This window comes from Clostridium fessum (assembly GCF_027698965.1).
Classification (GTDB): domain Bacteria; phylum Bacillota; class Clostridia; order Lachnospirales; family Lachnospiraceae; genus Otoolea; species Otoolea fessa.
On sequence record NZ_JAQEQF010000008.1, the window covers coordinates 57,672 to 115,342 of the forward strand.

54 protein-coding genes (1 of these 54 only partly in view) are annotated in these 57,671 nt (G+C 48.4%); 14 read left to right on the forward strand and 40 right to left on the reverse strand.

The genetic code is table 11. From position 1 onward, the window contains the following. The first annotated feature begins 158 nt into the window (after positions 1–158). The gene (locus tag PG862_RS10935) at positions 159–1,268 is read left to right on the forward strand and encodes a helix-turn-helix transcriptional regulator (RefSeq protein WP_118629596.1); all 1,110 of its coding nucleotides are present in this window, start codon (positions 159–161) and stop codon (positions 1,266–1,268) included. 65 nt (positions 1,269–1,333) lie between these two features. Here the strand turns inward: PG862_RS10935 and PG862_RS10940 are convergent, their stop codons facing one another. Next, positions 1,334–1,693 (reverse strand): DUF1622 domain-containing protein, encoded by a 360-nt coding sequence (locus tag PG862_RS10940; RefSeq protein ID WP_118472544.1) that lies wholly within the window; start codon positions 1,691–1,693, stop codon positions 1,334–1,336. 277 nt (positions 1,694–1,970) lie between these two features. On the opposite strand from PG862_RS10940, the gene PG862_RS10945 reads away from it, so the two are divergent. Beyond that, positions 1,971–2,957 (forward strand): ornithine cyclodeaminase family protein, encoded by a 987-nt coding sequence (locus tag PG862_RS10945; protein WP_270707392.1) that lies wholly within the window; start codon positions 1,971–1,973, stop codon positions 2,955–2,957. A 156-nt stretch (positions 2,958–3,113) separates the two neighbouring features. Here PG862_RS10945 and glyA read toward each other — a convergent pair whose 3' ends face one another. The 9 genes from glyA to PG862_RS10990 all read right to left on the reverse strand — a co-directional run bounded on the left by glyA (position 3,114) and on the right by PG862_RS10990 (position 15,114). Beyond that, on the reverse strand, positions 3,114–4,361 hold the full coding sequence (gene glyA, locus PG862_RS10950) for a serine hydroxymethyltransferase (protein WP_022358816.1): 1,248 nt from the start codon (positions 4,359–4,361) through the stop codon (positions 3,114–3,116). Between the two features lie 151 nt (positions 4,362–4,512). After that, positions 4,513–5,661 (reverse strand): FprA family A-type flavoprotein, encoded by a 1,149-nt coding sequence (locus PG862_RS10955; protein ID WP_270707393.1) that lies wholly within the window; start codon positions 5,659–5,661, stop codon positions 4,513–4,515. Between the two features lie 129 nt (positions 5,662–5,790). Then, entirely contained in the window at positions 5,791–6,234 is a 444-nt protein-coding gene (gene rpiB / locus PG862_RS10960; protein ID WP_022358818.1) for a ribose 5-phosphate isomerase B, read from the reverse strand. Positions 6,235–6,444: 210 nt separating this feature from the next. Further along, on the reverse strand, positions 6,445–9,036 hold the full coding sequence (gene clpB / locus PG862_RS10965; RefSeq protein ID WP_107001854.1) for an ATP-dependent chaperone ClpB: 2,592 nt from the start codon (positions 9,034–9,036) through the stop codon (positions 6,445–6,447). Between the two features lie 199 nt (positions 9,037–9,235). Beyond that, positions 9,236–10,105: a shikimate dehydrogenase gene (aroE, locus tag PG862_RS10970; protein ID WP_270707395.1), complete on the reverse strand. Its 870-nt coding sequence runs from the start codon at positions 10,103–10,105 to the stop codon at positions 9,236–9,238. 47 nt (positions 10,106–10,152) lie between these two features. After that, the gene (locus PG862_RS10975; RefSeq protein WP_270707397.1) at positions 10,153–10,932 is read right to left on the reverse strand and encodes a shikimate kinase; all 780 of its coding nucleotides are present in this window, start codon (positions 10,930–10,932) and stop codon (positions 10,153–10,155) included. A 145-nt stretch (positions 10,933–11,077) separates the two neighbouring features. After that, a complete protein-coding gene (locus PG862_RS10980) occupies positions 11,078–11,968 on the reverse strand; it encodes a quinate/shikimate dehydrogenase (protein WP_431833079.1) in 891 nt (296 codons plus the stop codon). Positions 11,969–12,063: 95 nt separating this feature from the next. Beyond that, positions 12,064–14,085 (reverse strand): oxidoreductase, encoded by a 2,022-nt coding sequence (locus PG862_RS10985; RefSeq protein WP_107001850.1) that lies wholly within the window; start codon positions 14,083–14,085, stop codon positions 12,064–12,066. Between the two features lie 72 nt (positions 14,086–14,157). Further along, entirely contained in the window at positions 14,158–15,114 is a 957-nt protein-coding gene (locus PG862_RS10990) for a LysR family transcriptional regulator (RefSeq protein WP_270234539.1), read from the reverse strand. A 458-nt stretch (positions 15,115–15,572) separates the two neighbouring features. Between PG862_RS10990 and PG862_RS10995 the strand changes: the two genes are divergently transcribed. The 5 genes from PG862_RS10995 (at position 15,573) to PG862_RS11015 (ending at position 21,007) form a co-directional block, all read left to right on the forward strand. Next, positions 15,573–16,787 carry an MFS transporter gene (locus PG862_RS10995; RefSeq protein WP_118469297.1) on the forward strand — a complete coding sequence of 405 codons (1,215 nt, stop codon included), beginning with the start codon at positions 15,573–15,575 and terminating at the stop codon, positions 16,785–16,787. Between the two features lie 31 nt (positions 16,788–16,818). Next, positions 16,819–17,583 carry a type I 3-dehydroquinate dehydratase gene (gene aroD / locus PG862_RS11000; RefSeq protein WP_333563214.1) on the forward strand — a complete coding sequence of 255 codons (765 nt, stop codon included), beginning with the start codon at positions 16,819–16,821 and terminating at the stop codon, positions 17,581–17,583. 335 nt (positions 17,584–17,918) lie between these two features. Next, positions 17,919–18,539 carry a TRAP transporter small permease gene (locus PG862_RS11005; protein ID WP_117796717.1) on the forward strand — a complete coding sequence of 207 codons (621 nt, stop codon included), beginning with the start codon at positions 17,919–17,921 and terminating at the stop codon, positions 18,537–18,539. After that, on the forward strand, positions 18,539–19,828 hold the full coding sequence (locus PG862_RS11010) for a TRAP transporter large permease (protein ID WP_118472534.1): 1,290 nt from the start codon (positions 18,539–18,541) through the stop codon (positions 19,826–19,828). Before PG862_RS11005 ends, PG862_RS11010 begins: the two co-directional genes overlap by 1 nt. A gap of 132 nt (positions 19,829–19,960) precedes the next feature. Continuing rightward, the gene (locus tag PG862_RS11015; protein WP_270707399.1) at positions 19,961–21,007 is read left to right on the forward strand and encodes a TRAP transporter substrate-binding protein; all 1,047 of its coding nucleotides are present in this window, start codon (positions 19,961–19,963) and stop codon (positions 21,005–21,007) included. A gap of 172 nt (positions 21,008–21,179) precedes the next feature. Here PG862_RS11015 and PG862_RS11020 read toward each other — a convergent pair whose 3' ends face one another. The 11 genes from PG862_RS11020 to PG862_RS11070 form a co-directional block, all read right to left on the reverse strand. After that, complete coding sequence (locus PG862_RS11020) at positions 21,180–21,770, reverse strand: 50S ribosomal protein L25 (RefSeq protein WP_022358832.1); 591 nt, start codon at positions 21,768–21,770, stop codon at positions 21,180–21,182. Between the two features lie 235 nt (positions 21,771–22,005). Then, positions 22,006–22,821: a histidinol-phosphatase HisJ family protein gene (locus PG862_RS11025; protein ID WP_107001844.1), complete on the reverse strand. Its 816-nt coding sequence runs from the start codon at positions 22,819–22,821 to the stop codon at positions 22,006–22,008. 95 nt (positions 22,822–22,916) lie between these two features. Continuing rightward, the gene (locus tag PG862_RS11030) at positions 22,917–23,660 is read right to left on the reverse strand and encodes a YkgJ family cysteine cluster protein (RefSeq protein WP_270707401.1); all 744 of its coding nucleotides are present in this window, start codon (positions 23,658–23,660) and stop codon (positions 22,917–22,919) included. A 2-nt stretch (positions 23,661–23,662) separates the two neighbouring features. Continuing rightward, positions 23,663–24,718, reverse strand: coding sequence for a threonine aldolase family protein (locus PG862_RS11035; protein WP_270707403.1), 1,056 nt, complete (start codon positions 24,716–24,718; stop codon positions 23,663–23,665). Between the two features lie 75 nt (positions 24,719–24,793). After that, complete coding sequence (locus PG862_RS11040) at positions 24,794–25,639, reverse strand: CPBP family intramembrane glutamic endopeptidase (protein ID WP_270707404.1); 846 nt, start codon at positions 25,637–25,639, stop codon at positions 24,794–24,796. Positions 25,640–25,700: 61 nt separating this feature from the next. Continuing rightward, the gene (locus PG862_RS11045) at positions 25,701–26,339 is read right to left on the reverse strand and encodes an endonuclease III domain-containing protein (protein ID WP_118492805.1); all 639 of its coding nucleotides are present in this window, start codon (positions 26,337–26,339) and stop codon (positions 25,701–25,703) included. Positions 26,340–26,498: 159 nt separating this feature from the next. Then, a complete protein-coding gene (locus PG862_RS11050) occupies positions 26,499–27,365 on the reverse strand; it encodes an NYN domain-containing protein (protein WP_022358838.1) in 867 nt (288 codons plus the stop codon). Between the two features lie 288 nt (positions 27,366–27,653). After that, positions 27,654–27,917 (reverse strand): hypothetical protein, encoded by a 264-nt coding sequence (locus tag PG862_RS14385; protein WP_333563211.1) that lies wholly within the window; start codon positions 27,915–27,917, stop codon positions 27,654–27,656. Between the two features lie 67 nt (positions 27,918–27,984). Next, positions 27,985–28,503: a ClbS/DfsB family four-helix bundle protein gene (locus tag PG862_RS11060; protein WP_118673288.1), complete on the reverse strand. Its 519-nt coding sequence runs from the start codon at positions 28,501–28,503 to the stop codon at positions 27,985–27,987. Between the two features lie 302 nt (positions 28,504–28,805). After that, on the reverse strand, positions 28,806–29,204 hold the full coding sequence (locus PG862_RS11065; RefSeq protein ID WP_118673287.1) for a hypothetical protein: 399 nt from the start codon (positions 29,202–29,204) through the stop codon (positions 28,806–28,808). Positions 29,205–29,208: 4 nt separating this feature from the next. Next, positions 29,209–29,691: a hypothetical protein gene (locus tag PG862_RS11070; RefSeq protein ID WP_118673286.1), complete on the reverse strand. Its 483-nt coding sequence runs from the start codon at positions 29,689–29,691 to the stop codon at positions 29,209–29,211. 381 nt (positions 29,692–30,072) lie between these two features. On the opposite strand from PG862_RS11070, the gene PG862_RS11075 reads away from it, so the two are divergent. Together PG862_RS11075 and PG862_RS11080 are read left to right on the forward strand one after the other, a co-directional pair. Further along, complete coding sequence (locus tag PG862_RS11075) at positions 30,073–30,579, forward strand: helix-turn-helix transcriptional regulator (RefSeq protein WP_118673285.1); 507 nt, start codon at positions 30,073–30,075, stop codon at positions 30,577–30,579. Then, complete coding sequence (locus PG862_RS11080; protein WP_118673284.1) at positions 30,576–31,826, forward strand: MvaI/BcnI family restriction endonuclease; 1,251 nt, start codon at positions 30,576–30,578, stop codon at positions 31,824–31,826. Before PG862_RS11075 ends, PG862_RS11080 begins: the two co-directional genes overlap by 4 nt. 70 nt (positions 31,827–31,896) lie before the next feature. Here PG862_RS11080 and PG862_RS11085 read toward each other — a convergent pair whose 3' ends face one another. From PG862_RS11085 to PG862_RS11115, 7 genes are all read right to left on the reverse strand, one after another. Further along, entirely contained in the window at positions 31,897–33,255 is a 1,359-nt protein-coding gene (locus tag PG862_RS11085) for a DNA cytosine methyltransferase (RefSeq protein WP_118673283.1), read from the reverse strand. A 119-nt stretch (positions 33,256–33,374) separates the two neighbouring features. Continuing rightward, entirely contained in the window at positions 33,375–33,623 is a 249-nt protein-coding gene (locus PG862_RS11090; protein WP_118673282.1) for a helix-turn-helix domain-containing protein, read from the reverse strand. 115 nt (positions 33,624–33,738) lie between these two features. After that, positions 33,739–34,779 carry an SAP domain-containing protein gene (locus PG862_RS11095; protein ID WP_118673281.1) on the reverse strand — a complete coding sequence of 347 codons (1,041 nt, stop codon included), beginning with the start codon at positions 34,777–34,779 and terminating at the stop codon, positions 33,739–33,741. A 76-nt stretch (positions 34,780–34,855) separates the two neighbouring features. Continuing rightward, complete coding sequence (gene rlmD / locus PG862_RS11100) at positions 34,856–36,649, reverse strand: 23S rRNA (uracil(1939)-C(5))-methyltransferase RlmD (RefSeq protein ID WP_456298771.1); 1,794 nt, start codon at positions 36,647–36,649, stop codon at positions 34,856–34,858. Positions 36,650–36,678: 29 nt separating this feature from the next. Next, the gene (locus PG862_RS11105) at positions 36,679–37,269 is read right to left on the reverse strand and encodes a TIGR01440 family protein (protein ID WP_022358840.1); all 591 of its coding nucleotides are present in this window, start codon (positions 37,267–37,269) and stop codon (positions 36,679–36,681) included. 91 nt (positions 37,270–37,360) lie between these two features. Continuing rightward, a complete protein-coding gene (gene aroC / locus PG862_RS11110; RefSeq protein WP_118673280.1) occupies positions 37,361–38,464 on the reverse strand; it encodes a chorismate synthase in 1,104 nt (367 codons plus the stop codon). 25 nt (positions 38,465–38,489) lie between these two features. Then, positions 38,490–39,566 (reverse strand): lactonase family protein, encoded by a 1,077-nt coding sequence (locus tag PG862_RS11115; RefSeq protein ID WP_118673279.1) that lies wholly within the window; start codon positions 39,564–39,566, stop codon positions 38,490–38,492. 396 nt (positions 39,567–39,962) lie between these two features. Here PG862_RS11115 and PG862_RS11120 point away from each other — a divergent pair, with 396 nt between their 5' ends. The 5 genes from PG862_RS11120 (at position 39,963) to PG862_RS11140 (ending at position 45,081) form a co-directional block, all read left to right on the forward strand. Beyond that, positions 39,963–40,496 carry a helix-turn-helix domain-containing protein gene (locus PG862_RS11120; RefSeq protein WP_118673278.1) on the forward strand — a complete coding sequence of 178 codons (534 nt, stop codon included), beginning with the start codon at positions 39,963–39,965 and terminating at the stop codon, positions 40,494–40,496. Positions 40,497–40,532: 36 nt separating this feature from the next. Next, the gene (gene potA / locus PG862_RS11125; protein WP_118673277.1) at positions 40,533–41,609 is read left to right on the forward strand and encodes a spermidine/putrescine ABC transporter ATP-binding protein; all 1,077 of its coding nucleotides are present in this window, start codon (positions 40,533–40,535) and stop codon (positions 41,607–41,609) included. 18 nt (positions 41,610–41,627) lie between these two features. Further along, positions 41,628–42,449, forward strand: coding sequence for an ABC transporter permease (locus tag PG862_RS11130; protein ID WP_022358845.1), 822 nt, complete (start codon positions 41,628–41,630; stop codon positions 42,447–42,449). Beyond that, on the forward strand, positions 42,449–44,377 hold the full coding sequence (locus tag PG862_RS11135; protein ID WP_118673276.1) for an extracellular solute-binding protein: 1,929 nt from the start codon (positions 42,449–42,451) through the stop codon (positions 44,375–44,377). Before PG862_RS11130 ends, PG862_RS11135 begins: the two co-directional genes overlap by 1 nt. A 272-nt stretch (positions 44,378–44,649) precedes the next feature. Further along, positions 44,650–45,081: a NifB/NifX family molybdenum-iron cluster-binding protein gene (locus PG862_RS11140; RefSeq protein ID WP_118469322.1), complete on the forward strand. Its 432-nt coding sequence runs from the start codon at positions 44,650–44,652 to the stop codon at positions 45,079–45,081. Positions 45,082–45,132: 51 nt separating this feature from the next. Here PG862_RS11140 and trmL read toward each other — a convergent pair whose 3' ends face one another. The 12 genes from trmL to PG862_RS11200 form a co-directional block, all read right to left on the reverse strand. Further along, a complete protein-coding gene (gene trmL / locus PG862_RS11145; RefSeq protein WP_022358848.1) occupies positions 45,133–45,627 on the reverse strand; it encodes a tRNA (uridine(34)/cytosine(34)/5-carboxymethylaminomethyluridine(34)-2'-O)-methyltransferase TrmL in 495 nt (164 codons plus the stop codon). Between the two features lie 111 nt (positions 45,628–45,738). Beyond that, positions 45,739–46,914 (reverse strand): aminotransferase class I/II-fold pyridoxal phosphate-dependent enzyme, encoded by a 1,176-nt coding sequence (locus PG862_RS11150; protein WP_270707411.1) that lies wholly within the window; start codon positions 46,912–46,914, stop codon positions 45,739–45,741. Continuing rightward, positions 46,911–47,393, reverse strand: a complete 483-nt coding sequence (locus PG862_RS11155) for an Lrp/AsnC family transcriptional regulator (protein WP_022358850.1) — start codon at positions 47,391–47,393, stop codon at positions 46,911–46,913. The genes PG862_RS11150 and PG862_RS11155 overlap by 4 nt, the downstream gene beginning before the upstream one ends. 14 nt (positions 47,394–47,407) lie before the next feature. Continuing rightward, positions 47,408–48,025 carry an AIR synthase-related protein gene (locus PG862_RS11160; protein ID WP_243023782.1) on the reverse strand — a complete coding sequence of 206 codons (618 nt, stop codon included), beginning with the start codon at positions 48,023–48,025 and terminating at the stop codon, positions 47,408–47,410. Between the two features lie 115 nt (positions 48,026–48,140). Beyond that, the gene (locus PG862_RS11165) at positions 48,141–49,658 is read right to left on the reverse strand and encodes a VanW family protein (protein ID WP_243099948.1); all 1,518 of its coding nucleotides are present in this window, start codon (positions 49,656–49,658) and stop codon (positions 48,141–48,143) included. A 127-nt stretch (positions 49,659–49,785) separates the two neighbouring features. Beyond that, complete coding sequence (locus PG862_RS11170) at positions 49,786–50,511, reverse strand: 3'-5' exonuclease (protein WP_118673274.1); 726 nt, start codon at positions 50,509–50,511, stop codon at positions 49,786–49,788. Positions 50,512–50,774: 263 nt separating this feature from the next. Then, complete coding sequence (locus PG862_RS11175) at positions 50,775–52,598, reverse strand: B12-binding domain-containing radical SAM protein (RefSeq protein ID WP_270707413.1); 1,824 nt, start codon at positions 52,596–52,598, stop codon at positions 50,775–50,777. Positions 52,599–52,602: 4 nt separating this feature from the next. Beyond that, a complete protein-coding gene (locus PG862_RS11180; protein ID WP_107001827.1) occupies positions 52,603–53,691 on the reverse strand; it encodes an L-threonylcarbamoyladenylate synthase in 1,089 nt (362 codons plus the stop codon). Positions 53,692–53,859: 168 nt separating this feature from the next. Continuing rightward, on the reverse strand, positions 53,860–54,597 hold the full coding sequence (locus tag PG862_RS11185; protein WP_333563212.1) for an N-acetylmuramoyl-L-alanine amidase: 738 nt from the start codon (positions 54,595–54,597) through the stop codon (positions 53,860–53,862). An 87-nt stretch (positions 54,598–54,684) separates the two neighbouring features. Next, positions 54,685–55,557 carry a YitT family protein gene (locus PG862_RS11190; RefSeq protein WP_107001826.1) on the reverse strand — a complete coding sequence of 291 codons (873 nt, stop codon included), beginning with the start codon at positions 55,555–55,557 and terminating at the stop codon, positions 54,685–54,687. Positions 55,558–55,667: 110 nt separating this feature from the next. Further along, on the reverse strand, positions 55,668–57,122 hold the full coding sequence (locus tag PG862_RS11195) for a sigma-54 interaction domain-containing protein (RefSeq protein WP_118293786.1): 1,455 nt from the start codon (positions 57,120–57,122) through the stop codon (positions 55,668–55,670). Between the two features lie 149 nt (positions 57,123–57,271). Beyond that, on the reverse strand, positions 57,272–57,671 hold the 3' portion of the coding sequence (locus PG862_RS11200) for a sodium/glutamate symporter (protein ID WP_270707415.1). 968 nt of this gene lie beyond the right edge of the window; 400 of the gene's 1,368 nt are visible here — the last part of the coding sequence; its start codon lies beyond the right edge, outside the window — the gene reads right to left on this strand; the stop codon is at positions 57,272–57,274.

Consider the following 57,671-nt stretch of genomic DNA (forward strand, 5'->3'; position numbering starts at 1 on the left):
AAAGTTTTTCCACTTGCAATAATCATAACAACATTTTATTATGCTTTATATATTATCAGTCTATTAAAAATAGTTTAAAACAATAGTTGGACTATAGTCTAGTATTGATTCCATTTTGTTTTCACTAATTGAATACTCACGGGAAAGGAGGCATCTTCATGAGTGCTGAAAATCTTTTTACAACATCACGAATTGAAAACGTCAATCAGATCATTGCTGAACTTTACGACGATTCAATTCTTCTTGAAAAACGGATGGAGAGTTTTTTCCTGAACCTGAACAATATTGTTTTCTTTGAAAAAGCAAATTTTTTGTTTTACCAAAAGCAGGGACAGAATTACAAAACCCATTCCATCTACACCATCAACTGGAATGATGAACAGAAACGGCGGTATCAGGAAGAATACTGCCATATGGATGATGTTCTGTCGATTCTGGACTCCGACAGCAATGTAACTTTCCTGACTAACCAGCTGTTCAATCAGGAGGTTCGAAAAAATTCTCTTTATTTTCAGGAATTTCTACTTCCCATGGGGCTGCATGATTCCATTGAAACGAATTTTTCGATTCGGAACCGGGATCTGCGGGGTGTGTTTTCCATCCACCGATCCAACGATAAAAAAAATTTCCTGCCAGATGAATTAAGCCTTGTCCGGTTATTCCAGCCGCATTTCTGCAACGTATTTAAAAATTACGGGCGGGAGCTCAACATCGGACGGGCATTTCATGTACTGGAAAATTACAACTGCATCGGAATCGGCTGTTTTGACGATAAACTGAATTTTATCGGGTGCAACACAACCTACCATACATACATGGAGAATCATGGATTTGCAGATTTATCCAACAACCCCATTTCCAATTGTTTTCGCTCTCTTTGCCGTCAGCTGCTCCGTTCTGGAAGCATTACCGGACAAAATATCGAATACAAGATGGAAAACAGCCCTTTGTTTCTGGAGGTAAGCCGCTCCCATCTTAAGGAGGGACCAGACAACGACTGCTTTGTATGTCTGTTCTTCGATTTATCCTATGTGATGGATCGTACTCTTTCCCAGATCAGCCGGGATTTTTCCCTGACGAACCGAGAAGTAAATGTTTTAAGCCTTTTACTGCGCGGCTATTCCAACGATCAGATATCTTCCACCCTCTTCGTCAGCATCCCTACTGTCAAAAAGCATCTGGCTTCCATTTATTCCAAAATGGAAATCAAAAGCCAGAAGCAAATTCTGGAACGCCTTCATTTCTACGACAAATATTTTTCGCATTAATCTTGTTTAACCACGAAAAAAGGGAGTCCGCTCATCCTGCAGACTCCCTTTTTTCGTGCCCCTTTTTACTCTAGCTTTCCTCCTTGCTCTTCCTGGGTTTCTCTTTTTTCGTTCTTGATCTCCCAATGAATCAAAAATGTAAGCATTGCCCGAAGGACAATGATGGCTCCCAAAATTCCAAGTTCCGACCATTCCCGTACCACAACCGTCCTGAGTACCTCGCCGCCCATCTTAAATTCCAACGCCAGCGCAATTCCCTGTGCCAGATTCAGGCGGATCAGCTGACGCTTGTTTCGTATCCACTGAACAAAGCAGGATACCGCTGTCGAAACCAGCACAATGATTCCAAACAATTCTAGCACGACCGTGCATATCTGTACCAAATTCTCTAACAACCAGTCTAATACTTTAATTACTTCTCCCATTACCCCTTCCTTTCCAGGTATTCTTCCCTTCTCGCTTGTGCTAATTTTATCCATTTCCTGTAGCTCAGTAAATGCGTAAACCTACTGAACCGCTACAATTTTCTTTACTATACACGCCCCATTTCAAATATGCAACTTGATTTTTATTCTGTTTTCATCTTGACAATGAAACGTGAAACTGCTACAATCCAGCTATACAAACCACATTTGATTTGTGATAAATCTATTTTTAGTATATATGTTTTATTTCATTCATAAATATTCAGGAGGTTTTGATATGTTATTTCTCAGCGAACAAGAAATGTGGCAGTCCATCACCTTAGAGGATGTCATGGACGCGATCGAAGATGCGTATGCGATTCACAAAAGCGGCAATTATAAGATGCCGGATCGTTTTATCGCACAGCGTGATAAAAATATGATGCTCTATATGCCGTGTTTTCTGGATTCCGTCATCGGTACAAAGATGTTATCCGAATTTCCGGACAATCCCTCTCTGGGAATTCCGTATCTGAACGGACTTATGATTTTAAATGACGCAACGACCGGTCTGCCGAAGGCGATTATGAACGGCAGTGCCCTGACCGCAATGCGGACCGGCGCGGTCGGCGGTGTCGCACTGCGCTATCTGGCTCCAGAGGATGCTGCCTCAGTTGGTCTGGTTGGCTGCGGTATGCAGGGACTACACCAGCTTCTCTACGCCTGCGAGGTGCGCCCGATCACAGATATTTATCTGTATGACGCATACGCTAAGGATCTTTCCGGCTTTATCGAGCGCTTATCGGCGCGTCTGGCATCGTTTGGAAAAAACGCCATCCAGATTCATACCTGCGCGGATACCCGTGAACTGGCTGAGCACAGCCGCGTCCTGATCTCCGCCACCCAGGCGGTCGATCCGGTCTACCCGGATGATGAAGAGCTGCTTCGCGGCAAATGCTTTGTTGCCATCGGCTCCTGGCGTCCGGAACGGCGCGAACTGCCGGATGCGGTGTGGAAACTCGTCAAGAACGCGTACACCGAGCTTCCGTATGCCTGCGAGGAGAGCGGCGATCTGAAAATTCCGCTGGAAAAGGGCGTTCTGACACAGGAGCGCGTCCACTTTATCGAGGATCTGATCGAAGATACCAAGCAGGGACATCCGCATGAGCAGAACGAGACCCGCTGCTTTAAATCAGTCGGCATGGGACTCTTTGATGTGCGGACGGCACAGCTTATCTATGAAAAAGCATTGGGCAAAGGAATTGGACAAAAACTTAATTTCTAGAAAAAATGGTTGGTATAGAAAAGGCTGTATCACCTACCGCGCACTTCCATGCGGCAGGCAATACAGCCTTTTTCTTATTGTTATATGTGCATTAATTTTCCAGCATTTTTCTGAATCTATAGACCGGCAAATTTTTCGCTCCATATTCTTCTCTACTTATTTATATAACGGATACTTCTCACACAGCTTCGTCACTTCCGCACGGATGTAATCAGCCTTGTTCTCAAAGTCGGTAGCTGCCAGCCAGATGCACTCTGCAATCACTTCCATGTCCTCTTCTTTCAGTCCACGGGTGGTAACAGCCGGAGTACCGATGCGGACACCAGAAGTAACAAACGGGCTTCTCGGGTCGTTCGGAACGGTGTTTTTGTTCAGGGTGATGTATACTTCATCGCAGCGGTTCTGCAGCTCTTTACCGGAAATATCCATGCCGCGCAGATCAACTAACATCAGGTGGTTATCGGTTCCGCCGGTTAGAATCTTGAATCCCTGCTTCTGAAGTGCGGCTGCCAGCGCTGCTGCATTCTTCTTTACCTGAAGCTGATACTCTTTAAATTCTGGTTTCAGCGCCTCGCCGAAGCAGACTGCCTTGCCAGCAATGATGTGCTCTAACGGACCGCCCTGGGTTCCCGGGAAAATCGCCTTGTTGAAGTTGAACTTCTCAGCTGCTTCCTTATTTGCCAGAATCAGACCACCTCTCGGTCCGCGCAGTGTCTTATGAGTGGTTGTCGTAACAACATCTGCATACGGAATCGGGCTCTGGTGAAGACCGGCTGCTACCAGACCAGCGATATGAGCCATATCGACCATCAGGTATGCGCCTACTTTGTCTGCAATTTCACGGAAACGTTTGAAATCAATCTCTCTTGCATAGGCACTTGCACCTGCAATGATCAGCTTCGGTTTTGCTTCCAGTGCAATGCGCTCTACCTCTTCGTAATCAATCACGCCATTGTCATCGACACCATACGGCACAATGTTGAAATATAAACCGGAGAAATTGACAGGGCTTCCGTGTGTCAGATGTCCGCCGTGATCCAGGTTCATGCCCATAACAGTATCACCCGGTTTCAGCATTGCGATAAATACCGCCATGTTTGCCTGCGCGCCGGAATGCGGCTGTACGTTTGCATAATCACAGCCAAACAGTTTTTTCGCTCTCTCGATCGCGATGGACTCTACAACATCGACACACTGGCATCCGCCGTAGTAACGTTTTCCCGGATATCCCTCCGCATATTTGTTGGTTAATACCGATCCCATCGCCATCATAACCGGCTCCGATACAATATTCTCCGACGCGATCAGCTCCAGGTTTCTTCTCTGACGGGCTGCCTCTGCTTCAATGGCTTCTCCCACTTCCGGGTCTGCCTCTGTAATGAACTTCATTACCTCATCTACCATGTCTGTTTCTCCTATTCTTTTTCTGTCATCCATACAAAATCATCAAGTGGATTTTTCATATATAAATATAAAACCACACTTTTGTCTCTCCGGATTTTTTATTTAAAAAAGCCTTTTTCAGGTCTCATTAAATACTGTCACCAGACGCTTCTTATGCCAGCAGCGCTTCCGCCATCTGCTCCAGCGACGGAATATCGCTCTCCTTGAGCGCCCCGCGAACCGTAACGACCGGTTCAACCACCGTGATCTCCTTCATCGCATCCAGCATTCCCTTCATCGTGCGCGCTGCACTCGGCGCCCAGGAACCGTTTTCAATCAGGGCAACGGTGCGTTTCTGGTAATTCTTGCTCTGTAAGTGGTGCAGGAAATCTGCCATAACCGGCATCACACCCGCGTCATAGGACGGTGCTGCCAATACAATTTTTCCATACCGGAATGCATCTTCCAGCGCCTCCGCCATATCACCGCGCGCCAGATCCGCGATTGCCACCTTCGGGCATCCTTTTTTCTCAAGAATTTCTTTGCATTTTTTCGCCGCATCCTCGGTGTTGCCATGCAGGGACGCATATGCGATAAATACACCCTCAGACTCGACGCCGTAGCTGCTCCAAATCTGGTATTTTTCAAGCACATGACCGATCGTCTCTTTCAGAACCGGTCCATGCAGCGGGCAGATGATCTGGATCTCAAGACCGGCTTCTTTCTTAAGAAGTGCCTGCACCTGCATTCCATATTTTCCTACAATATTGAAATAATACCGTCTCGCCTCGCAGTCCCAGTCCTCATCCACATCAAGCGCACCGAACTTGCCGAAACCGTCGGCGCTGAACAGCACCTTGTCGCAGGAATCATAGCTTACCATAACCTCCGGCCAGTGTACCATCGGTGCCATGACGAACGTCAGCTCATGGCGCCCCAGTTTCAGGGTATCGCCCTCCTTGACCGTCAGCGCACGGCTGGTATCAAGATCAAAGTACAGTTTCAGCATCGGAAATGTCTTCGCATTGCCTACCAGTGTGATTTCCGGGTACCGTTCTACGACTGCCTGGATACTTGATGCATGATCCGGCTCCATGTGGCTGATTACCAGATAATCCGGGGTTCTTCCAGCCAGTGCGGTTTCCAGATTTCCCAGAAATTCCGTCTGTTTGCGCTTGTCTACCGTATCCATGATCGCGATCTTTTCATCCATAATCACGTATGAGTTATATGAAATACCATTTGGCACCTGATACTGCCCCTCAAACAAGTCAATGTCATGGTCGTTTACACCGATGTAGCGAATATCTTCTGTGATCATTTCCTGCTTCCTCCTGTTCTTTTCGCAGCTGCTCCATCTCTTTACAGCTGCCTCTTTTTGTTCTCACAGGCATCCCGCATCCTGCTGTCAGCCTGCCTTATGATTTCATCCGTTACCTCTGACTCTGAATCAGTCTTTCTCCTCAATCGCCATAATCATATCCACGCGTCTCTGATGGCGTCCGCCCTCAAATTCTGCGTTGATCCACTCGTCAACGATCATCTTCGCAAGCTCACTTCCTACCACGCGGGCGCCGAAGCAGAGTACATTGGCATCGTTGTGGCGGCGGGACATCACCGCTGTGTACGGCTCGCTGCATACGCAGGCGCGCACGCCTTTTACCTTGTTAGCTGCCAGTGAAATACCAAGACCGGTACCGCAGATTGCAATACCCAGATCGGCTTCGCCGGAAACAACTGCACGGCCTACCTTCTCTCCGTAAACTGGATAATCACAGCTCTCGCTGCTGTCTGTACCCAGATTTAACACTTCGATTCCTTTTTCTTTCAGGAAATCCACAATAATGTTCTTCAGTTCTACCGCCGAATGGTCATTTCCAATCGCAATTTTCATCTCATCTTCTCCTCATCTGACTGACTTCCGGAACAAATGATATAGTCCGGTCATTATGGAATCATTTTAGTAAAGTTGCCGGGCAATGTCAAGACTGTGAAAATCTCAGAAATACATAAAAAGAGCGCAGAGGAAGCTCTTTCGCACTTCTCCGCGCCCTATTGTTTCTTCTATATAATAGTTATAAATCCGCCGTAAGACGTTTTCCGCTTACGCGCTATGGACAGCCGAAGCCGTCAGCTTGCCATCCGAAAGCCCGATCTCTATCGTATCGCCCGCACGGACGCCGTCCGCCAGAATCAGCTTCGCTGCCAGTGTCTCAACGTTCTTCTGCAGGTACCGTTTCAGCGGTCTTGCACCGTAAACCGGATCGTAGCCATTTTCAATGATGAAATCCTTTGCCTCGTCCGTCAGGGCAATCTTTAACTCCTTATCCGCCAGACGTTTGTTGACATCTGCAATCAGAAGCTCAATGATGCCTCCGATGTTGCCTTTCGTCAGCGGCTTAAAGAGAATAATCTCATCCAGACGGTTCAGGAACTCAGGACGGAAGTGAGCTCTCAAGTCATGCATAACGGAGCTTTCCGCCTCCGGCTTGATCTGTCCCTTTTCATCGATGCCGTCCAGCAGATACTGGGAACCGATGTTGGAGGTCATAATCAGGATCGTATTCTTGAAATCGACAGTTTTGCCGGTCGAATCCGTGATACGTCCATCATCCAAAACCTGCAACAGGACGTTAAATACATCCGGGTGCGCTTTCTCAACTTCATCGAAGAGGACAACGGAATACGGTTTGCGCCGTACTGCCTCGGTCAGCTGACCGCCCTCGTCATATCCGACATATCCTGGCGGCGCTCCGATCAGACGGGAAACGGAATGTTTCTCCATGTATTCACTCATATCGATACGAACCATGTTGTTCTCATCGTCAAACAATGCCTCCGCCAGCGCTTTTGCAAGCTCTGTCTTGCCGACACCGGTCGGACCTAGGAACAGGAACGAACCGATTGGTTTCGTCGGATCCTTGATGCCCGCTTTGGAACGGATAATCGCCTCCGTTACCTTGGTAACGCCCTCATCCTGTCCGATGACACGTTTATGCAGCAGTTCGTCCATATGCAGAGTCTTGCTGCGCTCGCTCTCGGTCAGTTTGGCAACCGGAATACCGGTCCACTTCGAAATAATCCGGGCAATCTCATCCTCGGTGACACTCTCATGTACCAGACTGAGATCCTGATTTTTCACTTTTTCTTCCTCTTCCGCCAACTGTTTCTGCAGTTCCGGCAGCTTGCCGTACTGGAGTTCAGCCGCTTTGTTTAGGTCATATGCCTGCTGCGCTGCCTGAATCTCGCCATTTACATGCTCAATCTCTTCACGCAGTTTGGACAGCTTATCAACGGAAGATTTTTCATTCTCCCACTGGGCTTTCTGGGTCGAAAAGCTGCTCTTGAGCTCTGCCAGTTCTTTCTGCAGTTCTGCCAGGCGATCCTGACTTAAGCGGTCAGTCTCTTTCTTAAGCGCAGCCTCTTCAATCTGCAGCTGCATGATACGTCTCGACAGTTCATCCAGCTCCGCCGGCATTGAATCCATCTCTGTCTTGATCATCGCACACGCTTCATCAACCAGGTCGATCGCCTTATCCGGAAGGAAACGATCCGTGATATAACGATCCGAGAGGATTGCCGCCGATACAAGCGCAGAGTCGGTAATCTTGACCCCGTGGTAAACCTCATATCTCTCTTTCAGACCACGCAGAATGGAAATCGTATCTTCTACGGTCGGCTCATCAACGTGAACCGGCTGGAAACGACGTTCCAGAGCTGCGTCTTTTTCGATGTATTTACGGTACTCATCCAGGGTCGTCGCACCGATACAGTGCAGTTCACCTCTAGCCAGCATAGGCTTCAGCATATTCCCGGCGTCCATCGCGCCCTCGGATTTGCCCGCGCCGACGATCGTATGCAGCTCATCGATAAACAGAATAATCTGTCCCTCGCTCTTCTTGACCTCGTCAAGCACCGCTTTCAGTCTCTCTTCGAACTCGCCGCGGTACTTCGCGCCCGCCATCAGAGCTCCCATATCCAGGGCAAACAATTTCTTGTCCTTCAAGCCCTCCGGGACATCGCCGCGCACGATACGCTGTGCCAGTCCTTCGACAACGGCTGTCTTACCGACGCCAGGTTCACCAATCAGAACCGGGTTGTTTTTCGTCTTTCTGGAGAGAATCATAACCACGTTACGGATCTCACCGTCACGGCCGATGACCGGATCGAGCTTCTGATCTCTCGCACGTTCCACCAGATCGTAACCGTATTTATTTAAAGTGTCATACGTTGCCTCCGGATTATCGCTGACAACACGCTGGTTGCCGCGCACTGTCGAAAGCGCCTGCAAAAAGCTCTCTTTCGTAATGCCGTAGAGACGGAACAGTTCCTTGACCGCCTTATTCGGCTGTTTTAACATCGCCAGAAATAAGTGCTCGACGGAAACATACTCGTCCCCCATCGCCTTGGCTTCGTCCTCCGCGTTCACCAGCACCTTGTTGGCATCGTTGGAGAAATACACCTGACCGCCGGATACCTTCGGCAGCTTTCCAATCGCCTGCTGCACCTCATCACGGAACTGGTCGCCCGAGATTCCCATCTTTGTTATTAATTTAAAAATCAAGCTGTCTTCCACAGTCAAAAGACTGTACAGCAAATGTTCCTGATCAATCTGCTGGTTTCCATATTCATACGCCAGCTTTTCCGTATTTTGAACGGCTTCCAGAGACTTCTGGGTAAATTTACTGATATTCATAAACCTGCCTCCTTTCGAACAATCTGTGAAAACCTTTTGGTCTTCTTTTGTTCTAGCAGTAATATAACACTTGTTATTAGCACTGTCAAGAGGAGAGTGCTAATTTTTTATGAATAATTTGTGAAAACATTTTAAAAAAAACGGCACACCGCATTCTCATCACTAAGTAACGAGAATGCGGTGTGCCGCTTTTCAAATCCTATTTTGTAAAATATTTCTCTTTAATGATCTCCACCGGCATCTGCTGTCCTGTCCAGAGTTCGAAGGATGCAGCTCCCTGATAGAGAAGCATGTACATACCGTTGCTGGTCTTGCAGCCTGCCGCTTTTGCTTCGCGCAGTAAACGGGTCTCCTGCGGGTTGTAGATGACATCGAATACGAACAGGTCTTTATGGAACATCGTTGTATCAGTAATGATCGTATTGTCCGTCTTCGGAGCCATGCCGACGGAAGTACCATTTACCAGAATCGCGCTGTCTGCGATGGACTGGCGCAGGATCTCCGGATCGGAGTAATCATGCAGGGTTACCTTGCACCCTGTGCGCTCGTTCAGTTTCTTTACAATCTCCTCGGCTCTCGGATAGAACGCGTCCTTAACGTTAAATACGTTAATTTCTGCCACTCCGTCTAAAGCTGCCTGTACAAGAATCGCGGTTGCGGCGCCGCCAGCGCCTAAAAGCGTCATTTTCTTGCCAATGATGTCTACACCATTTTCTGCAACTGCACGCATAAATCCGACGCCATCGGTCGTATAAGCAGTCAGAACACCGTCGTCGTTGACAATCGTATTGCAGGCGCCGGAAATCTCGGAAGCCGGTGAAACCTTGTCTGCCAGCTTGCACATGATATTTTTGCCCGGCATCGTGATATTCCAGCCGCGCGCGCCCATCGTCCGCAGTCCCTCAACCGCCTGCGGCATCTTACCTTCCGGCACATCAAATGCCAGATATGTATAATCCAGACCTAACTGGCTGCACGCCTCGTTGTGCATCTCCGGCGAAACACTGTGTGCGACCGGGCTTCCCAGTAAACAAAGTAAACCTGTGTGTCCTGTGATATGATTCGACATCTTTTTCCCCTTTCGTTTTCTCTGTCAGAACTTTCTGAGCAGTCACATTATTTAAACTTCTTCACCTGTGCAATGATCTCCTCGCAGATCTCATTCGCTGATTTTCCATCGGTCGCGATCACAATATCCGCTGCCGCTTCATACGCCGGTCTGCGCTTCTCCATCAGCTCGGAAACATATTCCACTGTCTTATTATTTTCCAGAAGCGGACGGTCATGGTTCTCTTTGACACGCTCCAGAATCGTCTCCGGCTTCGCGGTCAGAAGTATAATCTTGCCGCTCTTTCGCATCTCCTGTACATTGATCTCGCGCATCGCTACGCCGCCGCCGCAGGATACAATCTTGTTCTTCTCGTTTCCTACCTCTTTAAGCAGGTTTGTCTCCTCGTTGCGGAAATATGCCTCGCCGTGCAGATCGAAGATCTCGGAAATGCTCATGTTGTTCTTTTTCGCGATCATTTCATCCATTTCCACCACATCCATCGCAAAGGTGTTCTGCAGTGCATTCGAAACGGTGCTCTTTCCAACTCCCATAAATCCGATCAGGAAAATATTGAATCCAAACAACTCATGGGACTGGATCCGTTTGCTCCGGTAGAGGACGCTGTCGTAAACTGCCATGATTGACTTTTTGTATTCATAATCATCCAGCTTCGCAAGCATCTTGCTCTTCTTGCGCTCTTCCTCCTCTGCCTGGTAAATCGGAAGTCCGTTTTTCTGTTTATAATTTGTAATCTCCTGGATAATCTGGCAGCGCATCCGCAGGGCATCGATCAGAATCTCGTCGCACATGTCCAAATCATTTCGCAGCTTCTTTAATTCATCCATCTGTCTCATCCTTCTTCACTTGTATTCATTCAGATCACTTTTGCACTTTACATTGAAAGTGTGTTTTATTATTATACCCGAATCAGGATATGAACGCAAGTGCTAATGAGGAATAGCAGGTATAACTGTGGGGGCTATCGTTTAATTAGATTCCCAGCTTCTCCTTCATGTAATCCACCGGTGTTGATTTTCCTGTATACAGTTCAATCGCGATCAGCGCCTGGAACAGCATCATGCTCATGCCGTTGTATACGCGGGTGCAGCCAGCTTCTTTGGCCTGCTTCATCATCACGGTCTCACGCGGTGCATATACCGTATCAGTTACGATCAGATCCTTGCGGAAATAGGACGGATCCGGGATATTGGACAGATCCTCCAGCGGGTGCATACCAACGCCGGTTGCATCACAGAAAATGTCTGCTTCGTGCATTTTCTCTTTTAAGAGTGCCAGATCGCCCAGGTCATGCATCTCGGCCTTGCAGTTAGAGTTCTTGTTGATGATGTCAACGATCTCCTCTCCGCGTGCATAGAACTTATCTTTAATATTGAAGATATGCAGCTCTGCAATGCCGTCCAGTGCGCCGCGTACTGCGATAGCGGTCGCTGCACCGCCGGTACCGATGAGAACCATCTTCATTCCCTTGAAATCAATGCCTTCTTCCTTGATTCCCTGCCAGTAACCCATACCGTCAGTGTTGTAACCCTTCAGGTATCCGGTTACATTGCCGTCTTTGTCACGGGTGTTGACTACAGTGTTGATCGCGCCGCACAGCTTTGCAGCCTCGTCTACCTCATCCAGATATTTGTGAACGACGGTCTTGTTCGGCATGGAGATGTTGGAACCCAGCATCTTCAGCGCACGGATACTCTCAACCGCTGCTTCCAGGGTATCGTTGTCTACCTCGAACGCAAGCTGGATAACATCGTCGCCATTCTTGTCATAGGCAAGGTTGTGGGTGGTCGGAGACTGTGTATGACGGATCGGGTAAGCCATTAATCCTACTAATTCGGTATGTCCTGTAATGTTTGGCATGATAATTTCCTCTTTTCTTCTCTATTTTTATAATCAAATAAAACGATATCATTCGTTCAGCGAACAGTCAGAATCTTTCAAATGCAATATTCAATTTCTTACTCCAACGGTGCCAGCTCTAAAAATCCTCTCGCTTCCAGCACGTTCAGAATCGCACGTCCTTCCATCGTTCCCTCCATGATACGGCGGGCGCGGACGGAATCTCCGATCGGGTAAATGAATGTATCTGTGTTGTCAAATGCCTCTTCAAGCTGTGCCAGAATCGGATTGTTGGCGCGCATTCCCAGACAGTTGAAACCGAGGTCAAAGTTCAGATCCTCGATCGTGCCATCCGGCAGCTTCACGGTAAATGCGTTTTCTTTGACTTCCTGCAGCGCAGTATTCACATACTCTTTCACACCATATTTGTCGTGTGTCTCACGCATGGAACATTTTGTGATCGGATCTGCCAGCATACCAATCTGCGGGAGCATATCCACGATGGTACACTTCGCGCCGCGCGGTGCGAAATACTCCACAACATCCAGGCCAACGGAGCCGCCGCCGACTACAACCACTTTTTTGCCCTTGCAGAAATCATCCGGGTATTCTCCGGCTTTTACTTTCTGAATCATCTCGAAAATGGTATCGACATGACCGGCTGCGATGTTTTCCTTGAGTCCCTTGATCGGCGGAACGACTGGAACGGAACCGGTTGCGTTGACAATGATATCCGGCTTGAACTGTTTGATCTTGTCCACGGTTGCCTCGCAGTTCAGAAATACATACAGATTTTTCAGTCTCTTCGCACGTGCTTCCAGATATTTCGGGAAGTCTTTCATACGGTTCTTGCTTGGCAGGTCGGAAATGAAGGTGGAAAGTCCGCCTAATTTACCACTCTTTTCTAATAAGAATACGTTGCATCCAACCTCGGCTGCCGTGCAGGCTGCTTCCAGACCGGCTGTACCGCCGCCGACTACAACTACGTTGCAGTTTTTATTGACTTTCAGCTTCTTGTAGATATCGCCCTCCGGAACAGCCGGGTTGACGGTACAGCGGATCGGACGGTTGACGCCGATTCGGTTTCCCGCACAGCCGACGTTACAGGAGATACATTTACGGAGAATCTCCTCCTCGCCGTTCTGCACCTTGCTGACCCAGTTCGGCTCTGCAATGAGTCCGCGTCCCATGCCGACAATATCGACATCGCCGCTCTCCAATACTTTCTCAACGACCTCCGGATCGCGGTAGTTGCCCGCATTGATAACCGGTTTACCAAATTTATCCTTCACGGCTCTTGCCATGTAGGAACGCCAGCCATCCGGCAGAAAGTTCGAGTCAATCTGATACTGTAAGGACGGGTTCAGACCGCAGGATACATCGTACATATCTACGTACTCATCCAGATATTCGAGGTATTCCAGTGTGTCTTCCAGCGTGTTGCCGCCCGGCACGCGCTCTTCCGCAGAGATACGGACGATGATCGGGAACCACGGACCTACATTTTTCCGCACCTCTTCCAGAACCATCTTCGGGAAACGGAGACGATTCTCGACGGAGCCGCCGAATTCATCGGTTCTTTTGTTGTAATACGGGGAAATAAACTGACTCATCAGATAAGAATGACCGCAGTGGATCTCAATCGCATCAAATCCGATCGCCTGTACACGTTTCGCCGCCTCGCCGTATTTTTTTACGGTCGTCAGGATCTCTTCCTTTGTCATCGGACGCGGAATCTCGCCGCCTGCCTTGGTCGGGATATTGGAGGAAGACACCGTCTCCATACCGGTTCTGGCAGAGGATGCAGAAGCACCCGCATGGTTGACCTGAATCGCTACCATCGCGCCATTCTTGTGAAGATTCTCGACTAACTGATAATAACGCGGCATAAAGCTGTCGTGATCGATGCGGATCTGGCTTGTGCCATTGGAACCAACCGGATATTCAATATTGGCATTCTCCAGAATAATCAGACCAGTTCCTCCCTTGGCACGCAGGGAATAATAATTCATATGGCGGTTGCTCATCTCACCGCTCGTCTCGCCATAGTTAGTACCCATCGGCGTCATGGCAACACGGTTTTTGATCGTCATGCGCTTAATGGTAATCGGTTCAAAAATTTTTGGGTATTTGCTCTTCATGATGAAATTCTCCTTCTCCATTGCATGAGAGGCATCCCTGTGTTTGTGACACTTTTATCATAACCGTTTTGCTTAAAAATTAACAATATCTTTCAAGTAAATTTTCAATACGTTTTTGCTATCGGTTTCCCTTTCCGCCTGCAGACCGTCCTGACGCGCCTGCTGTTTCATATATTCAATAAAGCGTTCCACCGCCGGAAGCCGGTAGCGTTCTTTCATCCAGAACATAAAAATCTGGTGATAAATGTCCAGATTTTCAATCGGATGAATGCAGACTCCCTGAGAAAGCTCCAGAATATCCGTGCGCGGCATCAGTGCGATGCCAAAACTCTCCCGCACCAGCGCGACGATCGAATATTCGTCCGGACACTCCACAATGATGTCCGGCTGAATGTTGTATTTCGCATAGAGCGCGCGGGTGCGCGTCCCCATCCAGGAGTCCTTATCGTATCCAATTACCGGATACCGGTTCAGCTCCGCAAATGGAATACTCTCCCGCTCTGCCAGCGGGTGATCCTTCGGCGTGATGATGACAAGCTTCTGGTTCGCCACCGGGAAAAATTCCATGTCATCCTTTTCCAGACAGCCGCCAAAGCCTACATCTAATTCACCCGTTTTTACCTTTTTTGCAATCGCCGGTGTGTGATTCTGCCAGAAATTAAACACAACCTTTTGATTTTCCGGCTGTTCTAAAAAGAGCTTGACCCGGTGCGGGATATAGTGACCGGCCAGTGGAAAGACATAACCGATGTCGATCTTTCCTCCATCCATCGAAATCTCCCGCATTTTTCCGACCGCGATGTGGCAGTCTGTGAGAATCCGGTCCGCGTACTCCAAAAACATCCTCCCCGCCTTCGTCAGGGTCACCCCGCGTCCTTCTTTTTCAAAGAGCGTCACGCCCAGCTCATTTTCCAGTGATGCCATTGACCGGCTCAGGGATGGCTGTGATATATATAATTCTTCCGCCGCCTGATGATAATTTTCCAGATTCGCTATCTTCTGAAAATATAAAATCTGATTCAATGTCATTCCTAACGTCCCCCGTCTTTATGTATCTTCGTATTAACTCTTCGCAATATCAGCCGTAAATGCATCACACCAAACTTCCATAATCGTTACTGTTCACGCATACGTGCCCAGTAACGGAATTTGCCGTGGCTTCGCATTTAAATACGGCAAATTCCTGCTGCCACCACGTTTTCTTACGGCACTTTCGGTTCCAAAAGTGCCTACCCGTGAACAGTAACCCATAATCATATTTATAACACATTAATGCTTAAAATGCATTGTTTTTTTGCTATAAAAGTATTAGACTTCGGCTATAATAATTATTAGAATAAAGGCATCAAACGTGTTATTTTTCTAACACTAAAACAGAACTTTTTATATCGGCATCTCCTTTGTGTTTGTGACAGAACATCAGCCATCATCCGCCCGGTTTCCGAAACGGCAGCACGACAGGCGGATCTTGAATTAAGGAGAAAATCATGAACAAGAAATATCTGCCAAGTGCACTTATCATGTACTTAAACTACTTTATCCATGGCGTCGGCTGTTCGATTCTCGGACAGGCAGTCATCAAGGAAGCGCTTGCCGCAGCCTGGGGCGTTGAGGCAATGGCGATCACCGCGATTTCCGCTGCTTTAGGACTCGGACGTCTGATTGCACTTCCATTTGCCGGACCACTTTCCGACAAACTGGGACGCCGAATCTCAACCGCCATCGGCAGCGCCTCCTATGCGGTTTACCTGATTGGACTTGCCTTTGCATTCAGCGCCGGACAAAACGGCGGCTACCAGATTGCTTATGTATGCGCGATCATCGGAGGTATCTCCAACTCGTTCCTTGATACCGGTATCTATCCGGCGGTTGCCGAGATTATCAGCAGTGCTCCGGGTGTCGCTACCATGGGGATCAAATTTTTCATCGCGATCGCGCAGATGCTTCTGCCGTTCGTACTCGGTGTTGCTGTGACAACCACCGCCACCGGCATGGTATCTTACAATCCGTTATTTATCGGATGCGGTATTATTTACGCTGTTTTATTTGTACTTATTTTCCTGTTCCCGCTGCCAGATTCTGAGCAGAAGGCAGAGGGCAAATCCGAGGGACTCATCGCCAGCTTAAAACACACAAATTTTTCGTTTGAGTCCATCGCCATGATCGTGATTGGTTTCACCTGCACCGGTACCTTCCAGTTATGGTTAAACTGCGCGCAGAACTTCGCAAAAGAAAATGCAGGCTGGGCGAACCCGTCCATCATGCAGACCTACTATTCCGCAGGTACCCTGATGGCGCTCGTTGTCACCTCCCTGCTGACCCGTAAAATCAAGGATGTACGTTTCATCCTCGTTTACCCGGTTATCTGCCTCGTTACTTTGGTTGCCGTACTCATCGGTCACAGCCAGACCCTTATGATTGCAGGCGCTTTCATCATCGGCTGGGCAGGCGCGGGCGGTCTGTTACAGATTGTAACCTCCGTCTGCAACATGCTGTTCCCGAAGATCAAGGGAACCGTAACCGCACTGGTTATGATTGCTTCTTCCTTATGCAATTACACAATTTTGACTGCCGCTTCCAAAATGGCACCATCCCATGTTATGATAATGAATATCGTACTGACTGCCATCGGCGTTCTCTTAGGACTCTTTGTCAATGCCCGCTACGCGAAAATGGTGTCTCTGGCAGAAAGCGACAAATAAATATTTATTGATAAAATGAAAGGATTCTCTGATTATGAATACTATCAAAGTTAGAAATATCGAAATCGGCTCCGGCACACCGAAGATCATCGTTCCGATCGTAGGCGTTACCAAACAGGAAATCATCGACGAGGCAAAAACGTTTGATTCTATTCCGGTTGATGTGGTAGAATGGCGTGCAGACTGGTTCGAGGGTGTCTTTGATTTTGAGAAGGTAGAAGATGTCTTAAAGGAACTGCGTGCCGTTCTCGGCGAGACTCCGATTCTGATGACTTTCCGTACCTCCAAAGAGGGCGGCGAGAAATCCATCGAGCCGGAAGATTACGCAAAGCTGAACATCAAGGCAGCTCAGACCGGCTATGTCGATTTCATTGACGTAGAGATCTTTACCGGCGACGCGATTGTAACCAAGATCATAGACGGTGCACATGCTGCTGGCGTGAAAGTCATCGCTTCCAACCATGACTTCCACAAGACGCCGGAGAAATCCGACATCATCTACCGCCTGCGTAAGATGCAGGATATGAATGCAGATATCCCGAAGATCGCAGTTATGCCGCAGAACAAGAAAGATGTTTTAACACTTCTCTCTGCCACTGAGGAAATGACTTCCCTCTATGCGGACCGTCCAATCATTACCATGTCGATGGCTGGCACCGGCGTTATCAGCCGTCTCTGCGGCGAGGTATTTGGTTCTTCCATGACCTTCGGCGCTGCCAAGAAGGCATCCGCACCGGGTCAGATGGGCGTAAAGGAGCTGGAGACTGTACTGGGACTGCTTCACAGTGCGATGTAATATCTGGCTTATACAGTTATTCGGTTACTGTTCACGCTAACGTGCCCAGTAACTGAATTTGCCGTGGCTTCGCATTTAAATACGGCAAATTCCAGCTGCCACCACGCTATCTTACGGCACTTTCGGTTCCAAAAGTGCCTATATTATACTTTTAGCCACCTATTTTTTTACTCCCGGAAATCCCTGTGCCTGCGGGTACGTGGGAATTCTCCGCGAGGCACTCAAGACCTGCTACCTCCATCGCAGGTCTATTATTGTTATCAAGCGGCACATCCGTTTTCAAACGTGCCTGCATAAACAGCAACCTATTATCCGTATTTACAAGGGGATTATTCATGAAAAAAACACTTCACTGGCTGGATGAAAACCTGGAAGAATTTCTGCTGGTTGTCATGCTGGCTGCGATGACACTCATTATGGGAATCCAGATATTTTCCCGCTACGCGCTTGGGCAGTCTCTGTCCTGGTCCGAGGAGGTTACCCGTTTTCTCTTTATCTGGAGCGGTTTTTTAAGCGTCAGCTATTGCAGCAAAAAGTGCCTGTCTATCAAGATCGAACAGTTCGTCGCTGCCTTTCCACGCAGAGGTAAGGCTCTTTTTAAGGTTGTCAACCACACCTTTGAGCTGATTTTTTTCCTTTATATGATCCCATTTGCATACTCTTACATGATGTCCGCCATTCACAGCGGACAGTTATCCCCCGCCTGCGGGATTCCGATGTACTATATTCAGGCAGCGCCGTTTGTTTCCTTTCTTCTGGTAACATTCCGCATTCTGCAGCGCTGGATCATCGAATTTAAGGTTGCCCGCGGCGAAGATGTCTACGATCCGGCCCACCCGGAGCGCAATACACCGGAATCCTTTATCCATGCAAATGCAGATATGCCGGAAAAGGAATCCAATGAAATCGAATCTCTCATCGAGGCAAATACACCATCTGGAAAGGAGGAACACTGATGCCTGCTGCTCTCTTATTTGTTATCTTTGTCGTGCTGCTTGTCATCGCGATCCCGGTATCGATCACGCTCGGTATCGCCTCGGTTCTCCCTTCCGTTTTTGACCCGTCCTTCACGGTCGGCGCTAAGTATCTGATCCGCGCCATGTTCGGCGGACTGGATTCTTTTCCCCTGCTCGCCGTGCCGATGTTCGTCTTATCCGGCATCATCATGGCAAAGGGCGGTATTTCCAAGAAGCTGTTTGACGTATTCGCCTTCTTTCTTGGCAATTTTACCGCCGGTATGCCATGCGCGGTCATCGTGACCTGCCTCTTCTACGGCGCTATCTCCGGCTCTGCCCCGGCAACCGTCGCAGCCGTCGGAAGCATGACGATTCCGATTTTAAGCGCCCTCGGCTATGACCGGACTTTCTCTACCGCGATCGTGGCAGTCGCAGGCGGTCTGGGCGTTATCATTCCGCCGAGTATCCCGTTTATCATGTACGGCATGGCGTCCGGTGCCTCTGTCAGCAGCCTGTTCTTAGCCGGCGTCATTCCGGGTCTGATGATTGGTCTGCTCCTGATGCTGTATGCCATCTATCACTGCCGACGTTACGGTGAAGATAGAGAAAAAATCCACGCTGAAATCCATCTGCTGCACGAAAAAGGACTGTTCCGGGTGCTGCGCGAAAGCTTTTTCGCTCTCTTAAGCCCGGTCATCATCCTTGGCTGTATCTACAGCGGCATCGCCTCCCCCACGGAAGCAGCAGTTATCTCCGTTTTCTATGCCCTGTTTGTCAGCCTGTTCCTCTACCGGACCATGAAATTTCGGGATATCCCGCCGATTTTTGTGGAAGCGATCCGCACATTCACACCGATCCTCTTTATTCTGGCAGCTTCCACGGCATTTTCCAGAGTCCTGACCCTGATGCAGGTGCCGCAGGCGGTCAGCAGCTTTATCCTGGAGCATTTCAACAGCCCGGTCATGATCCTGCTTGTCATCAACCTGTTCCTGCTTATCGTGGGAATGGTCATGGATACAACCCCGGCGATCCTGATTCTGACCCCGATCCTGCTCCCGATCGTGACAGCGATCAACATGGATCCGGTCCAGTTCGGTGTGATCATGGTTGTCAATCTGGCAATCGGCTTCGTAACCCCGCCGATCGGCGTCAACCTCTTTGTCGCCAGCTCCCTGACCGACGTCCCGATCATGGCGATCGCCAAAAAAGCGATGCCGATGATTGGATTGTTCCTGGTGGCGCTGCTGCTGATTACGTTTATACCGGCTTTGTCGCTGGGATTGTTATAATGCTGAATGGACGCTTGGAAATGTTGAAGTTCTGAAAGATTTCATATAACGACCTGCTTCACGCTTTCAGGCTGTGAATGGAATATTTCACATATGAAATGGATGTTTTTAAATTTGAAAGGATCTCCCATTATGATTTATATTTCAAACCTAGTGTCCCGCCGATGCCGGACTTCTTCCCGATTCGCTACGGCGCTCATTTCTTCGTCGGTTCTTTTATTCGGCGCCTCGCTTGCGCTGAGCGGCTGCGCCTCCAGCAAGAAAGAACAGCGCTATTCCTGGCCACTGGCGACCGCCAGCCCGGAGGACACGGTAACGCAGCTGTTTGCCGAAAAATTTGCGGAGGAAGTACATGACTTAAGCAACGGCGCAATGCGGATTCAGGTTTACGCCAACTCCACACTCGGCGGTGACCGCGACCTGCTCGAAACGTGCGCGGACGGCGATATCCCGTTTGTCGTGCAGAACACCGCCCCTCAGGTTTCTTTCATGAAGGATCTCGCCGTTTTTGACCTTCCATGCGTCTTTGATTCGCTGGATGACTGCCGCAAAAAGCTGGATGATCCGGATTTTTACAATCTCATCAGCCAGGTGTACACCGACGGCGGTTACCACCTGCTCGGCATGGCAGATCAAGGATTCCGCATCATGAGCACAAATAAACCAGTTTACTCCCTGGCAGATTTCAAAGGGCAGAAAATCCGTACCATGGAAAACAGCTATCATCTCGCATTCTGGAAAGCAATCGGCGCCAATCCGACGCCAATGACCTTCAGCGAGGTGTATATCGGTCTCCAGCAGCACACGATCGACGCGCAGGAGAACCCGTATGAGGTCATCGTCTCCAACCGTCTCTACGAACAGCAGGATTATGTGGTCGAGACGAACCACCTGCCGCATCTGATCTCCTTGATTGTCAATGACGATTTCTTCCAGAACCTGACTCCAGAAGAACAGGAAATCATGACGCAGGCAGCCAAAACCGCGACCGAGTATGCCAGAGAACAGTCCGACGCGCGCATCTCCAACCGTATCGCTACGATCGAAGCGAGCGGCACCGCGATTTTAACTCTCTCGGATGAAACGCGCGATGCCATCCGGGAGGCGGCTGGAAGCATATATGAGAATATCCGCGAGAATATTGATCCGGAAATTTATGACGCATATATGGAGCCATAACCTCATCCTCTTTTACCGTCTGCAAAAAAAGTTTATACAAAATTCAAAAGCGGATATACCGACCATCTGGTCAGTACATCCGCCTTTTCTCATGTTTCAATCATTCCGCGAAACTTTTTATCTGCCTTGCGGACAGCATCCCGTTTCGCTTCATCCTGGCACTGCGCTTCAATTATTTAGCTTCTTCTGCGTCAGCCTCTTCATCGGTCTCCGGTACATTGTTGTGAACCGCTGTGACGGTAGCAACTACTGCCTCCAGATCGGTCAGAATATCAATGTCTTTATCTTTTGCGATCGAAAGGTCTTTGACACGAATCGTATCACCAATCTCCATCTCACCAACATCAACTTTGACTTTCTCAACCAGTGCAGCCGGTAATGCGCGGTACGATACTTCTTTCAGTACCTCCTGCAGAACGCCAGCTTCTACCTTGTCGTGGTTCTCGAAGATAATCTCAGCAACGGAATGAACCTTCTCATTGCTTACCAGCGCCTGGAAATCTATCTCTACAACCTGATTTGCCATTGCATCATAGTCAACTTCCTTGATCAGGACATCGTAGACTTCACCTTCTACATCCAGCATAATCTGTCCGCCCTTGGTCTCGGTCTTCAGCAGACGATCCACGTCTTTCTTTTCCATCTTAACAGGAATGGAGCCCTGAATCTTCTTGCCAAATACGTTGCCTGTTACATAGCCTTCTCTTCTGAGTCTCTTTGCCTTAACATCCATGCTTCTTTTTTCAGCTTTTAAAGTAGTCATTTGTCTTTTCCTCCAAAAATCTGATCTGCGCCTTCCGCACACCCTGTGTGGAAAACACATTGTGCTTAGCAGCCCTCAGCCATGGGGTTTTGTTAAGTATCTATCTCCTTGTTACGGCTCATATTATAGCAGGGTTCTCTGAAAACGATTCACCAAAAATAAAATCATTTCGGCTTTATTTTCAGCATTTTTTAGCTTGAAATTTAGAATTTGTATATTTTTCTTTCTGTCTTTTTTATACAAGAAGTATCTCCCTAAATCCGCCACCCGGTTTCAGGGCACACACACTTTTAAATCCACACGCCACCGCCAGCTCCTGCGCCTGCTTAAACCCATATCCGATCGTGTCGGTACTGTGGCTGTCGGAGTTGATGAGGATACGTCCGCCGCAGGCACACAGCTCTTTTAACAGAGCTGCGGACGGGTACGGCGCACTCCGATAGCCGCGGGACATGGCGCCTGTGTTGATCTCAAACGGAATCCCCAGAGCCGCCAGTTTGTGCATCGCCGTGATCGCCGGTTCCAGATAGGCGTCTTTCGTCTCGTCAAAATGTTTATATCCCTCGTTAAATTTTGTCAACAGGTCAAAATGTCCGATGAAATCGCATTTTGTCCGGTCATAAATCTGCGCCTCTGCCTCGAAATACTCCCGTGCAAACGCGTACCAGTCACCATGCCACAGCGTCTCGACTGCTTTTACCAGTTTCTCTTCCGTATCATCCACACAAACATACTCGCCATCCTTGATGAGCGCATGGGTCGAGCCGATCGCGTACTCTGCTTTCTGCACCGGTCCCAGTCCATCCAGCTCGATCCCGATATAGAGATTCATCTTTCCCCGGTATTCCTCCTGGAGTTCTTGAAGTTCTTCGGTATACTGGCGAAGCTTCTCGTCGTCCATCCCGAATCCCGGCTCAAACATCGAAAAATCAGCATGTCCTGAAACGCCCAAATCGGTCATTCCCATCCGGTATGCCGCCTCCACCATCTCCCGCGGCGTACTCTTTCCGTCGCAGAACGTGGTGTGGGTGTGAAAATCCGTATGAAGCATCGGTAATCTCCTTTCTTATTTCACTCTGTCAAAACGGTTCAGCCTCTTCACAGCTGGGGGCAAACATCCTTGCGGATTTGTCTTCAACAAAGGATTTATCGCAAACTCCGCTCCGCCATCTGCATCCGCTTTTCAAACTGCTCGTAAAAGTCCTTCTCTCCATCATACGGAAGCAGATAGAACAGTTTCATAATCAACAGATTGCGCCGTTTTTCGCGCCCGGCTGCCGCAGCGGCACGGTTTTTCTTCTGTATCTCCTGTTCCTCCGACGTTCCGATGCATGGTTCTGCCAAAAGTTTCTGCGCCGCCTCCGTTTCCGCCATTCTTATATCTTTTAAGAAATAATGCCACCGGCTGATATACGCCTCATACCGCTTTAAATCTGGCGTATCAATCCATTTTTTCACTTTGACTTTCGTCCGGTTTTCCTTTTTACACTCATGAATCTGGAGAAAATACTGGAAACTTCCATTTTCATAAAAGCGCCCCAGTGGAAACAGGCGGCAGATACCCGGCCGGTATGCATGGATCCGGCAGCGCCCTGCTTCATCGAGAAACCCACAGGCTTCATCCGCCCCGCTCCGGAGAGCCAGATTCGGCAGAATCTGTCCGTCCACGACGTTCCACTCCACCTTTTTCTCCTCCAGCAGATGTTCCAGCGTGTCCCCGCGCAAGGTGGTCAGACGGTACACATCATATGGATCCAGCACGATCGAATTACCCATTCCGTGGCAGCACGCCGAACAGCCCCGGCAATCATCGCATCCGGCTTTTACCATATCGTCCCGGCTGTACAGCTTTCCATCTGAAATCTCCGCCATCGTTACATTACGTTCCATCTCTACTTCTCTCTTTCTGCCTCAATCCGATCTAAAATCTCCCACAAATGTTCCAGATCCGCCTCTCTGGTCGCCCAGCTCGTCGCAAAACGGACAACGGTGTGATCCTCGTCATACCGCTCCCAGAAGCTCACGGAAACCTCTTTTTCAATCTGCTCCATCCGGTCATTTTCCAAGATCACAAACTGCTGGTTGGTCGGGGACTCACGGAAAAACGTATAACCGCGCTGTTTTAATCCTTTCTTTAAAGCCGCCGCCATCTCTACCGCATGGCGTCCCAGGCGCTCGTACAGCCCGTCTGTAAACAGCACGTCAAACTGGATTCCCAGCAGGCGTCCCTTTGCCAGCAGCGCGCCCTGCTGCTTGATCCGGGTAATAAAATGCGCCGGAACATTCTTTTTCTCACCAAATACAACTGCCTCTCCGCAGAATGCGCCCACCTTCGTGCCGCCGATATAAAATACATCACACAGATGCGCAATCTCCGAAAGACTCAGGTCATTTTTCTCTCCCGCCAGACCATATCCAAGACGCGCCCCGTCCAGATAGAGCGGGATTTCATACGAACGGCAGATCTCCGAGATCGCCTGCAGCTCCTTCCGGCTGTATAAGGTTCCGTATTCCGTCGGATGGGAAAGATACACCATTCCCGGAAATACCATATGATCATGGTTTGCGTCCGCCTCGAAATTTTGCAGATATTCCTGCAGATCCGACGGATCAATCTTCCCATCTTTTTCCGGAAGCTGCAACACCTTATGCCCGGTGTACTCGATCGCCCCGGCTTCATGAATACTCACGTGCCCTGTCTGCGCTGCCACTACGCCCTCATACGGTGCAAGCATGCTACTGATCACGGCCGCATTCGTCTGGGTACCGCCCACCAGAAAATAAACCTCCGCCTCCGGGCATCCGGTCGCCTCCTGTATTTTTCTGGCGGCACTCTGGCAGTAGCGGTCCATGCCATATCCCGGCAGACTCTCCCGGTTCGTCTCCGCCAGCTTCTGAAGTATCTCCTCGCAGGCGCCCTCTGTATAATCGCTTGCAAATGAAAGCATCGTAGTATCTCCTCCTGTTCTTTCTTCGAGCAAACACAATCCTGCGTTCTCGAAATTGTTTGTATTTTTATGTCCTCACCAGTGCCAGAGAAGCCCCCGCATCAGCATCGCCGTCAAATTTGCTGCACTGTGAAATAACACAGGTTCCCACAGACGGTTCTTTTTTTCATACAGCCACGCCAGTATAAGTCCCATGAGCGCCGCATAAATCCCCTGCGCCCAGTTTCCATGCACCAACCCGAAAAATGCCGCCGACCCAAGTGCCGCCCAGAAAAATGGGAGCGCCATACGCAGGCGCTCAAATATAATGCCGCGAAACAGCAGTTCTTCGGAAAGTGGGGCGGCAATGCCCATGAGAAAGAACTGCTGCCACAGGGCGCCGGAAAATAAAGCGGCGGTGCCCTCCGACGCACCTTTTCCCAGAGCTGCCGCAAGCATATCCCCCTGAGGCATTTTCAAACACAGAGACACCGCTTCAGCTGCCTGCCCAGTCATCCGAACCTTTTGCACTGCAATATGCAGCACTCCCAGGAAAATCTCCTTTTTTTCTAATGCCCAGAAAATCATGTTAAACACAGCACTGAACGCAGCTGCCCCCAGCAGGATTTTCCACACATCCGGCACTTTTTCCCAGAAATATCCACATTTTTCTTCCTTTGTCGTCTTTATCTGTGGAGAGACCTGCTCTTTCATCCCGTCTGCCTCTGCTATGCGCCTGTTTTCTTTCTTTTTCTGGATCCTCCGCCAGTAAAATGGATAAATCACAGCAAATGTAAGAAACGACGACACGGTTCTTCCCGCATTTCCCTCCAGATGTCCCAGCACATCCACACATCCGCCGATTAAATCGCTGATGACGCACGGAAAAAACATCTGCCAGACGATACGCCAATCCGCTGTCTCCTGCCGTTCTTCGTCCATTTTTCTGCCTCCTGTCATCCTTTTCCTATCTGCATCTGTTTCCATGACTTTTTCAGACTTTCTACTCCACGTCTGCCTTCGCGCAGATATCCTGCAGACAGCACTTGTCACAGTACGGCTTCGTCCGCGCCGTACAGACTTCACGCCCGTGATACACCAGGCGGTGGCAGAAATCGCTGCCTTCCTCCGGTGGAATCAGCTTCCAGAGTGCCATTTCCACGCGCTTCGGGTCCTTGATTCCTTCCACCAGCCCTATCCGGTTTACCAGGCGGATGCAGTGCGTATCCGTGACGATCGCCGGTTTTCCAAACACATCCCCCATAATGAGGTTGGCACTCTTTCTGCCGACTCCCGGAAGCTTTAACAGAGCGTTAAAATCATCCGGCACATGCCCGCCGTACTCGTCGCGCAGCATCTTCATACAGGCGCTGATGTCCCGCGCCTTGCTGTGTCCCAGACCGCACGGCTTCACAATCGCCTCGATGTCTTCCACCGGGGCATCCGCCAATGCCGCCACATTTGGATATTTCTCAAACAATCCTTTGACTACCACATTGACACGCGCATCGGTACACTGCGCCGCCAGACGGACACTGACCAGCAGTTTCCACGCCTGATTGTAGTCCAGCGTACAACCCGCATCCGGATATTCTTTTTTCAGGCGGTCAATTACCTCTAATGCAAGCTCTTCCTTTGTCATGTTCCTGTCTCTCCTATCTTCTATCCTTCACTTTTCAATTTACAGTCTGTCTTTGTAACAGCTGACACAACACTACAACCACTGCTGCATTCTTCCAGCCTCATACGAATCACAACCGCTTCTGCAACTTTTTATTCTCATACGAACCGCATATGCTTACTATTCTTCCGCGTCCGCATCCTTCTTCCGTTTTCCGCCGCGCCGTACCTTGGAAAGTACCGGCTTTTCTTCTTTCTGTTTGACACGCACATAGATGATCGACAGAATCTTATTGTGCGGATTGCGCGCTGACCGAACCTCAACGGAATCAAACAGCTCGATAAACTGCTTCAACTTCGTGCATTTATAATTTCGCGGGTCAAATCCCGGCACACGCTTTGGAAGGTTGTCTCCCAGCTCCGATAAATCCACCCATCCGTCATCGTCCGCATGTGTGTTGATGATCGAGATAATCTCTTTCTCCATCTCCTCCATGTTCGGAATATTGCTGACTGCATTCGGATCGCTTTCTTTCTCTGCCTCTTTTCTGGAACCATCCGCCTCACTCTCCTTGCGCGTCTGCGGCAGGGACGGATTCTGCGACGGATTTTCATCGTTTAATAAAATATCCAGGAATTTAAATGTCTCACACGCCGAGACAAACGCATTCGGCGTCTTGCGCTCTCCCATGCCGATCACCGTCATGCCTGACTCACGCAGGCGCAGCACCAGCTTCGTAAAATCACTGTCCGAGGTGACGATACAGAAGCCATCCACATTGCCCGAATATAAAATATCCATCGCATCGATGATCAGCGCCGAATCGGAGGCATTTTTCCCCTGCGTATAATTGTACTGGAAAACCGGCGTGATCGCATAGTCGCGCAGGTTCTTCATCCACGCCCGCACGCTCGGCGTCTGAAAATCGCCGTAAAGGCGCTTGTATGTCGCACTTCCATAATTGCTGACCTCATCTAAAATCAGCTTGATATACTTGCCGGACACATTTTCCGCATCGATCAGTACGGCTATTTTTTTGTCATCCATCTCCTGTTTCCTTTCTCAAATACCGCTCAAAATAGTTATTGTTCACGCATACGTGAACAGCAACCCCAAATACTCTCTGCCACTTTCATCAGGGCGCAGCGCCTCCCGCAGACTTCTTGAATAAGCAAGTCCATATCTTTACTAAAAAGGCACCGGAACTTTCGCACGGTCCCATGATCGTGACTCTGAAAGCCTCCGGTGCCGGAATTTCTCATTTTCACACCGCCGAAACGGTCGTGAGCGACAGCCGATACAACTTATCTATAAGTGTATCACGTTCATGAGAAATCAGCAAATATTCTTTTTATTGACACAGTTTGATTCCTGTGTCGGATATGGGGAATATGGGGAACGTTTGAAACCGTCAAGGGCAAAAAGCGCTTCTGCAGCTGCAACCACGGCTTTGCTCAGATTGTCATTTGCGGCGAATGTGGCGAAATGTTCCGCAGAATCCACTGGCACAATCGTGGCTGCAAATCCATCGTCTGGGAGGGCCACTTCACTGTGGAGCTTAAATCCGGACTGAAAATTGAGATTGATGAATAATCCCATAGATGCACGAAACCCTCTCGACCATGATGGCCGGGAGGATATTTTCTATAGCCACAAAAATTGAAAGTTATAGTGCTATCTTTTTCCATTTTCTAATCTTAGTTCTAAAGGTTCCGAATGGAGCAACTGTGTTAACATGTATGAATTTGTATACTTCCCAGACAGCTGTTTTAGTTGCCTCGTCAGCCCATTTTCTCATATGTGGTTTAAATAATTCTTCCTCACTTAGCGAATCGATCATTGTATAAATAGAATTAATATTCTCATTCAACATGTCTTTCATCTCTTGCAGTGACAGGTGCGCATATGTATCTGTGAACCACTGATATAATTCACCAAGCTGATTCCACTTAAAGTTATCAGAGGGAGTTTTGACCTGAATACCCTTTCTTTCGTCTGCTTCCCATTTAAGAATGAGCGCTGTCCATCCAACCTGATAAGCAAGATTTTCTGCAGGAGTTCGATCAACCTCATCAATTCTCTCATCTTTTAAGGATTCCGGAATATCATTAAATTCTGATATATACTTTGCAAAGCTTTTATTTATCTCGTTTTTAAGTTCGTCTTTATTCTTATATGTTCTCACTATTCTATCTCCTCAAATCCCGATTCACCGAATTTTTCCTTCACATCTATTCCACTGCCTACAAACACCAAAAACGGTCGAGTTGCCGGATTGGTTGTCAGCTCTTTCCGTTTTTCAAAAATCAGCCCGAAATGCCTGACATCTAATCCACTGTCTCAAATCGTGACATCCAATCCGAGGTTACAACCTGACACATATTTTGCCGTAGATATGTTTCCATATAAGAAAACCGGGCCTTTTCAGATGTCGGGTCTTACATCCCAACTTCCGAAAAAGCCAGGAAATACGCCACTTTCTGGCACTTATTTATCTTTTCTTGACATCAAGACAACCGTCTCAACGAGGTCACCACTCGTTTGTCCGTTGACCTCTATCTTCTCAAACTGTTTTCCTCCAAGCTTGATAGGAAAACGAAATGTGACACTCTTAATCACAGAACCATTATCTCTTTCCTCATGAAAAATTTCAATCTTTTCTATAAACTGATTAGCAAGATTTTTCTTCTCAATTTCCGACAAACCTTTATAGGCTCTACCGAACTCAAGTATAAAGCGAAATAAATTGTCCTTTGTAACCTGCTGACTCTCAATGCTCTTAATAGTATCCTCTACCTCCCTAAGACTATTCTCAAGAGAAATAACCTCGTTACGTAGTTTCATATACGGATAGTCCTTTAATTCCTGCGGTAGTTTCTCATACATCGGCTTATTCCTCCTTTCTCTTGTTCTCACTATACGGAGATTTAAAAGGGCATTTTGATGGGGTATTTTCACAGATTTTCTTGAGTTTTTTCTGCGATGCCTTGATAGATTCATTTGCAGAACTGTAATCAATGCTTTCTGTTTTTGCTATCTCGCGGATGGATAACCCTTCAATAAAAAGCTTGAACCTTTGATACTGTACCACCGTAAGGTTTTCTTGCATCCAAGCATCAATCAGCTTCTCCTCCTCACTCATCTCCACGTCTGCCTCCAAGTCTTCTTGCGATGCATAATCAACTCCGTCATAGGTAAGACCTTCCAAGTGATACTTCGTGTGGTATCTTTCCTTTCGTTCCATGTTCTGTGTCAGCCCTGCATCATCATTTAAAAATGCCAATATTTCCTCCAAGCCTTCCTCATCATCGTCATTAATCTGTATGACTACAGAAAGTGGTTCATACGGATCTTTGTAACTAACTGTCTTCATATACCGTCCTTCCCGTCTGTCACGAAAAGAGCTGACATAACTAGACATAAAAATAGCCTGATTACAAAAAGGGCATAGTTATCCTAGTAACTCATATCCTTCACCTTGTGGTTACAGATATGAAATACCAGCCCTTATACGTAATCAGGCTTTATTTATTTTTAGGAGACGGTAAATCTGCGAGAGCAAAGAAACGGAGAAAACAGAAAAATCACCGCCTCCTAATATGTAGCTTTGGGAAGGGGTGAAATCTTACGGTTTTAGAAAAAATATTAAGATTGAATTTGGTGTCGCTATCATTTACCCCCTATATTGACGGTTATAAGTCAAGAATAAGAGGGCATATTCGAATATAATAAATAATGTCAGGAGGTGATCAGTTTGAATTCAGAATTTAACCCAAAGGATATCTTATTAGTATTTGGTGCCAATATTAGAAAAACTCGCGAAGCACAAGGACTCGGTATTGCTGAATTAGCCTCTTCAATAAAATACGACCGTGGTTGCCTTTCATTATTAGAATACGGCGAACAAAATATCGAATACATAACAGCACTTAACCTTGCTCGTAAATTAAATGCACCATTTCCTGCTTTGTTTTCAAGAAATTATTTCAATGATTTATTAAGTGACAATTCATTCAACTCATTAACTTTTACTGAAGATGATTATCTTCTTGTTTTCATTGAAAACATTCAAAAAGTTATGAGAAACAAACAGCTTAAACAGATTGAATTTTATGGAGCAACTGATATTCAAACCGCAATTGTAAGTAGAATTATGCATCGTAAAGCACAAAATCCAACAATTAGGACCTTATATGCAATGGCTTACACAGTTGATGCAGATATGTACAGTTTATTTTCAAGAACGGAGGAAAAAATATGATTTTTACACCTTATTCAGATGAAACAAATGTGATTAATATGATACGTAAATATCGCAATGAAGATTATGCTTTAATCCGTATGACTTATACAATGATTGACAAAAACAATTTAGATGCTAATGGTATTCTAAGAGATTTATTATTTGACAATGGACTTGTCGACTATGAGCAGTTAGAGCATGGTGGCAAATATGGTGTGACATATGATGCATTATTTGTTCAGCATGGTAAAACTGATGTTATCAAATTAAAGTTCTATCGTGTATCAAATAATCGTGGTGATAGACGTTTTTCCATCGAAACAATAAAACGCAAAATGGAATCTGGAGAAATCAATGAAGGCGATCTTCTCTATATTTCCATTTTCAAACAAACCGATGGCACTCCTGTAATATACATAATCAATCTTACTCACAATATTCCAACCGAAAATGATTTACTCAATGCCATTGGTATGGATGCCATTACCGATTTGTTCTATCGAATCAAACCTCGCTTATATGAAATTATTCATGGTGGTTTCTTTGATAATTCAAAAGGATACGGTCCAATAGCACCGAAGGATGTCGGAGACACTTTAGAAAGTCTTTTAGGAATAAATACAAATAACCGTGTTGACGCAGATTACAATGGACTAATTGAAGTAAAATCCAAAGGTGGTAGCAATACTCTAGATACTCTTTTCACTTTGCGTCCACAATTTGAAGGTACTAGAGTAGCAGAATATGAACCATCAGATAGAAACAGAGTATCCGCATTTGCTAGAATATATGGATATGAATCAGATAAGCATCCTGGTGCCAATAGCCTTTACATTACCATCGGTTCAATGGACGCCCCACAAAACAATCAAGGCTTTTATCTTCATGTTAATGATGAAGAACGTACAGTAAATCTTGTTTGGCGTAATTCAAATACTGGAAAACCTGAAGTTGCTGCATATTGGCATTTTGATGACTTACGTCAACAATTATATGCAAAACATCCATCAACTCTATGGGTCAAAGCTGAAAGCAGAGAAATTGATGGGATGGTTCAGTTCAAATACAATGAAATTGAGTTTTCTAGAGCCCCACAGTTTACAACCTTTCTTTCATTAATCAAGTCTGGTATTATCACTTATGATTGGCGTGGCTACACAACAAAAGAAGGTCGTTACATAGGAAAAAATCACGGTAATGCATGGCGTATAAAACCGTATGCAAAATCAGATTTATTTGGTGAAATCGAAGTTGTTGAACTGTAATCATATTGATATATAATTCACATTCACTGAACAAACAAAGGGTAGTCCAATTAATGGGCTACCCTTTATCTTATAAAACTCTCATAATTTCGTCTGCAACTGCTTTCGCTAATAAAGGCGGAACTGCATTTCCAACCTGTGTGCACTGTGGCACCTCAACACGTCTTTTCAGCCCCCCAGTAGTTCTCTTCCCAAGAAATTCAAAAGAATCATCAAATGATTGGCACCTAGCCATTTCTCTAACACTAATTGTTCTTGCCTCCCACGGATTTATATAGTCATCTGGAAGTGTAACTACGGTTGGTGATGGCTCTGTAGAATCTAATCTCTGTCGAATATTTTTCTTTGTTAGAAGTATATCGATAGCATCATCTGGAGCATTCACATTTCTAAACAAATTAACAACCTCATCCGCTTGCATATTTAGTTTTTCACAACAAAGTTGAATCAGTGCATTTTTGCCTGTAGTATCTATTCCCTGCTCTTTTATTCTTTTTCTCAACATAGAACCCGATTCACCTTGATTAAACAAGTCAAATCTTTCCAAAACAACATCTGTTGCATTAGGAAGTTCAAGATTTTGAAGATGCCTTCTATCACAAGGAATTGGCTGTCCTGTAACAAATGATGGTGTTCTACCTGCTCTACTATCTCTTTGATAATCAGATAGTCTCTGATTAACTCTATTTCTTATATTGGCATCATTTACTAAATCACCAATAGCATCCCTTAAGGATAGATGATGTCCGGCTTCAACTGTAGGCTCTGGATATGAAGGGGCAGGCAGATTATTTCGATATCCAATAAAAATAACTCTGTTTCTTCTCTGTGGAACACCATAATCTGCTGCATTCAAAATACTTGGTTCCAAAGTGCTATAACCAATTCTATTTAACTCAGCTGTTAATATATTCGGTGTAACAGAACCATCTGGATACACTGGTCCTTCCTCAACAAGATTTCCCTCCTCATCATATAAATTTAATCCTTTATAGCCCAAAAACTGCATATCCATAAAGCCCTCCACATTTTCAAGAACAATGTATTTAGGCTTTACTTCGCTTATTACTCTAACATATTCTCCAAATAATAAATTTCTCGGATCTTCTTTATCACGCCTTCCTGCGCGAGAGAAACCTTGACAACTAGGTCCTCCTATCATCAAGTCAATTTCTGGAACATCTTGATTACGAAAAATCTCTAATTCACTGATTTTTTGATTGATAAAATCTCCATGAAGATTTCTGATGTCCGCTCTTTCAAACCAAGTATTTTGACCTTGTATAAGTCCTAACTGTGCATGACGATATTTATACGTCACCTCTACCATATCACTTATATCCGAACTGAAAAGGATATGAAATCCTGATTGTATCAGTCCTTCAGAGCATCCTCCTGCTCCACAAAATAAATCTATAGCATATGGCATATAGCCACCTCCTTGTTATTTCATTTTAATCGTACCATAGCCAACAATAAAAGTCCAGGAATATTTATATTTTTCCCAAAACTCATTATGTCGTAGACAAAAGTATTTGTAAGCATACTTTATTTGTTTTTCTCATTCTTTTCGTCTTCCAAAGAGCGATCTAACCATGCTTTTTCAACATTTCCAAATTCTATATTTAAGGCATCACAATATGCTTTTAATCGCTTCATTGCAGAAACATTAGGATTCATCTTTCCATTTTCCCATCGGTTAACAGTTGAATAAGATACTCCAATGCGTTCAGCGAACTCAACCTGCGTGTAAAACCCTTTTTTTCTTATGTATATTATCTCATCCGACAATGCCATTTTTCTCACCTTCCTTTAGTAGCATTAGTATAGCTTTTTTATAGCGTTTTAGCAAGAGATATTTTCAATATTTGTAAATAAAAACACCCCTCCGAAGAGGGCTGCTCAAATAATACTACTTTTTCTTATATTGCTGCTTAAATCTAACCTCTGCTTGGTGATAAATTACATTAAGTTTATCCTTATCACCAACAATTTCTGCCATTATAATATCCGCACACTCTTCATTGGTAAACAGCCTAAAAGGAAGCTTGATTTTAGAAATTCCTGTTACTAACTGTTGACGGAGTTCATCTGAAGACCATCCAAATTTTTCTCCATATTCTTGTATTCGCTTTGTTATTTCTGGAGCCATCGTGTGATTTGAATTTTCATAAGAGAAAAAGAACTTTGAATACATGTCCAAAAAATCCATTCTAAATCCATTAGACAATCCACTCAAGTCATAGGCTACAACTTCACATAAAAGACCAAAAGCAATATCCTTCTTACCTTCACTTGCTACAAACTCCGACATAGTAAATCTGCTATTTCGATATAATCCGAAGTTTCCTTCTTTCATATGAACACCGCCCCGTTGATTAAGATAGCCCCATATTTTGTCACGATACTTGGTATAAGGTGGTTGCTGAACAAGAGCTGTCAAATTCCATATATCTAAATCCTCAATATTGTTTGAATGAATAAATGGTATCCATTCGTACTTCTTTAATAGTTCACTTCCTGTATCTGTAAGTTGAAATGGTCTTTTAGGAAACACTGTATTTAACTCTTCTTCTGTGGCATTTTCTAAAAGCCTTGTTACTAATTCTTCCTTCTTTCCAGATACTTTAAGACCGCGCTTCTTCAGTTCCTCTTTTATAGCAGGAAGCTTTTCCATATTAACGGCATCTTTTACTGAGCCAATTTGTATAAGCCCTTTTCCTTTTAAGGATTCAACTATTTTCATTACATCCTTAATTCCATATTTATACCACCAAAATCCTGCAAAAGAGTTTTCTCCATTTACAACAAAATGCGGTGAATAGCTACGGACAAGTATTTCATGCGGATACAAACCATCACAAGTTGGCGGCTGACCTTTTATTCTCTTTTCAATTGGAATAACCTCATCCGTTTCAAATGAAACCTTTGGAGTACTGATTTCCACTTTCATTCCTATATTCTGTTGTTGATTACTTTGTTTCTTAAAAAAATCAAATAACCCCCTATACCAATGCCTCCTTTCATTTTTATATCAATCTAAAGTATTTAAATGCCTCCATAATAGCCTCTTCCTTCTCCTGTGGACAAGTAGACACCCTACCTTCTCCAGAGCCGATATTGTAGTTCTTACGCTTCTCCATACCTAGCTTATCCTTAATCTGACCGATATAAAGGTTTGTTACATTGAAGCCGTATCTCTCCTTAATCCACTTCTTGATGTTTCCATATGTCGGCTTTTCTTCCGGCTTATATTCACCTTGATTCAACTGTATCCCTTCTAAATCAACCTTTATGGATACCATCTCATCATCGTTTGCGCATTCCCTAACGAGTAGACAACACGTCTCCACATGTCCGCTCATTCCAAACATATCGCAGCACCTCACTCGATCCACCTCATATCCTCTCTCTCCCAGATATTTCACATCGCGCGCCAGTGTAGCGGAATCGCAGCTGACATAAACCACTCTCTTTGGCTGCATCCGGACGATCGTGTCGAGGCAGACGCTGTCACAGCCTTTGCGCGGCGGATCGACGACGATGACATCGGCATAGACCTGATTTTTTTCATACTCCCTTGGAAGTACCTCTTCAGCTTTTCCGACGAAAAACTCGACATTTTCCATGCCATTTAATGCCGCGTTCCGGCGGGCATCCTCGATCGCCGGAGGGACGATCTCTACACCGTACACTTTCTTCGCTTTCTGCGCCAGAAACAGGGAAATGGTTCCGATTCCGCAGTACAGATCCCATACAGTCTCCCCACCGGTCAGCCCCGCGTATTCCAGCGCCGTTCCATAGAGTTTTTCCGTCTGCACCGGATTGACCTGATAAAAAGAAAGCGGCGAAATCTGGTACGATACATTTCCGATTTTATCTGTGATATAGCCCGGTCCGTATAAGTTTACAAGCTCCGCACCAAGAATCACGTTTGTTTTTTCCTGATTGATGTTGTAGGAAATACTGGTCATGCCAGGGACTTCTTTTAAGCGTTCCACAAAAATATCCGCGTGCGGCAGCTTCTTTCCATTGATGACGAGACAGACCATCAGCTCGCCGTTTGAAAATCCCTTCCGAATCAATGCATGGCGAATTAGACCCTTATGCGTCTCCTCGTCATATGGCGCAATCTGGTATTCTTCCATGATTTTCTTGATAATATCCAGAATTACCGCATTTTCTTCGACACCCAGCAGGCAATCCTCCGCTTCCACAATATGGTGGGTGCGTCCCGCGTAAAATCCGGCAATGATTCTTCCATCCTTATCGCGTCCAAACGGAAACTGTGCCTTGTTGCGGTAGCGCCACGGGTGCTCCATCCCCAGGATCGGCTCCATGGTGATAGTTTTATCCACACCTTCCCCGGCACTTTTCCCCGACACGTTCTCTGCTTTCACCCCCGCATCGGTTGTCTCCATCCTTTCGGATGTATTTCTTTCAGATACATTCTCAGGCACACTCACTTCATCCGCCCGCTCCGGCAGCCGCAGATTCTCCATCCCGCCGATCCGGCGCAGGTTATTGTAGACCTTGCGCTCCTTAAAATGAAGCTGTGCCTCATAACTCATCATCTGAAGCTGGCAGCCGCCGCACTGTCTTGCGACCGGGCATTCCGGCATCACGCGGTCTTTGGATGCTTCCAGCACCTCCATCAGACGGGCAAAGCCGTAATTTTTCTTCATTTTCATCGCCCGCGCCCGGATCCGATCCCCGATCACGGCATCTTTTACAAACCAGATATAGCCGTCCTGCTTTCCGATCCCGGCTCCATCTTCGCTCATATCTTCGATTGTCAGTTCAAATTCATCATTTTTCCTGATTTCCACGTTTTTTTTACTCCTCATTTTCTTTATTTCGCATCCAGATAATGCGCCCGCTCTCCGCCAATATATTTCAGCCTCGTTCTCGCACACGTCACATGGGCGCCGCCGATCGCACGGATCGAGGTCCGCACCGGAACTGCAACCGGGCGCAGGTGCATACCGATGAAAGTGTCTCCGATATCGATGCCCGCGTGTGCCTGAATCCGCTCTACGGCTGTCGGATGTTCAAATCCCGCATAGGCTGCCGTTGCAAAGGAACCGCCTGCTTTTAGCTGCGGCACGACGTTTACCATCTCCAGACCATATTTTTCCGCCGCTTCTTCTTCCACAATCAGCGCCCGGTTCAGATGTTCACAGCACTGTGCCGCCAGATAAAGCCCCTGCGACTTGGTGACTGCATACAGCTCCTCAAACACCGCTTTTCCGATCTCGGCGCTGGAATAGGAACCGATCTTATGCGATGCAATCTCGCTGGACGAGCATCCGACCACCAAAATCTGTCCCGGCTTCATGTTTGCCGCACTGAGAAGTTCCTCTGCGGCAATCCGTACCTCCTGGCGCAGCTCCTCTAACTGTCCTGCTGTCTCTATTTCTTTTGAAATTCCTGTTGCACTCATCCTGCTGCCTCCTGATTTAATGCCAGAAAAAGCCGCGGACCAAACAGGCTGAGCCCGCCGCAGCTTTTCCAAAATTTTTATTTGCATTCCCTTACTTCCGGTAAAACTCCTGAATCCGATCCAGCCGCGCCGTCATGCCGCCCAGCAGCATATCCGCCGCCGCAAATGCCGCCATCGTCTCAACCACGACAACCGCTCTCGGCACAATGATCGGATCATGGCGTCCCTTGATGCTGATGCCGATCTCCTCGCCGCTCTTATTGACGGTTCTCTGCTCTGCGGCAATCGACGGGGTCGGTTTAAATGCCGCACGGAACACAACTTCGCTTCCATCCGTCATACCACCTAAAATGCCGCCTGCATGGTTCGTCGCCTTGCCAACGCTCCCATCCGGATCCATGACAAACGCGTCGTTGTTCTCGCTTCCTGCCATCTGCGCCGCATGGAAACCCTCTCCGATCTCGAAGCCTTTAACGGCACCGATCGAGCAGATTGCCTTTGCCAGGTTCGCATTAAATTTATCAAAAACCGGTTCGCCAAGCCCTGCTGGAAGACCGGCAATCACACATTCCACGATACCGCCAGCAGAATCTTTCTCCGCCATCTTCCTTTCCAGATACTGCTCTGCCTCTGCGGCTGCGGCAGCATCCGGCATATACAGCTTATTCTTTTCACATTCCGCCAGATCAAACCGATCCGGCGCCACTTCCACCGGTCCGATCGCTTTCGTGTATGCTTTTACCTGAATGTTCAAGGATTCCAGCAGCTTTGCCGCGATAGCGCCTGCTGCCACGCGTCCGATCGTCTCGCGTCCCGAAGAACGTCCGCCGCCCCGGTAATCCCGGAAACCGTATTTTTCATCGAAGGTATAATCCGCATGTCCGGGACGGTAATAACTGGCGATCTCACTGTAATCCTTCGAATGCTGATCCTGGTTCCACACCAGCATCGAGATCGGCGTGCCCGTCGTCCGCCCTTCAAAAACGCCTGACAGGATCTCCACCGTATCGCTCTCGCTGCGCTTCGTCGTAAAACGGCTCTGCCCCGGTTTGCGGCGGTCCAGATAACGCTGAACGTCTTCCTCACAAAGCGCAAGCCCCGCCGGACAGCCATCTACGACCACGCCCACGCCTGCGCCGTGGGATTCGCCCCACGTTGTCATTGTCAGTATTTTTCCGTATGTTGATCCTGCCATTCTCGCTATTAACTCCTTCTACCATTTAGTCTGCTTTCTTTCCTCTCGTAGGTACCTTTGTAATCACACAGCAGTTTGGCTCATTCACCGAAACACTGCGTCCGCTCATCACCAGCAGCTTCTCCTTATATTCCACCTGGAAGAAAGAAATGCTGTTACTGCCGTGATTGATCGACGCCAGATGGTTCCCATCCGGGAAAATCGCGATATCCTTCGGGTAATCGCCGCTGATCGGCAGACAGCAGAGCAGCTTCAAAAGCCCCGTCTGTGCATCGCGCTCGTAGACACTGACTGAATTATCGCCCGCATTGCTGCAGAACAGATGTGTCTCGTCCTCGGACATCCGGATCGTGCACGCTGCAGTCAGCTGGCTGGTGCGCTCCGGTGCGGTCGATGGGATCGTCTGGATCTTCTCGATCTTCGGCACACGATCGCCCGTTTCATACGTGTATACATCAATCACATTTTTGATTTCATACATCAAATACAAGAATTTTCCATCCTTGCTGAACATGAAATGTCTCGGACCAGATTCCAAATCACAGCGGATCGCGTCCACCAATGAAAGGGTTCCCTTCTCGCCATCAAACCTGTAAATCTTGACCTGGTCAATTCCCAGATCGGCTACCAGCAGGAATCTGCCATCCGGCGTGCGCTCCGCACAGCTCACATGCGGGCGGAACGTACGCTCTGCCACGCTTCCAAGTCCCTTGTGGTAAACTCCGTCGGTCACTTCCCCGATAGAACCGTCCGGTTTCAGGCGGACCACCGTCTCCTTGCCGTCATGATAGCCGGATACGAAGATAAACTTGTCCTCCGCATCGGTCGCAATATGGCAGCCGCGCATCGCCTTGATATTTGCGCTGTTCACACGGCTGAGTGCGCCGTTTTCCAGAATCCGGAACGCCACAACGCCCTCGTCCGCGATGGAATAGAGCATCCGCCCGTCATGTGAAACAGTTAAATAGGAAGAGTTGTCCACTTCCACCTCGCACCGGTAGATAAATTTTCCCTTTTTTACATCCACATCATACACGGTAATTCCCTTTGCCTGACCGTTGTATGAGTAAGAACCCACATATGCCATATACTTATCCTGCATGAAATGTTCCTCCTTTGATCCCCCAGAACCGTTATAACGGTTTCTATCAAATTATCTGCCCCTATTTTATCATCATACCGCCATTTTTGCACCCTTTTTTCACACAATTTGAGAACCCCCGGATTTTCCCGTTTTTTTCCTTGACACCTTCCCCACATTCTGTATAATAGATACTCGGAAGCAAGTTTATTATTTCTAAACAAAAAGATTAATTTTACATTCATTTTAGAATTTCTAAACTTTCATCTTACTTTTGTATGTTTCTAAAAACGCCGGACGGATGGTTTTCCCACCCGGTTTTTATAAAAAAGAATGTGCCCTAGCGCATCCTCGCGGAGCGTTTTTTGTTTCATAGGACGCAATTTCCTATGAAACCAGGAAAGGAGGTTCCCTCTGTTGAGTATAGGAGGAAAATTAAAGGAACTGCGAATTTTAAAGGGTCTGACTCAGGAAGAGCTGGCTGACCGCGCAGAGCTTTCGAAGGGATTTATCTCCCAGGTAGAGCGCGATCTGACCTCCCCGTCCATCGCTACTTTGATGGATATTCTCCAGTGTCTCGGCACAACCATAGGGGAGTTTTTCAACGAGGCTCCGGAAGAGCAGATTGTATTTGAAAAAAACGACTATTTTATCAAGGAAGATCCGGAACTGAAAAATGAGATTCAGTGGATCATCCCGAACGCCCAGAAGAACACGATGGAACCGATCCGCCTTACACTCGGTGCCGGCGGCTCCACCTATCCGGACAGCCCGCATGAGGGTGAGGAATTTGGCTACGTTCTTTCCGGCAGCATCCTGATTCATCTGGGGAATCAGACGTACAAAGCCAAAAAGGGCGAATCTTTTTACTATACGAGCGACAAGACGCATTACCTTGAAAGCCGCTCCGGCGCGACGATCCTCTGGGTCAGCTCGCCGCCAAGTTTCTAATACTACACATTATTTTACTATTTACGGAGGAAACGCATGAGCCAGCCATTAATCGATTTACAGCATATCTCGAAACGCTTTGACGACACTCTGGTCCTGGATGACTTGAGCCTTTCAGTAAAGGAAAATTCCTTTGTAACGCTCTTAGGTCCCAGCGGCTGCGGCAAGACGACCACGCTCCGCATCATCGGCGGATTTGAATCCCCAAATACAGGAAAAGTAATTTTCGGCGGCGAAGACATCACCAAACTTCCGCCAAACAAGCGCCAGCTAAACACCGTATTCCAGAAATACGCACTGTTTCCGCATATGAGCATCGCAGATAATATCGCATTTGGGCTAAAAATTAAGAATAAATCAAAAGCATATATTGATGACAAAATTAAGTACGCTTTAAAGCTTGTAAACCTAGACGGCTTTGAGCATCGCAGCATTGACTCTTTGAGCGGCGGTCAGCAGCAGCGTATCGCCATTGCGCGTGCGATTGTCAACGAGCCAAAGGTCCTGCTTCTTGATGAGCCGCTCGGTGCCCTAGATTTAAAACTGCGCCAGGACATGCAGTACGAGCTGATCCGTCTGAAAAATGAGTTAGGCATCACTTTTATCTATGTTACCCACGATCAGGAAGAGGCGTTGACGATGTCCGATACCATCGTTGTCATGAACCAGGGTTATATCCAGCAGATGGGTTCCCCGGAACAGATCTACAACGAGCCGGAAAACGCATTCGTTGCCGACTTCATCGGCGAGAGCAACATCGTGGACGGTCTGATGCTCCACGACGAGCTGGTTGAAATCTTCGGTGCGAAATTTGCCTGCGTCGATAAGGGATTCGGAACAAACCAACCGATAGACGTTGTCATCCGCCCGGAGGACATTGACCTCGTAAAACCGGAGGAAGGCACGCTGCAGGGCGTTGTCACCCACCTGATTTTCAAGGGCGTCCACTATGAGATGGAGGTCACCACCCCGGACGGCTATGAGTGGCTGGTTCACAGCACGGATATGTTCCCGGTCGGCGAGAAGGTTGGCATCCATGTAGACCCGTTTGACATCCAGATCATGAATAAGCCGGCGTCGGAGGACGAGGAAGCTGTGGGCGTCAATGAATAGAAAGGAGTCGGACTTAGCATGAAATCAAACGTGAAACGGCTCTTCGCCGGTCCTTATATTCTCTGGATGATCGGTTTCACCATCATCCCGCTCCTGCTGATCGTATACTACGGTCTGACAACCAAAAGCGGGGCATTTACACTGGCAAATGTCTGTTCCATCACGACACCGGAGCATATGAAGGCGCTGCTCTTATCCCTGGGTCTGTCTCTGGCTGCGACCGCCATCTGCCTGCTTTTGTCCTATCCGCTGGCTTTGGTGCTGCGCCGCCGCGGCATTGGGGCAGGCAGCTTTATGGTATTCGTCTTCATCCTTCCGATGTGGATGAATTTCCTGCTCCGCACCCTCGCGTGGCAGACGCTCCTGGAGAAAAATGGCGTTATCAACGGCATTCTTTCCTTTCTCCATCTGCCAAACATTGCCATCATCAATACCCCGTGGGCGATCATTCTGGGTATGGTATACAACTTCCTGCCTTTCATGATTCTACCGATTTATAATGTGCTGGCAAAAATCGACGATAATACCATCAACGCCGCCAAAGACCTGGGTGCAAACAATTTCCAGACACTCATTCATATCTGGATTCCACTCAGCATCCCAGGCATCATCAGCGGCATTACCATGGTATTTGTCCCGGCGCTGACAACCTTCGTTATTTCCAGTCTCTTAGGCGGCAGCAAGATCCTGCTCATCGGAAATGTCATCGAGCAGGAGTTCACCAAGGGAAGCAACTGGCACTTAGGTTCCGGTCTCTCGCTGGTTCTGATGATTTTCATTTTACTGAGTATGGCGCTCATCGCCAAATACGATAAAGAAGGGGAGGGCAATGCGTTCTGATGAAACATAGCCGCTTAAAACAGTTTTTCCAGGACTTTTACCTGGCGCTCATCCTGCTCTTTTTATACATCCCGATCGTGACCATGATCGTTTTATCCTTTAACAACACAAAATCGAGAACCGTCTGGGGCGGTTTTACCACCCGCTGGTATACGCAGATGTTCCAGAATTCCGCCATCATGAATGCCTTAAACAATACGCTGCTCATCGCGTTTGCGTCGGCTCTGATCGCGACCGTCATCGGCACGATCGCCGCCATCGGCATCAACAGCATGAAACGGATTCCGCGCACCATCGTCATGGGAATCAACAACATCCCGATGCTGAACTCCGATATCGTAACCGGTATCTCCCTGATGCTGGCATTTATCGCGTTCGGTATCTCTCTCGGATTTAAAACCGTGCTGATCGCGCATATCACATTTAATATTCCATATGTGATATTAAGTGTCATGCCGAAACTCAAGCAGACGAACCGGTACACCTACGAAGCCGCTCTGGATCTCGGCGCCAGCCCGCTGTATGCTTTCTTCAAGGTCGTATTTCCGGACATCGTCCCGGGTATCCTCTCCGGCTTTTTGATGGCATTTACGATGTCCCTGGATGATTTTATCATCACGCACTTTACGAGAGGTGCCGGTATCGACACACTCTCCACCCTGATCTACAGCCAGGTGCGCCGAGGCATCCAGCCAACGATGTATGCCCTGTCCACGCTGATTTTCGTGGCAGTCCTGGTGCTCCTGCTGATCACCAACTTTGCCCCGGAGAAAAAATCCGCCGGCAATGCGACTGTGATTGACACAGAGACCATCAAGCGCCGCAAACGCAACAACCAGATCAAGAACGGCGTTCTGGGACTTGCCTGCACGCTGATTCTGCTTGTCGTTGGTGTCAGCACCTACAGCCGCTACACCACGACTCATTCAAACGAACTGTACGTCTACAATGCAGGCGAATATATTGATCCGGACCTGATTGAGGAATTTGAACAGGAAACCGGAATCAAGGTTACCTACGACGTATTTGAGACACTGGAAGAAATGTATCCGGTCATCGAAGCCGGCGGCGTCAACTACGATGTAGTCTGCCCATCCGACTACATGATTCAGAAAATGAAGGAAAATGACCTGCTTGCCGAACTCAACTTTGACAACATTCCAAATGTCAAAAACATTGACCCGCAGTACATGGAAATGTCCAAGCAGTTCGACCCGGAAAACAAATATTCCGTGCCATACACCTGGGGAACCGTCGGTATTCTTTATAATACGAAGCTCATCGAAGAAAAAGGACTTCCGGTTCCGACCAAATGGTCCGATCTCTGGAATCCGGCTTATAAAGGCGAGATCCTGATGCAGGACAGCGTCCGCGATGCCTTCATGGTAGCGCTCAAAAAAGACGGCTTCTCTGCCAACTCGACCGACGAAACCGAACTCCAGCAGGCAAAGCAGGATCTGATTGACCAAAAACCGCTCATACAGGCTTACGTCATCGATCAGGTACGTGACAAGATGATCGGCGGCGAGGCAGCCATCGGCGTCATCTACTCCGGCGAGATCATGTACATCCAGGATGAGGTAGCCGCACAGAACCTCCCATTCTCCCTGGAATATGTAATCCCGGAAGAGGGAACCAACGTCTGGCTCGATTCCTGGGTAGTTCCGAAAAATGCGAAAAATAAGGAAAACGCAGAAAAATGGATCAATTTTCTCTGCCGCCCGGATGTCGCAGTCAAAAACTTTGAGTACATTACCTACGCGACGCCAAACAAGGCAGCCAAGGAAATGCTGGACGAAGAAATCCAGAACAACAAAGCCGTCTTCCCAGATGCGAAGCAGCTGAAAAACTGCGAGGTTTACCGGTATCTTGGGGATGAGGCGGACGAGCTTTATAATAGTTTGTGGAAAGAAGTTAAGTCGGATTAAGGGACTTACTGCGTTATTCAAACATTCTGTTAAAGATAGAAAAAGGCGATACCTGGCTATGAAAACCAAGTATCGCCAATTTTTCTTGTCGCACTCCTGTACGGCAGCTACCCTATGTCAGTAATGTTCTCGTACTGTCTTATTGGGAACTTCCCTTCTGCTGGTTCTTTTCTTGATAGAAATTTCTTCTATCTATCCATAAAATTAAATATACATTTATATTGATTTTTCAATTCTAAGCGCTATACTATCTCTAAAAAAGGAGGTCACTCATGAAAATTGCAGTCCCTTATGAAAACGGAGAAATCTGCTCCCACCTGGCTCAGGTGAAAGAATTTTTAATTTTTGATGTAGTTGACGATGAGATTATTTCCACCAAAACCGTGAAACAGACCTATGCAAACGATCCCGGCGCGCTGGTCGAGTTTCTGAAAAAAGAAAATACTGCCGTCCTCCTCTGCGACGCCCTTCCGATCCCGATGATGATCGCCCTGCGCGAAACCAGCATCCAGGTTCTCGGCGGCGCCAAAGGCGCTCCTAAAGACCGCGTCGAAGACTTCTTAAACGGAATGCTTCACTTTGACCGGAGCGGAAATAACGGACCATCCTGCGGCGTCCACCTGCCGGACAACAATAAAAATGGCACTGACTCCGACGCCGAATGCGACGGAAATATCAGTGCCTGTGGGACTTGGTGCCACTAATTCCTGTTTCATCTGAGACGTTGATGACGCACGTGTGGGAGAGAATCCACCTTATTTCCACTGGAGGTGATGCAGATGCCCCTCCGTATTCATCTTCTCAAACCCATTCTGCCGCAGCGCCTCATACAGAATGATCGCCACCGAGTTTGACAGATTCAGAGAGCGCGTCTCACCCCACATCGGGATGCGGACGCAGCGCTCCGGGTCTTCGATCAGGAGTTCTTCCGGGATGCCGCGGCTTTCCGGTCCGAACATGATATAGCAGTCCGGATCGTAGTGAACGTCCGTATACACCTGCGTCGTCTTCGTGGTCGCCATATACGGGCGCGCGCCCGGATTCTTCTCCAGAAAATCTTTAAAATCGCTGTAAACTGTCACATCCAGATGCGGCCAGTAATCAAGACCCGCTCTTTTTACCATTTTATCATTCAATTTAAAACCGAGAGGCTCGATCAGATGAAGCCGCGTGTTCGTTGCCACGCAGCTTCGTCCTATATTTCCTGTATTCATCGGCATCTCCGGTTCATAGAGTACAATATTTAACATCTTTCTTCTCCATTTCCGGTCTTCCTATTTCATTGCAGCAGCGCTGCATCTCTATCTCTTCATCACCGCCGGCAAAACTTCCTGCAAGTCTGCCCTATTCCAAAGCGATTTCTACGCTTCTGTCTTTCCATCCAGCCGTGCCACAAACCGCTTGATGCGCTCGATCGCCTTCTGCAGATCCTCCAGCGAATACGCATAGGAAACACGCAGATAGCCCTCGCCGCAGTTTCCAAACGCGGTGCCCGGCACAAGCGCCAGCTTCTCTTCCTGTAACAGGCGGTTTGCGAATTCATCCGAGGTCATGCCAAACCGTTTGATGCACGGGAACATATAAAATGCTCCATACGGCTCGAAACAGTCCATGCCGAGCCCCCGGAACTCTCTCAAAAGATAGCGGCGGCGCTCATCGTAGGCTTTCTTCATGCGGGCAATGTCCTCATCGCCATTCCGCAGAGCGTCAACCGCTGCATACTGGCTGGTGGTCGGCGCACACATAATCGCAAACTGATGGATTTTCAGCATCTGTTTTAAGATAAGCGCTGGAGCTGCCGCATAGCCGAGACGCCACCCGGTCATCGCATATGCCTTGGAAAATCCGTTGATCAGCACCGTGCGGTCACGCATCCCGGAAATCTCCGCGATGGAAACGTGCTTGCCGCTGTAGGTCAGCTCGGAATAAATTTCATCACTCAGCACAAACAGATCCTTCTCCTCAATCACCTTCGCGATCGCCTCCAGATCGGTGCGGTTCATGATCGCGCCCGTTGGATTGTTCGGGAATGGAAGAATCAGCACCTTTGTTTTCGGTGTGATTTTCTCCAGCAGCTTCTCCGGCGTCAAACGGAACTCATCCTTCTCCTCCAGCTCGATAATGACCGGCGTACCGCCCGCCAGCACCGTACACGGCACATAGGAAACGTAACTCGGCTGCGGAATCAGAACCTCATCGCCCGGATTGAGCATCGCGCGCAGGGCGATATCAATCGCCTCGCTACCGCCGACCGTTACCATCACTTCTGTATTCGGATCATACTCAAGGCGCTGACGACGTTTCAGATAATGGCAGATCTCCTGGCGCAGTTCCTTTAAACCAGAGTTCGACGTATAGAAGGTACGTCCTTTTTCCAGCGAATAAATGCCCTCTTCGCGGATATGCCACGGTGTATCAAAATCCGGTTCGCCCACGCCCAGGGAGATCGCGCCCTTCATCTCGCTGACAACGTCAAAAAACTTCCGGATTCCGGACGGCGGAATATTTACAATCGTATCTGATAATGGGTTTCTCACGGAACAATCAACATCCTTTCATCCTGAGGACCGTCGCAGAGAACGGTACCATGGTCTTTGTATTTTTTAAGAATAAAATGGGTCGCGGTACTCAGCACAGAATCGATCGTGGAAAGCTTTTCTGCCACGAACTGTGCAACTGCACGCATGGTTTTCGCCTCGATCATAACGGTAAAATCATAGCCGCCGGACATCAGGTATACCGAGGTCACCTCGCTGTACTGATAGATTCTCTCGGCAATCTTGTCAAAGCCCATCTCGCGCTGCGGCGTTACCTTTACTTCGATCAGTGCAATGACCTTCTCCTCATCTGTATTATCCCAGTTAATCAGGGTATGGTAACCGCAGATGATATGTTCATTTTCCATTTCGGCGATCTCCGCCGCGACCGCAGCTTCATTTTCCCCGAGTAAATCCGCCAGCTCTTTGACGCTGATGCGGCTGTTTTTTTCAATGACCGCTAAAATTCTCTCTCTCACTTTACTACCTCCTGTTAATGGGATTTTGGTAAGTCTTTCATTTTATCTATCTCATCCGGTTTTGGCCGGTCAAGAAAGCTATGTACTTCGCCGCTGTAAATCTCGCGTCCGATCGCTGTGCGCGTCCGACCGATGAGCGCCGCCGGAATGCCCTCTCTCTCCAGATTCTGGAGCAGTTTCGGACCGCTAGACGCCGTCAGCAGAATGCAGCCCTGGGACTGTAAACGGTATGGATTGAGGTCAAATACCTCGCAGACCTCCACCGTCTCCTGGCGGATCGGAAGTTTCCTAAGATCCATCTCAAATCCGAGTCCGAATCCATCAAAAAAATGCCACAGCGCTGCCATGACGCCGCCCCCGCCCGCCGGATACCACGCAGATGCGCCGAGACGGGTCAGCACTTTCCGCTCTTTATGTGCAGCAAATGCCTCCAGAAGCGGAGACGGATTCCATTTCTCATAGAGATTCTGGCATTCTCTCACATACCGTGCAGAAAATCGGTTCAAAAGCGCCGCCTCGCCGCTTTTTGCCGCCATCGAGGTACCAAGAAGCGCGGTGTAACCGACCGCCAGAAGATCCTGCTCGGCTTTCATCTCCCCGTATGCCTCGAAAATTTCATCTTTTATGTTCATTCTGATTCCTTTCCCAGCTTCACATTCAAGTACAGTAATTTTCTGCGTTTACCACGCCATGTTACCACAAATCTCTGCTCTCATACCATCACTATATATGATCCGATATAAGCTATCACTCCATCGGCGGCGCTGCTTCCTGCGCCGGACCGGCTGGTCCCTGCGGCTGTGCCGGGGTCGGCTCCTGTGCTGCCGGTGCTTCCGTCGGTGCCGGAACCGGATTTTCCGGCTGTGGCGTCTCAGGATGCGGTGTCTCAGGCTGCGGTCCAGCCGGAACCGCCGGTGCCGCAGCTGCAACGGCCGGACCTACACGGTAGATCGCCTTCGATGCCATATAGGTATCCGTCTGCAGCAAGGTTTTCTCCGTCTCCACGCCGTCCACGTAGACGTATTTCCAGAGCCGTGACTGCAGCCCATAGTGCGCCGACTGTTCCTTCACCCTCGCACCCGGCTTCAAAGATGCGTCCACCTTTGTGATCGGCTCGCCCGGATCCTTCTTCGACAGTGTCTCCGAAACGTATTTGATCGTCCGGTTTGCCGGCCGTGTCTCTTTTCCATATATCGTAAATGAAATAGTCCCGCCGTTCACTGCCCCTTCCATATAGATCGGGGTATCGTATGGATTTTTAAATTTCAGATCCTTATAAGTACCCGCGATCGCCGAATCCTGCGATGCCGGAACGTAAGTAACAATCATCGAATGATTCTGGCGCTGGGTGATATCCATCTCCGCCAGAAGCGCTGCATTGTAGAGCGTCGTGCAGATCTGGCAGGCGCCACCGCCGACCGTATCGACTACCTGACCGTTCGCATAAGAACCTGCCGATGCATAGCCATTTTCCACCGTAAATGGGGTCAGCCATGTATAAGCCGAAAATTCTTCTCCCGGCATCAGAACCGTGCCGTTGATCTTCGCCGCACCGTTCCGCAGATTCTTGGAACGCGACACATTTCCCGGGTTGAATCCGGTACTGAATGTTCCAAGTGCATCCTGAATCGTAGATAATGCCTCTGTCGTGCGGGTCGGCTCTGCATTTTTGACTGTTGCATCCACCGAAACCGGTTCCGAAAGACCGCCCGCGAGCGCCTCATTCAGTGCTTTTGTCGTCGCATCTATGTCCACTTCCTGTCCCGCCGAAGACTGGCTGACCTGAAAGACTCCATTTTCATGCGTGATCACAGCGTCCTGCGGCGCTGTCGTAAATTCCGCGCACCGGGTCTGCACAAACTCGGCAACCTTCGCTTCATCGACCGCTGTCTCAATCTGCAGATCCACGCCGGACTGCTCTAATTCCTTCTGATTCAGATACCGGCGCAGAAGATTTCCGCCGGAAAGTTTCTCCACTTCCTCATCAATCTCGTTCTGGTTGACCCAGGAAAATCCCAGCTCCGCCGCCGTCGTCTGAACCTCATGACCTTCTACCCGGATCGAAATGGTCTGATTTTCCATCTCCCCGATCGATTTCTCAATCGTCTGATCCGCCTCTTCCCGTGTCATCCCGGAAAGATCAAACCCACCGACCTGAAAGCCCGTGGGAATCGTCCCCGCTGACGCGGTGCCCGTACCGGCTATAAGCAGTCCCATCACTGCCGCACCGCATACGCCTGCCATCCAATTTCTTTTTTTCATCATCTACCGAACCTTTACATCATAAGACCTGCCAAAATGGTTCCCGCTACCATCGCTACTACTACGATTATAATAACAACCGCTGATACGATCTGGCGTGTTTTCTGATTTGAAAATTTAAACATATCTCTCACCTCTTCTGCATTCTGCCATGCTGCGCGATAATCTGATCCGTAAGTCTCGAAATCTCATTTTTCGAAAGCGAATCAATCTGCGCAGATAAATTTATTCTATGATATTTTAGTAATTCCCGCAAGACTTCTTTTTGCTTTTTTGACGCGGGCTGTTCGCGTTTTACCTTGTAAATCAAAGGCTGCGGTGCAAACACCTCCGGCACTTCCAGAAAATACCTGTTTTTAAGCTCCTGATACAGATGGTGCGCCGCCAGCGCATCCGAAAGCGCCCGATGGCTCTCGCCCGGATCCACCGTAAAATACCGGCACGCGGCTGCCAGATTCTTTTTTTCCTCCTCTGGCATAAAATGGCGGCAGATTTTCAAGGTATCAAGCCCCGCATGCTCAAATGTATACTTCCGGTTGACCGCCGCCCGCTTGAGAAAGCTGAAATCAAAGATAACATGATGCCCCAGAAGCGGCAGCTCCCCGCAGAATGCCAGAAGTTCCGGCAAAACTGTATCCAGCACCGGCGCATCCTTCAAATCATCGTCACAGATTCCCGTCAGCTCCCGGATGCGCGCATCCAGCTCCCGCTCCGGGTTGACAAACGTCGAATACGTCTGCACCACGGTTCCATCTTCCACCCGCGCCGCGCCAATCTCGATGATCCGCTCGGTCTTGGGATTTAACCCTGTTGTCTCCAGGTCAATCGCTATATAAGAATTGTCTGTTTTTTCCATTTTATTTATCCATCGTAACTGTTCAGTACCTTCACAGTCACGCGCAAAAATCCATTAAAAATTGCCTACGGCAATGGGATTTTTGCCTGCTGGCCCATGTTTTCGTACGGTCAGCGCAGAAAATGCACAGACCTACTGAACAGTTTACTATCCATCTAATTTAAAATATGGCTGTCCTACATTTCTTCTCGTTCGCAGATGTTCAGACTGCCGCCATCCGCAATTTCTTTTTCCTGTCTTTCTCTGGAAAATCCCATTTCTCACTATATTTCATCCTGTGAAATGGAAAATGCCGCCGCATTGCCAAACAGAGCATCCCGGTTTTTGTAATCAAACAGCACAAAGCTTCCGTCTTCCATCCGCTCTAAATGCGCCATTTTCGCCATCTGCCTGGAATCGTATGCCTCGTAGCCCTTCAAATAACGGCGTTCCTTCGCCTCGCGCATGAAAAACTGCTTCGTCTCGTTCTTCCACTCCGACGGATCCGGTGCAAAAGATGGACGGCTCTTGACGTTTTCACGGAGGTAGAGGTCATACATTAAAAGATCCTGATAGGATGTCTCATTGATAGAAAAAATTTCTGCCCGCTTCCTCCATTTCTGAATGAACCTGTATAAAATCTCATACCGTGCCAGCCGGTTATGGCTCACTCCATTCAGTCCCTCTTCCTCATAAAATGCCGCCAGGCGGTCATACAAATCAAACGCATCGCCCCATTCCTGCGACAGGCATTTCATCGTGCGGCGGAACTGCCCGCTGTTGTAATAGACCTCGACCATCTCTTCCACACCCTTGAGACGGATCACCTCTTCATAGGAAAGCCAGTTGGTTCTAAGCACCTCATACGGCGGCTTGCTCTGGCTGAGCAGACCGTATTTCTGCTTCATTTCTTCCATATAGGAACCTTTCAGCACCTTCAGAAAGCCAAGCTGAAGCTGTTCCGGCTCCATTTTGTATACATCATTGAAGGAACGATGAAAGCTCTCGATATCCTCATACGGAAGCCCCGCAATCAGGTCGAGATGCTGATGGATGTTGCCAAAGGTGTTGACCTGCGCCACACGGCGCGCCACCTTGTCCAGATCCATCGTCCTCCGGATCTCCTTCACAACCACCAGGTTCGTCGTCTGCACACCGATTTCCAACTGAATCAGCCCCGGACGCATCTGTTTCATCAGCGCCAGCTCGTCATCATCCAGAAGGTCCGATGAAATTTCAAAATGGAAGTTGGTAATTCCATTATCGTGATCCAGCAAATACTGCCAGATCGCCATCGAATGGCTCTTTTTGCAGTTAAACGTCCGGTCTACGAACTTCACCTGCGGCACCTTCCGGTCAAGGAAAAACTGCAGCTCCCTTGTTACCAGCGAAAGGCTGCGGAACCGCACTTTTTTGTCAATCGAAGACAGACAGTAACTACAGGAAAATGGACATCCACGGCTGCTCTCATAGTAGATAATGCGGTGTTCCAGCCCGCTTAAATCTCCGTAGGAAAACGGAATGTCGTCCAGATTCATGAGCGGTGCCGGGCGATGAACCTCGACGGTATCGTCCGAACAGCGTAGGACAATGCCGGGGATCTCTGAAAAACAAACTTCCGTCCCGCGCTCACACGCCTCCACCAGCCGCGTAAAGGTCTCCTCGCCTTCGCCCTGCATGATCAGCTCGACCTCCGGCAGCTCATCCATCAGGTGAACCGCGTCATACGAAGCCTCCGGACCTCCCATCCAGATGCGGACCTGCGGAAGAACCTTTTTCAAATCGTGGATCAGTTCCTTCACGTAAACGATATTCCAGATATAACAGGAAAATCCCACCACATGCGGTTTTCTCCGGTAAATATCCTGCAGAATCTGATCCATCTGGTGGTTGATGGTGTACTCGCCGAGATCGATCTGGATTTCCGACACGGTTTTCGTTCGATTCGCGCCTTCTGCTGCCTCCGAAACCATTTCCATTCCAACAGCCGCACCCTGCTCATCCTTCTGTCCCAGCCCCAGCCGCTCCATCGCATACCGTCTCAGGCTGTAAATTCCCAGATTTGAATGTATATATTTGGCATTAATCGCCGCCAATAAGTACCGCATCGTCTCACACCTTCAAAATATGATAGCCAGCCGCCTTATTGAGCCGGTTCATAATCGCCCGTCCTAAATTGTCTTCCGAAAATCCTTCCGAAAAGATATATTCCGCGCCGCGATCGTCGAAATCGCGCAGAACCGCATACAGGTTGTGTGCAACAGTCTCCTGACGCGCCCGCGCACCGATGCTTTCCAGCATCCCCGCCGGGTAACGGTCTTTCGTCTCGTCCGTGCAGATAATTCCAACCTTGCGCCCTTCTGCCAGCTTTTCGCCTGCCAGGCGGTTGATCGTCTCCACAACTGCCTCCGTCTCGCCCTCGACCAGTGTCAGATCGGCTTTCGGTGCATAATGGCGGTATTTCATTCCCGGTGCTTTCGGGCGCACGTCCGCGCTGACTGGTCCTAAAATCGCCGGATCAATGCCGACTTCCCCGACCGTTTCACGCAGCATCTCCACGGTAATCGCACCCGGTCTTAAAACCATCGGCATTTCCTCCGTAACATCCACGATCGTCGATTCCAGACCAATTCCAACCGGACCGCCGTCGATGATCGCATCGATCTTTCCGTCCATATCCTGAAGCACATGATCCGCGCGCGTCGGGCTTGGGCGTCCCGATGTATTCGCACTCGGAGCCGCGATCGGCACGCCGGACAGACGGATTAACTCTGCCGCGATCGGATCAGACGGCATCCGGATTGCCACCGTGTCAAGCCCGCCGGTCGTTCCATACGGCACGATCGCGCTCTTAGGAAATACCATCGTCATCGGTCCCGGCCAGTATGCCTTTGCAAGCTTTTTGCCATTTTCCGGCATATTCGATACCAGCGGCGCGATCTCCTCCAGACAGGACACATGCGCGATCAGCGGGTTGTCAGACGGGCGTCCCTTCGCCGCATAAATCTTCTTCGCTGCCGCCTCATCCAGCGCATTCGCCCCCAATCCGTACACCGTTTCCGTCGGAAATGCCACCAGACCGCCCGCGCGGATGATCGCTGCCGCCTTCTCAAGCACCTCCCGGTCATGCGCCGTAAAGTCCTTTGGATTTTCTATCTTCCACATCTGGGTATGAAGTTCTTTTTTCGTTTCGTTTTGCATATTGACTCTTCTTTCTACTATCTCACAATGAATAAATCTATCTTCCGTACTAAGCTCGAAAATACCTCGCTAAGTACTCCTAGTATGCGCGGCATGACTCGTACTAAGCTCGAAAATACCTCGCTAAGTACTCCTAGTATACACAAGATTCCTCGCCAGTTCAAGGTTTCAGCGCCCATTCAGATACTCCATAATCCCCATATGCAGCGTATACGCCACGCGGTCCTGGTATTCTTCTGTTTTCAGCAGTGCCGCCTCTTTCCAGTTAGACAAAAATCCGCACTCGACGATGACAATCGGACATTTGACGTGGAGCAGGAGATAATAGCTGTCATTCGGTTTGGCTTTTCTGCGGTTCTGGTCTCCCAGTGCATAGTCGAAGCGCTTCTGCAGTATTTCCGCCAGCCGTTTCCCCTTCTCTGACTTCCGGTAATAAAATACCTGCGCACCGGATACATCCTCCTGGTGGTAGCTGTTCTGGTGGATGCTGACGACCAGATCCGCGCCGGATTCCTCGACGCGGGCGCAGCGGTTTTTCATGTCGGACATTTTCCGGCTTCCGGCTGACGTATCGTAAAGTCCCCGGTCATCCTCCCGGCTCATCACGACCTCCACATCCGACTGCTCCAGATACCATTTCAGGCGCTTCGCGATCGCCAGATTGATGTCCTTTTCCAGGCTTCCGTCCACACTCACCTTTCCCGGATCAAAATCCCCATGTCCGGCGTCCAGGAACACCACCGTCTTTTTCTTCCCAAGCACAGCGTCCGCCCCCGCTGACGCCAGCCCCGCATACCGTGCCGCCAGAAAGACGCCGCAAAATAAAAGAAGGCAGACTGCCAATTCCACTGACAGCCGCCTTCGCATTTGTTTTAGAAACGGGTGTGTTTCAAACCATTCGTTCAAGTGCACCGCTCCTGATGCATTCTTATGATATCTATATTCGCCTTGTTCGCGGCATATCCCGCTATTTTCTAATTCCAATCCCGGCTCCTACTGCTGTGCCTCCGCTACATCCTTAAACCCAAGTCCAAAAATGCCCGAGGTTTCCTTCACAATCACAAACGCATTCTCATCCGTCTCCGCAATAATGCGTTTTAAACGATTGAACTCCGTTTTGCGGACAGTACATAAAACCACCGTTGTGTCCTCGCCGCTGTAGCCGCCCTTGCCCGGAAGCAGCGTTACCGTACGGTCAATTTCCTTAATGACACGTTCTGCGATTTTCTGCGGGTATTTCGTCACGATCGACGCCTCGCTTCCGGCATCATTTCCGTAGATGATCATGTCGATGACCTTCGTCTGCGCGTACAGGGAAATCAGTCCGAACAGTGCCGCATCGACATTTCCAAAGACGAAGATCGAGGTGGAGAGGATGATTCCATCGATCATCATCAGGGCGCGCCCGATCGAGACATGCGGATATTTCTTCTGGAGCAGGTAGCCGACCACATCGCTGCCGCCCGTCGTCGAACCGGACAGAAAGATGAACGCCATGCCGACGCCGACCAGAATGCCGCCGTAGAGACTTCCCATAAGCTGGTCGCCCATATAAACCGGAAAGACCGGGGCGATCACGTAGTCAAGCACCACCGAACAGATTCCGCACGCAAACGCCGTCCGCAGCGCAAAGGCACGGCTCAAATGAAACCACGCCAATATTAAAAGCGGCACATTGACCATCAGTGTCAGCCGTCCGACCGGCAGGTTCGTCACATGGTTTAACATCAGTGCCACGCCGACCGCACCGCCCGGCGCAATATTCGCCGTCTCAATAAAGCTGTGCGTGCCGATACTGTAGATAAATGCGCCCAGAATCAGATATAAAAAATCTTTTACAGAATATTTTCCAATGTATTTCTCCATTTCTGCATTTCCTCCTGTTATTCTGTCTGAGCGTTCCATCCTTTCCGGGCTGATTCTGCTGGTTCTGCTTCCCGCATCGTCCTCAATTTTCCGTATCTATCCTCCATCGCTCAGATTTCTTTTTCCTGTTTTTCCTTCGCCTTTTCGCCCCGCAGCTGGCTCGCCTTTCTCTGCAGCGTCTGCCTCGGCACATCCAGAATCCGCGCTGCCTCAGATATATTTCCGTGCGCCGCCTCCAACGCCTGCCAAATCAGTTTTTCCTCATAGGCAGCCACCGCCTCACGAAGCGACGAGCAGAGTTTTGGAACTTCTTCCAGGCTTTCCGGCGTCTTTTTCCTGTCCGCCTGCTTTTCCAGCAGAAGCTTTCCCTTGATGTCTTTATACTGGAGCAGGGCGCTCGTCTCATCCACCATGCTCATGCCGTAAACGATCACGTGTTCCAGCTCCCGGACATTGCCTGGCCAGTCATATTCTTCCAGTTTTTTTAGCAGATCCTTTGACACATACTGAACCTGCTTGTGGAACGTGCCATTGTGTTTGTTTACATAAAACTTGACAAAATGTCCAATATCCGCCTTCCGTTCCCGCAGCGGCGGAATCCGGATCGACATCATGCTCAGACGATAATAAATATCGCGCCGAAGCTGTCCTTTCTCGATCGCCTCAAGCGGTTCCACATTGGTCGCCGCAATGATCTTCACATTCGTGCGTTTCGTCTCACTGCCGCCCAGGCTGCGGAAACTGCCGTCCTGCAGAACCCGCAGAAGCTTTGACTGCAAAAACAGAGGCATCGAATTGATCTCGTCGAGAAACAGTGTTCCGCCGTCCGCCAGCTCAAAGAGTCCCTTATTTTCCATTGCCCCGGTAAACGCGCCCTTGGACGTTCCAAATAAGATGCTTTCGAGCAAGGTATCCGGCAACGCCGCACAGTTCTGCGCGATAAACGGTTTATCCCTCCGTTCACTGGCATTGTGGATCGACTGTGCAAACACCTCTTTTCCGGTTCCCGTTTCCCCATAGATCATAACCGGCAGATCGCACGCCGCCACCACCGGTATATAGTCTCTGGCATTTTTCATTTTTTCATCCACCGCGATGATATCTTCCATCGTAAAAGATGCGCCGCTGTGTTTTTTCAGCTTTCCAGCGCCGCCGACCGGGATCTGTTCCGAAGTCAGTTCCACACTCTCCGGCTCTTCCTCGCCGTCTGTCATCTCCTCCATCGACAGATCGATCGCGCCCACCACGGCGCGCCCGCTCTTGATCGGAATCGAAAGAGAGCTGATATGGATGCCCTCCTGCCCCTTGGTCTGAAGCAGTTGATTTTCCACGTAAACCGGCAGTCCGACCTCCATCGCCCGGATCATGCTGCTGTTCTTAGCGTTCAGGTTTTCAAATACATCGAAAAAATTTTGTCCCACCAGCGCCTGATAAGCTTCTCTCTCTTTCCGGTTTGAAAATTTACTATTTAACTTTGCTGAAAACAGAATCTCGCCATCCAGGTTGATGATCGTGATTCCGTCAATATATCCTTTTCCATGAAATAACTGTCTTAAAAACTCCATGCATTTCTCCCCTGTCTGAAACACCGCTGACCGGAATCACGCGCCAAGTCTCACGGACGTTCGACTTGAATCTGCGTTCATCCGGCCTGACAACGGTGTTATGTTTACACCTGTTCCAAGTGTATCAGAGGAAACAGGCAAAGACAAGTTTATCCGATCTCCTCCACACCTGGGCGATCCAGCGGAAGTTTCAGCCACCACCATTTAAATACGATATTTGCGATGATGCATGCTGCCATGATTACCAAATAGATGCCGATAAACTTCCAATGGCTGCCATTTAAGAGCATCATCGGTCCCATCGACCACGCAAACATCTCTGCCGGAGTTGTAAACGGCGCTGCAAATGCAGTATCGTTCAGCGTCTTGGAGCGGTTTTCCGGATCAACGATTCGAAGAAGGATGAAGCCGATCGCAAAAACGCCCGTTGAATAGCCAAATACGAAGATCGCGCGCTCAAACCAGCTGCCGCGGTTCATCGCCGGACCAAAGAACATCAGAGTTGCCACTACGATTACAATACCGCAGAGCAGAAGAAGTGCCAGCGGA

Coding starts and splice junctions, on each gene's coding strand:
- PG862_RS10955 (WP_270707393.1), bottom strand. CDS start 5,661: ATGATCACAGAAGATATTCGCTACATCGGTGTAAACGACCATGACATT.
- PG862_RS11160 (WP_243023782.1), bottom strand. CDS start 48,025: ATGAACATAAAAGATGAAATTTTCGAGGCATACGGGGAGATGAAAGCC.
- aroE (WP_270707395.1), bottom strand. CDS start 10,105: ATGTCGAATCATATCACAGGACACACAGGTTTACTTTGTTTACTGGGA.
- PG862_RS11165 (WP_243099948.1), bottom strand. CDS start 49,658: ATGATGAAAAAAAGAAATTGGATGGCAGGCGTATGCGGTGCGGCAGTG.
- PG862_RS11005 (WP_117796717.1), top strand. CDS start 17,919: ATGAAAAAAACACTTCACTGGCTGGATGAAAACCTGGAAGAATTTCTG.
- PG862_RS11040 (WP_270707404.1), bottom strand. CDS start 25,639: ATGGACGAAGAACGGCAGGAGACAGCGGATTGGCGTATCGTCTGGCAG.
- PG862_RS10940 (WP_118472544.1), bottom strand. CDS start 1,693: ATGGGAGAAGTAATTAAAGTATTAGACTGGTTGTTAGAGAATTTGGTA.
- PG862_RS11015 (WP_270707399.1), top strand. CDS start 19,961: ATGATTTATATTTCAAACCTAGTGTCCCGCCGATGCCGGACTTCTTCC.
- PG862_RS11175 (WP_270707413.1), bottom strand. CDS start 52,598: ATGCGGTACTTATTGGCGGCGATTAATGCCAAATATATACATTCAAAT.
- PG862_RS10945 (WP_270707392.1), top strand. CDS start 1,971: ATGTTATTTCTCAGCGAACAAGAAATGTGGCAGTCCATCACCTTAGAG.
- PG862_RS11030 (WP_270707401.1), bottom strand. CDS start 23,660: ATGGAACGTAATGTAACGATGGCGGAGATTTCAGATGGAAAGCTGTAC.
- aroC (WP_118673280.1), bottom strand. CDS start 38,464: ATGGCAGGATCAACATACGGAAAAATACTGACAATGACAACGTGGGGC.
- glyA (WP_022358816.1), bottom strand. CDS start 4,361: ATGGTAGATGAGGTAATGAAGTTCATTACAGAGGCAGACCCGGAAGTG.
- PG862_RS11095 (WP_118673281.1), bottom strand. CDS start 34,779: ATGAAAGTGGAAATCAGTACTCCAAAGGTTTCATTTGAAACGGATGAG.
- PG862_RS11065 (WP_118673287.1), bottom strand. CDS start 29,204: ATGTATGAGAAACTACCGCAGGAATTAAAGGACTATCCGTATATGAAA.
- PG862_RS11035 (WP_270707403.1), bottom strand. CDS start 24,718: ATGCTTTCATTTGCAAGCGATTATACAGAGGGCGCCTGCGAGGAGATA.
- clpB (WP_107001854.1), bottom strand. CDS start 9,036: ATGAATATCAGTAAATTTACCCAGAAGTCTCTGGAAGCCGTTCAAAAT.
- PG862_RS11130 (WP_022358845.1), top strand. CDS start 41,628: ATGAAATCAAACGTGAAACGGCTCTTCGCCGGTCCTTATATTCTCTGG.
- PG862_RS11050 (WP_022358838.1), bottom strand. CDS start 27,365: ATGGATGACAAAAAAATAGCCGTACTGATCGATGCGGAAAATGTGTCC.
- PG862_RS11090 (WP_118673282.1), bottom strand. CDS start 33,623: ATGGCATTGTCGGATGAGATAATATACATAAGAAAAAAAGGGTTTTAC.
- PG862_RS10975 (WP_270707397.1), bottom strand. CDS start 10,932: ATGGATGAATTAAAGAAGCTGCGAAATGATTTGGACATGTGCGACGAG.
- PG862_RS11135 (WP_118673276.1), top strand. CDS start 42,449: ATGAAACATAGCCGCTTAAAACAGTTTTTCCAGGACTTTTACCTGGCG.
- PG862_RS11105 (WP_022358840.1), bottom strand. CDS start 37,269: ATGAGTGCAACAGGAATTTCAAAAGAAATAGAGACAGCAGGACAGTTA.
- PG862_RS11180 (WP_107001827.1), bottom strand. CDS start 53,691: ATGCAAAACGAAACGAAAAAAGAACTTCATACCCAGATGTGGAAGATA.
- PG862_RS11025 (WP_107001844.1), bottom strand. CDS start 22,821: ATGCTTCATACGGATTTTCACACCCACACCACGTTCTGCGACGGAAAG.
- trmL (WP_022358848.1), bottom strand. CDS start 45,627: ATGTTAAATATTGTACTCTATGAACCGGAGATGCCGATGAATACAGGA.
- PG862_RS11140 (WP_118469322.1), top strand. CDS start 44,650: ATGAAAATTGCAGTCCCTTATGAAAACGGAGAAATCTGCTCCCACCTG.
- PG862_RS11070 (WP_118673286.1), bottom strand. CDS start 29,691: ATGAAGACAGTTAGTTACAAAGATCCGTATGAACCACTTTCTGTAGTC.
- potA (WP_118673277.1), top strand. CDS start 40,533: ATGAGCCAGCCATTAATCGATTTACAGCATATCTCGAAACGCTTTGAC.
- rpiB (WP_022358818.1), bottom strand. CDS start 6,234: ATGAAAATTGCGATTGGAAATGACCATTCGGCGGTAGAACTGAAGAAC.
- PG862_RS11195 (WP_118293786.1), bottom strand. CDS start 57,122: ATGGAGTTTTTAAGACAGTTATTTCATGGAAAAGGATATATTGACGGA.
- PG862_RS10935 (WP_118629596.1), top strand. CDS start 159: ATGAGTGCTGAAAATCTTTTTACAACATCACGAATTGAAAACGTCAAT.
- PG862_RS11190 (WP_107001826.1), bottom strand. CDS start 55,557: ATGGAGAAATACATTGGAAAATATTCTGTAAAAGATTTTTTATATCTG.
- PG862_RS11010 (WP_118472534.1), top strand. CDS start 18,539: ATGCCTGCTGCTCTCTTATTTGTTATCTTTGTCGTGCTGCTTGTCATC.
- PG862_RS11170 (WP_118673274.1), bottom strand. CDS start 50,511: ATGGAAAAAACAGACAATTCTTATATAGCGATTGACCTGGAGACAACA.
- PG862_RS14385 (WP_333563211.1), bottom strand. CDS start 27,917: ATGGGATTATTCATCAATCTCAATTTTCAGTCCGGATTTAAGCTCCAC.
- PG862_RS10990 (WP_270234539.1), bottom strand. CDS start 15,114: ATGACATTGAATCAGATTTTATATTTTCAGAAGATAGCGAATCTGGAA.
- PG862_RS11020 (WP_022358832.1), bottom strand. CDS start 21,770: ATGACTACTTTAAAAGCTGAAAAAAGAAGCATGGATGTTAAGGCAAAG.
- PG862_RS10995 (WP_118469297.1), top strand. CDS start 15,573: ATGAACAAGAAATATCTGCCAAGTGCACTTATCATGTACTTAAACTAC.
- PG862_RS11115 (WP_118673279.1), bottom strand. CDS start 39,566: ATGCAGGATAAGTATATGGCATATGTGGGTTCTTACTCATACAACGGT.
- PG862_RS11080 (WP_118673284.1), top strand. CDS start 30,576: ATGATTTTTACACCTTATTCAGATGAAACAAATGTGATTAATATGATA.
- PG862_RS11085 (WP_118673283.1), bottom strand. CDS start 33,255: ATGCCATATGCTATAGATTTATTTTGTGGAGCAGGAGGATGCTCTGAA.
- PG862_RS10985 (WP_107001850.1), bottom strand. CDS start 14,085: ATGAAGAGCAAATACCCAAAAATTTTTGAACCGATTACCATTAAGCGC.
- PG862_RS11045 (WP_118492805.1), bottom strand. CDS start 26,339: ATGACAAAGGAAGAGCTTGCATTAGAGGTAATTGACCGCCTGAAAAAA.